The 57,152-nt window shown below is 69.4% G+C and carries 49 protein-coding genes and 1 riboswitch (1 of these 50 cut by a window edge); of the genes, 26 read left to right on the top strand and 23 right to left on the bottom strand.

Annotation, left to right across the window (positions count from 1 at the left end; genetic code table 11):
- Window positions 1–30: 30 nt before the first annotated feature.
- The gene (locus FVO59_RS10145; protein WP_182252529.1) at window positions 31–1,407 is read right to left on the bottom strand and encodes an MFS transporter; all 1,377 of its coding nucleotides are present in this window, start codon (window positions 1,405–1,407) and stop codon (window positions 31–33) included.
- A gap of 152 nt (window positions 1,408–1,559) precedes the next feature.
- Between FVO59_RS10145 and FVO59_RS10140 the strand changes: the two genes are divergently transcribed.
- Genes FVO59_RS10140 through FVO59_RS10115 form a run of 6 tightly spaced genes read left to right on the top strand, consistent with a single transcriptional unit; the run spans window position 1,560 to window position 8,054 of the window.
- Window positions 1,560–3,083, top strand: coding sequence for a fumarylacetoacetate hydrolase family protein (locus FVO59_RS10140; RefSeq protein ID WP_182252528.1), 1,524 nt, complete (start codon window positions 1,560–1,562; stop codon window positions 3,081–3,083).
- Complete coding sequence (locus FVO59_RS10135; RefSeq protein WP_182252527.1) at window positions 3,047–3,760, top strand: GntR family transcriptional regulator; 714 nt, start codon at window positions 3,047–3,049, stop codon at window positions 3,758–3,760. Before FVO59_RS10140 ends, FVO59_RS10135 begins: the two co-directional genes overlap by 37 nt.
- Window positions 3,760–5,280, top strand: a complete 1,521-nt coding sequence (gene hpaE / locus FVO59_RS10130; RefSeq protein ID WP_182256693.1) for a 5-carboxymethyl-2-hydroxymuconate semialdehyde dehydrogenase — start codon at window positions 3,760–3,762, stop codon at window positions 5,278–5,280. Before FVO59_RS10135 ends, hpaE begins: the two co-directional genes overlap by 1 nt.
- Window positions 5,281–5,314: 34 nt before the next feature.
- On the top strand, window positions 5,315–6,481 hold the full coding sequence (gene hpaD / locus FVO59_RS10125; RefSeq protein WP_182252526.1) for a 3,4-dihydroxyphenylacetate 2,3-dioxygenase: 1,167 nt from the start codon (window positions 5,315–5,317) through the stop codon (window positions 6,479–6,481).
- A gap of 2 nt (window positions 6,482–6,483) precedes the next feature.
- Entirely contained in the window at window positions 6,484–7,266 is a 783-nt protein-coding gene (locus FVO59_RS10120) for a fumarylacetoacetate hydrolase family protein (protein ID WP_259363540.1), read from the top strand.
- Window positions 7,251–8,054: an aldolase/citrate lyase family protein gene (locus tag FVO59_RS10115; protein ID WP_182252525.1), complete on the top strand. Its 804-nt coding sequence runs from the start codon at window positions 7,251–7,253 to the stop codon at window positions 8,052–8,054. Before FVO59_RS10120 ends, FVO59_RS10115 begins: the two co-directional genes overlap by 16 nt.
- Before the next feature lie 39 nt (window positions 8,055–8,093).
- Here FVO59_RS10115 and FVO59_RS10110 read toward each other — a convergent pair whose 3' ends face one another.
- The 8 genes from FVO59_RS10110 to FVO59_RS10075 are packed head-to-tail and all read right to left on the bottom strand — an operon-like array spanning window position 8,094 to window position 16,308.
- Window positions 8,094–8,753 carry an AroM family protein gene (locus tag FVO59_RS10110; RefSeq protein ID WP_220465662.1) on the bottom strand — a complete coding sequence of 220 codons (660 nt, stop codon included), beginning with the start codon at window positions 8,751–8,753 and terminating at the stop codon, window positions 8,094–8,096.
- A gap of 11 nt (window positions 8,754–8,764) precedes the next feature.
- Window positions 8,765–9,622: an ABC transporter ATP-binding protein gene (locus tag FVO59_RS16545; protein ID WP_182252523.1), complete on the bottom strand. Its 858-nt coding sequence runs from the start codon at window positions 9,620–9,622 to the stop codon at window positions 8,765–8,767.
- Window positions 9,619–10,458 (bottom strand): ABC transporter ATP-binding protein, encoded by an 840-nt coding sequence (locus tag FVO59_RS16540; RefSeq protein ID WP_182252522.1) that lies wholly within the window; start codon window positions 10,456–10,458, stop codon window positions 9,619–9,621. The genes FVO59_RS16545 and FVO59_RS16540 overlap by 4 nt, the downstream gene beginning before the upstream one ends.
- Before the next feature lie 5 nt (window positions 10,459–10,463).
- A complete protein-coding gene (locus FVO59_RS10095) occupies window positions 10,464–11,408 on the bottom strand; it encodes a DUF1177 domain-containing protein (RefSeq protein WP_182252521.1) in 945 nt (314 codons plus the stop codon).
- 44 nt (window positions 11,409–11,452) lie between these two features.
- A complete protein-coding gene (locus FVO59_RS10090; RefSeq protein ID WP_182252520.1) occupies window positions 11,453–12,730 on the bottom strand; it encodes a M20 family metallopeptidase in 1,278 nt (425 codons plus the stop codon).
- Window positions 12,731–12,770: 40 nt separating this feature from the next.
- On the bottom strand, window positions 12,771–14,351 hold the full coding sequence (locus tag FVO59_RS10085; RefSeq protein ID WP_182252519.1) for an ABC transporter substrate-binding protein: 1,581 nt from the start codon (window positions 14,349–14,351) through the stop codon (window positions 12,771–12,773).
- 54 nt (window positions 14,352–14,405) lie between these two features.
- A complete protein-coding gene (locus FVO59_RS10080) occupies window positions 14,406–15,308 on the bottom strand; it encodes an ABC transporter permease (protein WP_182252518.1) in 903 nt (300 codons plus the stop codon).
- On the bottom strand, window positions 15,301–16,308 hold the full coding sequence (locus FVO59_RS10075) for an ABC transporter permease (protein WP_220465661.1): 1,008 nt from the start codon (window positions 16,306–16,308) through the stop codon (window positions 15,301–15,303). Before FVO59_RS10075 ends, FVO59_RS10080 begins: the two co-directional genes overlap by 8 nt.
- A 142-nt stretch (window positions 16,309–16,450) precedes the next feature.
- Here FVO59_RS10075 and FVO59_RS10070 point away from each other — a divergent pair, with 142 nt between their 5' ends.
- From FVO59_RS10070 to FVO59_RS10060, 3 genes are all read left to right on the top strand, one after another.
- Window positions 16,451–17,245 carry an IclR family transcriptional regulator gene (locus FVO59_RS10070; RefSeq protein WP_182252517.1) on the top strand — a complete coding sequence of 265 codons (795 nt, stop codon included), beginning with the start codon at window positions 16,451–16,453 and terminating at the stop codon, window positions 17,243–17,245.
- Window positions 17,246–17,379: 134 nt separating this feature from the next.
- Complete coding sequence (locus FVO59_RS10065; RefSeq protein WP_182252516.1) at window positions 17,380–18,609, top strand: MFS transporter; 1,230 nt, start codon at window positions 17,380–17,382, stop codon at window positions 18,607–18,609.
- Between the two features lie 104 nt (window positions 18,610–18,713).
- Complete coding sequence (locus tag FVO59_RS10060) at window positions 18,714–19,436, top strand: DUF6882 domain-containing protein (RefSeq protein ID WP_182252515.1); 723 nt, start codon at window positions 18,714–18,716, stop codon at window positions 19,434–19,436.
- Between the two features lie 28 nt (window positions 19,437–19,464).
- Here FVO59_RS10060 and FVO59_RS10055 read toward each other — a convergent pair whose 3' ends face one another.
- A complete protein-coding gene (locus FVO59_RS10055; protein WP_182252514.1) occupies window positions 19,465–20,352 on the bottom strand; it encodes a bifunctional methylenetetrahydrofolate dehydrogenase/methenyltetrahydrofolate cyclohydrolase in 888 nt (295 codons plus the stop codon).
- A gap of 115 nt (window positions 20,353–20,467) precedes the next feature.
- Window positions 20,468–21,742: a serine hydroxymethyltransferase gene (gene glyA / locus FVO59_RS10050; RefSeq protein WP_182252513.1), complete on the bottom strand. Its 1,275-nt coding sequence runs from the start codon at window positions 21,740–21,742 to the stop codon at window positions 20,468–20,470.
- 36 nt (window positions 21,743–21,778) lie between these two features.
- Window positions 21,779–21,861, bottom strand: a riboswitch (ZMP/ZTP riboswitch).
- A gap of 72 nt (window positions 21,862–21,933) precedes the next feature.
- Here glyA and FVO59_RS10045 point away from each other — a divergent pair.
- The 7 genes from FVO59_RS10045 (at window position 21,934) to FVO59_RS10015 (ending at window position 31,257) form a co-directional block, all read left to right on the top strand.
- A complete protein-coding gene (locus FVO59_RS10045; RefSeq protein ID WP_182252512.1) occupies window positions 21,934–23,451 on the top strand; it encodes a beta-N-acetylhexosaminidase in 1,518 nt (505 codons plus the stop codon).
- Window positions 23,448–24,635 (top strand): N-acetylglucosamine-6-phosphate deacetylase, encoded by a 1,188-nt coding sequence (locus FVO59_RS10040; RefSeq protein WP_182252511.1) that lies wholly within the window; start codon window positions 23,448–23,450, stop codon window positions 24,633–24,635. The genes FVO59_RS10045 and FVO59_RS10040 overlap by 4 nt, the downstream gene beginning before the upstream one ends.
- 233 nt (window positions 24,636–24,868) lie before the next feature.
- Window positions 24,869–26,842 (top strand): sigma-70 family RNA polymerase sigma factor, encoded by a 1,974-nt coding sequence (locus FVO59_RS16635; protein WP_182252510.1) that lies wholly within the window; start codon window positions 24,869–24,871, stop codon window positions 26,840–26,842.
- 488 nt (window positions 26,843–27,330) lie between these two features.
- Window positions 27,331–29,070, top strand: coding sequence for a sigma-70 family RNA polymerase sigma factor (locus tag FVO59_RS10030; RefSeq protein WP_182252509.1), 1,740 nt, complete (start codon window positions 27,331–27,333; stop codon window positions 29,068–29,070).
- 41 nt (window positions 29,071–29,111) lie between these two features.
- Window positions 29,112–29,483: a YrdB family protein gene (locus FVO59_RS10025; protein ID WP_182252508.1), complete on the top strand. Its 372-nt coding sequence runs from the start codon at window positions 29,112–29,114 to the stop codon at window positions 29,481–29,483.
- A 24-nt stretch (window positions 29,484–29,507) separates the two neighbouring features.
- Window positions 29,508–30,869 (top strand): FAD-binding oxidoreductase, encoded by a 1,362-nt coding sequence (locus FVO59_RS10020; RefSeq protein ID WP_182252507.1) that lies wholly within the window; start codon window positions 29,508–29,510, stop codon window positions 30,867–30,869.
- Window positions 30,862–31,257 (top strand): NUDIX hydrolase, encoded by a 396-nt coding sequence (locus FVO59_RS10015; protein ID WP_182252506.1) that lies wholly within the window; start codon window positions 30,862–30,864, stop codon window positions 31,255–31,257. The genes FVO59_RS10020 and FVO59_RS10015 overlap by 8 nt, the downstream gene beginning before the upstream one ends.
- A 78-nt stretch (window positions 31,258–31,335) precedes the next feature.
- Here the strand turns inward: FVO59_RS10015 and FVO59_RS10010 are convergent, their stop codons facing one another.
- Genes FVO59_RS10010 through FVO59_RS10000 form a run of 3 tightly spaced genes read right to left on the bottom strand, consistent with a single transcriptional unit; the run spans window position 31,336 to window position 34,251 of the window.
- On the bottom strand, window positions 31,336–32,115 hold the full coding sequence (locus FVO59_RS10010; protein WP_182252505.1) for a glucosamine-6-phosphate deaminase: 780 nt from the start codon (window positions 32,113–32,115) through the stop codon (window positions 31,336–31,338).
- Window positions 32,108–33,073, bottom strand: a complete 966-nt coding sequence (locus tag FVO59_RS10005; protein ID WP_182252504.1) for an ROK family protein — start codon at window positions 33,071–33,073, stop codon at window positions 32,108–32,110. Before FVO59_RS10005 ends, FVO59_RS10010 begins: the two co-directional genes overlap by 8 nt.
- On the bottom strand, window positions 33,070–34,251 hold the full coding sequence (locus FVO59_RS10000; protein WP_182252503.1) for an ROK family transcriptional regulator: 1,182 nt from the start codon (window positions 34,249–34,251) through the stop codon (window positions 33,070–33,072). The genes FVO59_RS10005 and FVO59_RS10000 overlap by 4 nt, the downstream gene beginning before the upstream one ends.
- Before the next feature lie 176 nt (window positions 34,252–34,427).
- On the opposite strand from FVO59_RS10000, the gene FVO59_RS09995 reads away from it, so the two are divergent.
- The gene (locus tag FVO59_RS09995) at window positions 34,428–35,897 is read left to right on the top strand and encodes a L,D-transpeptidase family protein (RefSeq protein ID WP_259363152.1); all 1,470 of its coding nucleotides are present in this window, start codon (window positions 34,428–34,430) and stop codon (window positions 35,895–35,897) included.
- A gap of 77 nt (window positions 35,898–35,974) precedes the next feature.
- Here FVO59_RS09995 and FVO59_RS09990 read toward each other — a convergent pair whose 3' ends face one another.
- On the bottom strand, window positions 35,975–38,191 hold the full coding sequence (locus tag FVO59_RS09990) for an NADP-dependent isocitrate dehydrogenase (RefSeq protein WP_182252502.1): 2,217 nt from the start codon (window positions 38,189–38,191) through the stop codon (window positions 35,975–35,977).
- Between the two features lie 126 nt (window positions 38,192–38,317).
- Here FVO59_RS09990 and FVO59_RS09985 point away from each other — a divergent pair, with 126 nt between their 5' ends.
- From FVO59_RS09985 to FVO59_RS09955, 7 genes are all read left to right on the top strand, one after another.
- The gene (locus FVO59_RS09985; RefSeq protein ID WP_182252501.1) at window positions 38,318–38,776 is read left to right on the top strand and encodes a GNAT family N-acetyltransferase; all 459 of its coding nucleotides are present in this window, start codon (window positions 38,318–38,320) and stop codon (window positions 38,774–38,776) included.
- Between the two features lie 215 nt (window positions 38,777–38,991).
- Window positions 38,992–40,011, top strand: a complete 1,020-nt coding sequence (locus FVO59_RS09980) for a LacI family DNA-binding transcriptional regulator (protein ID WP_182252500.1) — start codon at window positions 38,992–38,994, stop codon at window positions 40,009–40,011.
- A 124-nt stretch (window positions 40,012–40,135) separates the two neighbouring features.
- Complete coding sequence (locus FVO59_RS09975; RefSeq protein WP_182252499.1) at window positions 40,136–41,437, top strand: ABC transporter substrate-binding protein; 1,302 nt, start codon at window positions 40,136–40,138, stop codon at window positions 41,435–41,437.
- Window positions 41,438–41,495: 58 nt separating this feature from the next.
- The gene (locus FVO59_RS09970) at window positions 41,496–42,461 is read left to right on the top strand and encodes a carbohydrate ABC transporter permease (protein WP_182252498.1); all 966 of its coding nucleotides are present in this window, start codon (window positions 41,496–41,498) and stop codon (window positions 42,459–42,461) included.
- Window positions 42,461–43,348 carry a carbohydrate ABC transporter permease gene (locus FVO59_RS09965; protein ID WP_220465660.1) on the top strand — a complete coding sequence of 296 codons (888 nt, stop codon included), beginning with the start codon at window positions 42,461–42,463 and terminating at the stop codon, window positions 43,346–43,348. The genes FVO59_RS09970 and FVO59_RS09965 overlap by 1 nt, the downstream gene beginning before the upstream one ends.
- Window positions 43,348–45,579: an alpha-xylosidase gene (gene yicI, locus FVO59_RS09960; RefSeq protein WP_182252497.1), complete on the top strand. Its 2,232-nt coding sequence runs from the start codon at window positions 43,348–43,350 to the stop codon at window positions 45,577–45,579. The genes FVO59_RS09965 and yicI overlap by 1 nt, the downstream gene beginning before the upstream one ends.
- Window positions 45,576–47,012, top strand: a complete 1,437-nt coding sequence (locus FVO59_RS09955) for a GH1 family beta-glucosidase (protein WP_182252496.1) — start codon at window positions 45,576–45,578, stop codon at window positions 47,010–47,012. Before yicI ends, FVO59_RS09955 begins: the two co-directional genes overlap by 4 nt.
- Before the next feature lie 27 nt (window positions 47,013–47,039).
- On the opposite strand, the gene FVO59_RS09950 is transcribed toward FVO59_RS09955, so the two are convergent.
- The 3 genes from FVO59_RS09950 to FVO59_RS09940 are packed head-to-tail and all read right to left on the bottom strand — an operon-like array spanning window position 47,040 to window position 51,535.
- A complete protein-coding gene (locus FVO59_RS09950) occupies window positions 47,040–47,804 on the bottom strand; it encodes a hypothetical protein (RefSeq protein ID WP_182252495.1) in 765 nt (254 codons plus the stop codon).
- Window positions 47,805–47,855: 51 nt separating this feature from the next.
- A complete protein-coding gene (locus tag FVO59_RS09945) occupies window positions 47,856–49,664 on the bottom strand; it encodes an ABC transporter ATP-binding protein (protein ID WP_182252494.1) in 1,809 nt (602 codons plus the stop codon).
- Window positions 49,661–51,535: an ABC transporter ATP-binding protein gene (locus FVO59_RS09940; RefSeq protein ID WP_182252493.1), complete on the bottom strand. Its 1,875-nt coding sequence runs from the start codon at window positions 51,533–51,535 to the stop codon at window positions 49,661–49,663. The genes FVO59_RS09945 and FVO59_RS09940 overlap by 4 nt, the downstream gene beginning before the upstream one ends.
- Window positions 51,536–51,558: 23 nt before the next feature.
- Here FVO59_RS09940 and FVO59_RS16525 point away from each other — a divergent pair, with 23 nt between their 5' ends.
- Window positions 51,559–51,681 carry a hypothetical protein gene (locus tag FVO59_RS16525; RefSeq protein WP_259363151.1) on the top strand — a complete coding sequence of 41 codons (123 nt, stop codon included), beginning with the start codon at window positions 51,559–51,561 and terminating at the stop codon, window positions 51,679–51,681.
- A 144-nt stretch (window positions 51,682–51,825) separates the two neighbouring features.
- Here the strand turns inward: FVO59_RS16525 and FVO59_RS09935 are convergent, their stop codons facing one another.
- From FVO59_RS09935 to ocd, 4 genes are all read right to left on the bottom strand, one after another.
- A complete protein-coding gene (locus FVO59_RS09935; RefSeq protein WP_182252492.1) occupies window positions 51,826–52,323 on the bottom strand; it encodes a methylated-DNA--[protein]-cysteine S-methyltransferase in 498 nt (165 codons plus the stop codon).
- Window positions 52,320–53,840, bottom strand: coding sequence for a DNA-3-methyladenine glycosylase 2 family protein (locus FVO59_RS09930; protein ID WP_182252491.1), 1,521 nt, complete (start codon window positions 53,838–53,840; stop codon window positions 52,320–52,322). Before FVO59_RS09930 ends, FVO59_RS09935 begins: the two co-directional genes overlap by 4 nt.
- A 105-nt stretch (window positions 53,841–53,945) precedes the next feature.
- The gene (gene ctlX, locus FVO59_RS09925) at window positions 53,946–54,863 is read right to left on the bottom strand and encodes a citrulline utilization hydrolase CtlX (RefSeq protein ID WP_182252490.1); all 918 of its coding nucleotides are present in this window, start codon (window positions 54,861–54,863) and stop codon (window positions 53,946–53,948) included.
- Window positions 54,860–55,897: an ornithine cyclodeaminase gene (gene ocd, locus FVO59_RS09920; RefSeq protein WP_182252489.1), complete on the bottom strand. Its 1,038-nt coding sequence runs from the start codon at window positions 55,895–55,897 to the stop codon at window positions 54,860–54,862. Before ocd ends, ctlX begins: the two co-directional genes overlap by 4 nt.
- Before the next feature lie 123 nt (window positions 55,898–56,020).
- Here ocd and FVO59_RS09915 point away from each other — a divergent pair, with 123 nt between their 5' ends.
- Window positions 56,021–56,452: an Lrp/AsnC family transcriptional regulator gene (locus FVO59_RS09915; RefSeq protein ID WP_182252488.1), complete on the top strand. Its 432-nt coding sequence runs from the start codon at window positions 56,021–56,023 to the stop codon at window positions 56,450–56,452.
- A 120-nt stretch (window positions 56,453–56,572) separates the two neighbouring features.
- Here the strand turns inward: FVO59_RS09915 and purH are convergent, their stop codons facing one another.
- Window positions 56,573–57,152: the 3' portion of a bifunctional phosphoribosylaminoimidazolecarboxamide formyltransferase/IMP cyclohydrolase gene (purH, locus tag FVO59_RS09910; protein ID WP_182252487.1), read on the bottom strand. Its footprint extends 1,028 nt past the window's final position; 580 of the gene's 1,608 nt are visible here — the last part of the coding sequence; the start codon falls outside the window, past its right edge; it ends in the stop codon at window positions 56,573–56,575.

Genomic DNA, 57,152 nt, shown 5'->3' with positions numbered 1-57,152 from the left:
CCTGCAGAGCTGCTTCAGAGGCGACTGCGCTCAGTCGGTCGCGCCGACTCCCTGCAGAGGACTGCGCGCCTGCTCGTCCTCGTGATCGATGCCCAGAGGCAGACCCGAGCGGTCGCGGAAGGCGAGCGTGGCAAGCAGCCCGATCACCGTCATGATCGCGAGGTAGATCGTCACCGAGCCGGTGCCGCCGGTCGTCTGCACCAGCCACTCGGCGACGGTGGGCGCGAAGGCGCCACCCAGGATGGCACCGATCGCGTACGAGATCGAGACGCCCGAGAAGCGGACGGATGCCGGGAAGATCTCGGCATAGAAGGCCGCCTGCGGGCCGTAGGTGAAGCCGAGCCCGATCGAGAGGATCATCAGCCCCAGCGCGAACGGCACCAGCTCTCCGGTGTTGACGAGCGGGAACAGCGCGAACACGCCGACCAGCTGCAGCGCCCAGCCCAGGAGGTACGTGCTCCGACGTCCGATGCGGTCGGAGAGACCGCCCGCGAACCAGGTCGAGACCAGCCAGACGATGGCGCCCAGCGCGACGGCCCAGAGCACCTCGGGCCGCGTGAGGCCGAGGCCGTTGGTCGCGTAGCCCTGGATCCAGCCGCCGGTGGTCATGTATCCGACGGCGTTGTTGCCGGCGAAGACGAGCGCCGCGATCACGACGACCAGGCCGTAGTTGCGGAACAGCGCGACGATCGGAGTCTTGGTCTGCGCGGCGCGCTCGGCGATCTCGGTGAAGACGGGACTCTCCTCGACGCTGCGGCGGATCCACCAGCCGACGAGGATCAGGACGACCGACAGGAGGAACGGCACGCGCCAGCCCCACTCGAGGAAGGCGTCGCCGGGAGCGATCATCGACATGATCGCGATCACGGCACTCGAGAGAAGAAGGCCGAGCGGCACTCCCACCTGCGGCGATGCACCGTAGGCGCCTCGCCGCGAACGGGGTGCGTGCTCGACGGCCATCAGCACCGCGCCGCCCCACTCGCCGCCGGCCGAGACGCCCTGAAGCACACGCAGCAGCACGAGCAGGGCGGGGGCGACGACGCCGATCACCTGGTAGGTCGGCAGAAGACCGATCAGCGCGGTCGCGACGCCCATGCCGAACAGAGTGATGACGAGCACCTTCCGTCGGCCGATGCGGTCGCCGAAGTGACCGGCGAGGAACGCTCCGAGCGGGCGGAAGAGGAAACTCAGCCCGACCGTCAGGAAGGCCAGGATGCGCCCGAACTCAGGACCCGCCGGTTCGAAGAACAGCACCCCGAACGCGAGCCCCGACATGGCGGCGTAGGTGAAGAAGTCGTACCACTCGATGGTGGTGCCGACCACTGTCGCGAAGATCACGCGACGCCGGTCGGCGCCGCTCGCAATGGTTCCGGTGGGGGTGAGCCCTCCGTCTGGCTGTGCGCTCATGTCAGCTCCTCTGCTGTGACACCTGTTGTGACACCGTCGTCCAGGGTGGGTCAGGGACGCTTGCCACCCGAGGCAGGATCATATACGATTTCGAATACGACGCACAAGGACTTCACGAGTCACCCCCGTGCACCCACGCAAGGAGGCGCCCCATGACCGAGCTCGCCGGAGCAGGCAAGATCATCGCGATCCACCTCAATTACGTCTCGCGCTCCGATCAGCGCGGCCGCCGTCCCGCGGCCCCCTCCTATTTCTTCAAGCCCGCCAGCTCGCTCGCCGGCACCGACGGCACCGTCGAGCGCCCCGCCGGCACCGAGCTGCTGGCCTTCGAGGGCGAGATCGCCCTGATCATCGGCACCGCCGCCCGGCGCGTGCCGATCTCCGAGGCGTGGGCGCACGTGGCATCCGTCACCGCGTCGAACGACCTCGGCCTGTACGACCTGCGCGCCAACGACAAGGGATCGAACGTCCGCTCCAAGGGCGGCGACGGATACACCCCCGTCGGCCCCGCGCTCATCGACGCGGCGTCGGTCGATCCCGGCGACCTGCGTGTGCGCACCTGGGTGAACGGCGAGCTCGCCCAGGACGACACCACCGCCGGCCTGCTCTTCCCCCTCCCCCAGCTGGTGGCCGATCTCTCGCAGCACTTCACGCTCGAGCCGGGTGACATCATCCTCACCGGCACTCCGGCGGGGTCGAGCGTGATCGCGCCGGGCGACGTCGTCGAGGTGGAGGTCGACGCCCCGCATGCCCCAGGCAGCCCCACATCCGGTCGCCTGCGCACCACGGTCACCCAGGGCGAGGTGGAGTTCGACCCTGCACTCGGCTCGATGCCCGCCGTCGACGACCTGCAGCGCGCCGAGGCGTGGGGCTCGCGTGAGCTCGCAGGGCTCCCTCCCGTCGAGCAGCAGTCCACTGGCCTCTCCCCCGAGCTGCGCGCCAAGCTGCTCGATGCTCCCACCGCGGGCCTGTCGAGCCAGCTGCGCAGGCGCGGGCTGCACTCGTGCTTCATCGACGGGCTCAGCGCCAACCTTCCCGGCTCGAAGATCGTCGGCACGGCCAAGACCCTCCGCTTCGTTCCCGCCCGTGAGGATCTCTTCACGACCCATGGCGGCGGCTACAACGCGCAGAAGCGCGCCTTCGACGCCGTCCGCGAGGGCGAGATCATCGTCATCGAGGCCCGCGGCGACGAGACCACCGGCACGCTCGGCGACATCCTGGCGCTGCGCGCGAAGACCAGGGGCGCAGCCGGCGTCGTCACCGACGGCGGCGTTCGCGACTTCGACGCGGTCGCCGATATCGGCCTCCCCGTCTTCTCGAAGGGCGCGCACCCCTCGGTGCTCGGTCGCAAGCACGTGCCCTGGGAGTTCGACGTCACGATCGGATGCGGCGGCGCGACCGTGCAGCCGGGCGACGTCATCGTCGGCGACGGCGACGGCGTGATCGTCATCCCCGCCGATCTCGCCGAGGAGGTCGCCGACGCGGCTCTCGCGCAGGAGGACGAGGATGCCTGGATCGCCGAGCAGGTGGCTGCGGGCAATCCCGTCGACGGGCTCTTCCCGATGAACGCCGAGTGGCGCGCGAGATACGACGCGCGCGAGCGGCCGGACACGGCGGCGGGCGAGCGGGGCGAGGCGAGATGCGGTGCACTGAGCGAGCGGAGCGAGGCGAAGTGAGCACCCTCGTCCGCGAGGGCAGCAAGTCCGAGCAGGCGTACGCGTGGCTGCGCGCGCGCATCGCCTCGCACGCCTACGGTCCGGGCTACCGGCTCGTGCTCGGCGCGATCGCCCGTGAGCTGAAGATGAGCGTCGTGCCGGTGCGCGAGGCGATCCGGCGTCTCGAGGCGGAGGGCCTCGTGACCTTCGAGCGCAACGTGGGCGCTCACGTGTCGCTGATCGACGAGAACGAGTACGCCCACACCATGCAGACGCTCGGCCTCGTCGAGGGCTCGGCCACGGCGCTGTCCGCTCCGCTGCTCGACGCCGAGGCGCTGGACCGCGCCGCGGAGGTCAACGAGCGGATGCGACAGCTGCTCGACCACTTCGACGCGCACCGGTTCACCCAGCTGAACCAGCAGTTCCACTCCGTGCTCTTCGAGCCGTGCCCCAACCCGCACATCCTCGACCTCGTGCACCGCGGGTGGGGCCGCCTCTCGGGCATCCGCGACTCGACCTTCGCCTTCGTACCGGGCCGGGCCCGGCATTCGGTGCACGAGCACGAGCAGATCCTGCAGCTGATCCGCGACGGCGCCGAGCCGCTCGAGATCGAGCTGGCCGCACGAAACCACCGCTGGCGCACCCTCGACGCGTTCCTGGCTGCCCGGCACTCCCACACCAGCGAAGAAGGACGATGATGACCGACGTCTACACCCCCGCAGACCTGCCCTCGAAGATCCAGCACTACATCGACGGCGAGTTCACCGACTCGATCGACGGCGACACGTTCGAGGTGCTCAACCCCGTCACCAACGAGACGTACGTGCACGCCGCCGCGGGCAAGAAGGCCGACATCGATCGCGCCGTCGCCGCCGCCCGCCGCGCCTTCACCGATGGCCCGTGGCCGCGCATGCTGCCGCGCGAGCGCTCGCGCGTGCTGCACCGCATCGCCGACATCGTCGAGTCGCGCGACGCCCGCCTCGCCGAGCTGGAGTCGTTCGACTCGGGTCTGCCGATCACCCAGGCGCTCGGCCAGGCGCGCCGCGCCGCCGAGAACTTCCGCTTCTTCGCTGACCTGATCGTGGCGCAGGCGGATGACGCCTTCAAGGTGCCGGGCAAGCAGATGAACTACGTCAACCGCAAGCCGATCGGCGTCGCGGGCCTCATCACCCCGTGGAACACCCCGTTCATGCTGGAGTCGTGGAAGCTCGGCCCGGCGCTCGCAACCGGCAACACCGTCGTGCTCAAGCCCGCAGAGTTCACGCCGCTGTCGGCATCGCTCTGGGCCGGGATCTTCGAGGAGGCGGGCCTGCCGCAGGGCGTCTTCAACCTGGTCAACGGCCTCGGCGAGGACGCGGGCGACGCGCTCGTGAAGCACCCGGATGTGCCGCTGATCTCGTTCACGGGCGAGAGCCGCACCGGCCAGATCATCTTCGGCAACTCCGCGCCCTTCCTCAAGGGCCTCTCGATGGAGCTGGGCGGCAAGAGCCCTGCCGTCGTCTTCGACGACGCCGACCTCGAGACCGCGGTCGACGCCTGCATCTTCGGCGTCTACTCGCTCAACGGCGAGCGCTGCACCGCAGGCAGCCGCATCATCGTGCAGCGCGGCATCTACGACGAGTTCGTCGAGCGCTTCGGCGCCCTGGCGAAGCGCGTCAAGGTGGGCCTCCCCCACGACCCGACCACCGAGGTCGGCGCGCTGGTGCACCCCGAGCACTACGACAAGGTGATGAGCTACGTCGAGATCGGCAAGACCGAGGGTCGCCTGATCGCCGGAGGCGGCCGACCGGAGGGCTTCCCCACCGGCAACTACGTCGCCCCGACCGCATTCGCCGATGTTGCCCCCGACGCCCGCATCTTCCAGGAGGAGATCTTCGGCCCGGTCGTCGCGATCACGCCCTTCGACACGGAGGAGGAGGCGCTGGCCCTCGCGAACAACACGAAGTACGGTCTCGCCGCCTACATCTGGACCAACGACCTCAAGCGCGCGCACAATTTCGCAGGCGCCGTCGAGGCCGGCATGGTGTGGCTCAACTCGAACAACGTGCGAGACCTGCGCACACCGTTCGGCGGCGTCAAGGCATCCGGGCTCGGGCACGAGGGCGGATACCGCTCGATCGACTTCTACACCGACCAGCAGAGTGTGCACATCACTCTCGGCGCGCCCCACAACCCCGCCTTCGGCAAGCAGGACCTCGACGACCCGGACCCGCGCTGACCGGCCGCCGGAACAGACAAGCAAGGACGCTGACATGACCGACCACGATGGCAAGACCCTCACCTCCTCCGGCTTCTACGTGAGCCAGGAGGCGCCGATCCACACCGATGACCCCATCGCGACGCCCGTCGCGACGCCGCCGGACATCCTGCGCTGCGCGTACATGGAGCTCGTCGTCACCGACCTCGCCGCGTCGCGGCAGTTCTACGTCGACATCCTCGGCCTGTACGTCACCGAAGAGGACGACACCTCGATCTACCTCCGCTCGACCGAGGAGTTCATCCACCACAACCTGGTGCTGCGCAAGGGAGACCTCGCTGCCGTCGCGGCGTTCTCGTACCGGGTCCGCACGCCAGAGGACCTCGACCGTGCCGTCGAGTTCTACACCGAGCTCGGCTGCGACGTCCGTCGCAACCCGGACGGTTTCGTCAAGGGCATCGGCGACTCGGTGCGCGTGGTCGACCCGCTGGGCTTCCCGTACGAGTTCTTCCACCAGAGCGAGCATGTCGAGAGGATGTCGTGGCGCTACGACCTGCACATCCCCGGCGAGCTGGTGCGTCTCGACCACTTCAACCAGGTCACCCCCGATGTGCCGCGAGCCGTGCGCTTCATGCAGGACCTCGGCTTCCGCGTCACCGAGGACATCCAGGACGGCGAAGGCACCGTGTACGCGGCGTGGATGCGCCGCAAGCCCACCGTGCACGACACCGCCATGACAGGCGGCGACGGCCCGCGCATGCACCACGTGTGCTTCGCGACGCACGAGAAGCACAACATCCTCGCGATCTGCGACAAGCTCGGGGCACTCCGTCGCTCCGACGCCATCGAGCGCGGCCCCGGCCGCCACGGAGTCAGCAATGCGTTCTACCTCTACCTGCGCGACCCCGACGGCCACCGGGTCGAGATCTACACACAGGACTACTACACCGGCGACCCCGACAACCCCGTGGTCACCTGGGACGTGCACGACAACCAGCGCCGCGACTGGTGGGGCAACCCCGTCGTGCCCAGCTGGTACACCGACGCCTCGCTCGTGCTCGACCTCGACGGCAACCCGCAGTCCGTTCTCGCCCGCACCGATTCGAGCGAGATGGCGGTGACCATCGGCGCCGACGGGTTCTCGTACACCCGCCCCGATGAGGGCGCGGAGTCGATGCCCGAGTGGAAGCAGGGCGAGTACAAGCTGGGACACCAGCTGTGACGCTGCCCGCCGAGACGATCGCGGCCCTCGCCGCCGAGCTCGCCGAGGCCGAGCGGACGCGCGGCGTGATGCCGCGCATCACCGCCAGGCATCCGGATGCCACGATCGAGGACTCGTACGCCATCCAGGGCGTCTGGCGCGACTCGCAGGTCGCCGCCGGACGCCGCCTGGTGGGGCGCAAGATCGGCCTGACCTCGCGCGCGATGCAGCAGGCGACCGGGATCACCGAGCCCGACTACGGCGTCATGTTCGACGACACCGTGTACCGCTCGGGTGACGAGATCCCGTTCGACGACTTCTCGAACGTGCGCATCGAGGTCGAGCTGGCCTTCGTCCTCAAGTCGCCGCTCGAAGGACCGGACTGCACGCTCGACGACGCCCTCGCCGCGATCGACTACGCCGTGCCCGCGCTCGAGGTGCTGAACTCGCACATCGAACTCGAGGGCCGCACCATCGTCGACACCATCAGCGACAACGCGGCGTATGGCGCGATGGTGCTGGGCGACGTGCACCTGCGCCCCGACGAGATCGACCTGCGCTGGGTGCCCGGCGTGCTGTCGAAGAACGGCCAGATCGAGGAGACCGGCGTCGCGGCCGGGGTTCTCGGTCATCCCGCCACGGGCGTGGCGTGGCTGGCGAACAAGTTCCACCAGCACGGTGCGCGCCTCGAGGCGGGCGAGATCATCCTGGCAGGATCGTTCACACGGCCCATGTGGGTCGAGCGCGGCGACGAGGTGCTGTGCGACTACCGCGAGATGGGGACCATCGCATGCCGCTTCGTCTAGAGCCCACCTTTCGCGACGCTCTGGCTGACGCCGCTCGCCCGCTGATCGGGATGTGGCTGAGCACCGGAACCACCCTGAACGCCGAGATCTGCGCCGGATCGGGCATCGACTGGCTGCTGATCGACATGGAGCATGGTCCGAACACCATCGTCTCCGTGCAGCAGCAGCTGCAGGTGATCGCCGCGTACCGGGTGCCCGTGGTCGTGCGGGTGCCGGTGAACGACGCGGTGATCATCAAGCAGGTGCTCGACACCGGCGCGCAGAACCTCCTGGTGCCGATGGTCGCGTCTGCTGCCGAGGCGCAGGCGGCGGTCGCCGCCGTGCGATATCCGCCCGAGGGTGTGCGCGGGGTCGGCTCAGCACTCGCCCGCAGCGGCCGCTGGGGCCGCGTGGCCGGGTATGTTCCGACCGCGTCGGAGACGATCTCGCTGTTCGTGCAGATCGAGTCGGCGGATGCCGTGAAGGCGGCCGCCGAGATCGCGGAGGTCGATGGAGTCGACGGCGTGCTGGTCGGGCCGGCCGACCTTGCGGCGTCGATGGGCTACCCCGGTCAGCAGTCGCACCCGGACGTCCTCGGAGCCGTCCAGCGCGTGTTCGAGGCGGTCACCGCAGCCGGGAAGAAGGTCGGCGTGAACGCCTTCGACCCGGCAGGAGCCGACGCGTTCCTCGCCGCGGGGGCGCACTTCCTCTCCGCAGGCGCCGACGTCACGGTCCTCGCCCGTGGCGCGGAGGCGCTCGCGGCGCGGTTCATCCCGACATCGGGATCGGGCAGCGCCGACGCGTACTGACGCTGTTCGCCACGGCGTCGGAGCCCCCTCCGGCGCCGATCAGGCGGTCGCGACCGCCGCGGCGGCCATGCGCGCGGCCAGTCCCCGCGCTGTCAGAGCACGGGCCCCTGAGGCGTCCTGCACGATCGACGCCATGCGCTCGGAGTAGCCGATGCAGTCGAGGAAGATCCAGTCGACGCCCTCCGCCGCCAGCCCCCTCGCCGCCGAGGCTAACTCCGCGTCGTCCGCCGTGTACGGATCGACGGCGCCGATGCTGACCCGACGGCCGAGGTCGTGCCGCCAGCGTGCGGCGATGTCGTCGACCTGCCGCAGGGTGGGGACGAGCACCCCCAGCCGGTCCTCGCCGACGAGCGTCGCGGCAGCACCGCGGGCGAGGCGCTCGGCCGTGTAGACCGGCACCGGCGAACGCAGCTCGGGCAGGTGACCCGTGCACAGCACCAGCACGGCTCCCGCACCGTCGGCGACCACCGCGTCGACCGCGCGCTGCACGAGCGGCAGCATACGCTCCTCGTCGAGCACCGCCGAGGAGCCGTCGCGCAGCCGCGACACGAGCGCCGCACGGCCCTCAGCGGGTGTCAGCTCGGCGATCTCCGCGGGAGTCAGCTCATCCAGCGCGCCGCGTTCGACGATCCGGATGCCGGGCAGCAGCGGCTCGATGTCCGGCACGACGTCGACGCGCGGGGCCTGTCCGATCGTCACGCATCCGAGGATCATGCGACCGCCTCCGCGGCCCGCAGTCCTGCCTCCACGACGGCACGTCGCGACGCACGGTCTCGCGCCGCCGCAGGATCCGGCTCCGGCACCGCGGCCAGCAGCGCACGCGTGTAGGGCTCCTGCGGATCGGCCAGCACGTCGGCGCAGCGTCCGGCCTCCACGACCCTGCCGTGGTTCATGACGATGACGTCGTCGGCCATGAACTCGACAACCGCGATGTCGTGCGAGATGAACAGGTAGCTCAGGCCGAACTCGTCCTGCAGGTCTTTCATCAGGTTGAGCACCTGGGCCTGCACCGACACGTCGAGCGCCGACACCGGCTCGTCGCACACGACCAGGCGGGGCTTGAGCATGAGGGCCCTGGCGATGCCGATGCGCTGGCGCTGGCCGCCTGAGAACTCGTGCGGATAGCGGTCGGCGTGCGCCGCCTCGAGCCCGACCGTCTCGAGCATCTCGGCCACTCGACCGCGCACCTCACGGCGGCTGAGTCGCTCGTGCAGCTCCAGCGGCTCGGCGAGCAGCCGGCCCACCGTCCAGCGAGGGTCGAGCGATGCGTAGGTGTCCTGGAACACGATCTGCATCTGGGATCGCCGGCGGCGCATCTCCTCGGCGCTGAGACCCACCAGGTCGACGCCGTCGTAGACCACGCTGCCCGCGGTCGGCTCGATCAGCCGCAGGGCACATCGGCCGGTCGTCGACTTGCCCGAACCCGATTCGCCCACGATCGCGAGGGTCGTACCCTCTTCGAGATCGAAGTCGACCTCGTCGACGGCGCGGAACAGCGGGTCGCCCCGCTTGGCGCCCCTCTGCTGGTACTCCTTGACGAGTCCTCGGACGCTCAGCAGCGTGCTCATGACAGTCCTGCCCTCTCGGCGACGGTAGGGAGCCGGTCCTTGCCGGCGTTGCGCGACGGCATCGACTCCAGCAGTCCACGGGTGTACGGATGCTCTGGCGCGCGGAACAGCGCATCGACGTCGGACTTCTCGACGATCTCGCCCCGGCGCATCACGACCACGCGGCGGCAGGTCTCTGCCACGACGCCGAGGTCGTGCGTCACGAGCAGGACCGCCGTGCCGTGGCTCTCCTGCAGGTCGAGCACGAGATCGAGGATCTGCGACTGCGTGGTCACATCCAGCGCCGTCGTCGGCTCGTCGGCGATCAGCAGGTCGGGCTCGCACGACATCGCCATCGCGATCATCGCGCGCTGCCGCATGCCGCCCGAGAGCTGATGGGGGTACGACGCGGCGGTCTGCGCAGAGCGGTGGATGCCCACCATGTCGAGCAGCTCGATCACCCGCGCCTTCGCCTGGGTCCGGCTGAGCTTCAGGTGCCTGCGCAGCGGCTCGGCGATCTGGAACCCGATGGTGAAGGCGGGGTTGAGTGCCGTCATCGGCTCCTGGAAGATCGTGCCGATCCGGCGCCCGCGGATGTCGCGCATCCGCGACGCGCCGAAGCCGGCCATGTCGTCGCCGTCGAACAGGATCCGCCCGCCGACCATCCGCACGGCCCTGGTGGGCAGCAGCTGGATGATCGACATGGCGGTGAGGCTCTTCCCCGAGCCGGACTCGCCGACGATGCCGACAGTCTCGCCACGCTCGATGTCGAAGCTGATCCCGTTCACCGGGGTGCTGGTGCCGTGCGCTGACCGCACCTCGACGGTGAGATCCTCGACGCGGAGAAGAGCCGTCATCGTGATCAGTCCGCCTTGCGTCCGAGCGTCTGCAGGTGGTGCGCCGTGCCGTAGAGCTCGACGAGGTGCGCGAACTGCTCCTCGTCGTGGAAGGCCACCTGACCGGCGCCGTAGTACTTCGCGGTCTCGACGGCGAACCGGGCGGCGAGCTCGATGTCGACCTCGTGGCTGGCGCCGGTCGCACATCCGGCCACAGGCACTGCCGTGGTGATGGCGACCCCGACCACGGGTGCCGAGGTGGCGACCGCGGGCTGCAGGATCGAGTTCAGGTGGTGCAGGTCGTTGCCGTAGGGCGTGATGTCCTGCGTGGCGAGGGGGAACACGACTGCCGAGACGCCGGTGACGCTCTCGGCGATGCCGACGAGGTCCTCGCTCGGTCGCAGGATGTAGCCCTCCTTGACCGTCGGCGAGATGGCGATCCCGCGGTGGTTGATGGTGCGGTTGCCCTTCGTGGTGTCGATCGAGACGATGGCGTCCATCTCGTCGGTGACCTCATGCTCGTTCATCGTGCCCATGTCGACCGGCGAGCCCATGAACGGCACCGGGTCGTGCGGCTCGGTCGGAGCCCACCCGGTGACGTGGGTCGTCACGATGACGTCGCCGGGCAGCTCGTCGCCGCGGGCCTTCATCTGCAGCAGCTTGGCGGCTGCCGACAGCGCCGCCGCTGCGCCGTCGCCGTCGGAGACGAAGCCGATCCGCTCGGGGCGCGCGCCTGCGCCGCCGAGGCGGCCGATCACGCCGAGGGTGGGCGCAGAGCCGCCAGAGCGCTTCCCTGCAGAACCGGGGATGACGACCCGGACGAAGTCGGTCGAGCCGTCGTCGCCGGTGATCGTCTCGACATGGATCTCCGCTCCTTCGGCGCCCTGGGCGCGGAGGTAGGCGGCGAGCGACTCCCCCGACGTCTGCGGGGAGTCGAGCAGGTCGACGACGTCGAGTACCTGGGTGAGCATGCGTTTCTCTCTCTTCTTGAGTGTTCTGTGGTGGCGGTCGGCGGTCAGTCGGTCAGCCCGAGGAAGCGGATGGCGCTCAGCGCGTAGACCTTCGCGGCCAGCACGACGTCGGCGGCGAGCGCCCGCTCGTCGAAGCTGTGGATGGTCTGCAGGTCTGCCGGGCCGTACTGCAGCACGGGAATGCCGTGGCGGCGGAACGTGCGGGCGTCGGAGGACGCCCACTGCAGCACGCCCTGCGCCTCGGGGTCGGAGAGCTCGCGCAGCGCGCTGACGAGGGTCTCGACGACCGGATCGGTGGGCACCGTCCAGTTCGGCTCGCTCGTGAACCCGAGCGGCTCGATCTCGCCCTCGATGCCCTCTTCGGCCAGGATCTCCTCGACGCGCGCCAGCACCTCGGCACGGGAGAGGCCGATGGGCACTCGCGTGTCGAACTCGATCACGCAGGTGTCGGCGACGACGTTGGTGGATGTCCCGCCGTGCACGGTGCCGACGTTGATCGTGACGTGCTCGAAGACCTCGGCCACCTCTGGGGCATAGCCCTCGCGCTGCACGGCGAAGTGCTTGGAGTCGGCGATCAGCTGCCGCACCTCCTCCGGCGCATCGGGGGTCATGTCCCAGAGTCGCTGCAGTGCGATGATCGCCTTGGCGCCGAGCAGGTTGGCGCTGGTGCCGTGCACGGGCTGGAGGCTGCCGTGACCCGGCCTGCCCTGGATCGTCAGCCGGAACCAGTTGCTGCCCTTCTGGCCGATGGTCGGATGGTCGCGCTCGGCCGGCTCGGCGATGATGCCTCCGTCGGCTCCGTCGAGCACGCCCTGGTCGAGCAGCCAGTCGGCGCCCAGGCGTCCGCCGGTCTCCTCGTCGGGGACGGATGCCAGCGACAGCCGCCCCGCGAGAGGCACTCCGAGCCGCTCCAGCAGGATGAAGACGTGGATGAGACCGGCGAGACCGGCCTTCATGTCGCTGGCTCCGCGACCGCGCAGCCACCCGTCGACGACGTCTCCGGCGAACGGCGGGAAGGACCAGCGGCTGACGTCGCCGACCGGGACGACGTCGTGGTGGCCGGCGAAGACGAGGTGGCGCTGCCCCTCGGCCTTCTCGCCACGGTGGGCGACGACGCTCACGCGCCCCTGACCCGCGTCGAAGAGCTCGGCGTCGATGTCGGCACCGCGGAGGTGCCCGGCGATGACGTCGGCGATCTCGGTGCAGTCTCCGAGCGGGTTCTCGCTCGGAGTGCGGATCAGGAGCCCGGCGAGCTCGAGGAGCTCGTCGCTGGTCTCGTCCACTGCCGTGAGGATCCGGTTCTCCCAGTCGGCCTGCGTCATGATTCTCTTCTCTCTTCTCGGGTCAGGGGCGCGCGGCGCGTCACTCGGACTTGCTCAGCTGGAAGAAGCGGATGAGTCCGTCGGGGTACGAGGTGTAGCCCTCGAGGCCCTCGCCGTGCGCTACGGCGATGTTGTACTCGTACAGGTAGGCCCAGGGCGTCTCCTCGTTGATGATCTGCTGCATCTCGCCGTACATCTCGTTGCGCACGTCGGCGTCGGACTCGGTGGCGGCCTGCTTCCACAGCTCGTCGACCCGGCTGTTCGAGTAGTTCATGTAGTTGCTGGTGCCCTCGGAGGTGAGCAGCAGTCCGAGGTGGTAGCCCGGGTCGTTCACGAACGAGGTCCAGCGGCTGATGTACGACTGCACCTGCTTGCCGGCGAGCGCCTCGAGGAACTGCGCGCGCGCCATGTTCGTGATGTTCATCGTCACGCCGATCTTCGCCAGCTCCGCCTGGATGAGCACGGCGTCGTCGTTCCAGTCGGAGAACCCGGAGCCGAGCGTGAACTCGAAGGTGAAGCCGTCGGGGTAGCCCGCCTCTGTCAGGAGCTTCTTCGCCTTGTCGAGGTCGTGCTCGGCGCTGTTGCCCTCGTCCGTGTAACCGGGGGTGGAGCTCGCGACCGACGAGCGCATGGGGCTCGCCTGTCCCTTCATCACGTCGTCGATGAGCTTGTCGTAGGGGATCGCGTAGCTGATGGCCTCGCGCACCTTCGGGTCGTCGAAGGGAGCGATCTCGTTGTTCATCGCGAAGAACAGCACCTTGTTGCTCGGACGCGAGTCGACGACGATGCCGTCGCCGTCCAGTCCCTGCAGGTCCTTGGGCGCGATCTCGAGGGCGGCGTCCACCGATCCCTTCTTGAGCAGCTGCAGGCGGTTGGAGGCGTCGGTGATGAACTTCAGGTTGACGGTGCCCAGTGCCGGCTCGTCTCCCCAGTACTCCTCGTTGCGCGTGAGCTTGGCGGCGCTCGCCGGGTCCCAGCTCTCGATGACGTACGGACCGGTGCCGGCCGTGTGGGTGGCGAGCCACTCGGCACCGCCGTTCTTCTCGACCAGGTCCATGTCGAGGATCGAGAAGGAGTACATCGGCAGGATCTGCAGGAACAGGTGGTTCGGTCCCGTCAGGGTGAACACGACGCTGTCGTCGCCGGCTGCTTCCACGGTGGAGATGCCCGCCATCTCGTACAGGAAGCTGGCGGATGCGGACGACTTGATGTGCTCGAAGGAGCGCACCACGTCGTCCGCCGTGAGCTTCTTGCCCGACTGGAACGTGACGTCGTCGCGCAGCGTGAAGGTGTAGACGGTGTCGGTCGCGTCGACCTCCCACTCCGTGGCGAGCATGGGCGCGATCGTCGCGGTGTCGGAGACGCGCTTGCCGTCGACCTCCTTGGTGCCGTAGGTGACGAGCTGGTCGTATGAGGCGACGACCAGGGTGTCGCTCGTGCCGTCATTGGCCTCCGCCGGATCGAGGGTGTTGCCGCCCTCGGAGTAGGCGATGGTGAGCGTCTGATCGGCCTCTCCTCCGCCGCTGTTCGCGTTGGAGTTCGCATTCGCGACGCAGCCGGCGCTCGAGAGCACGACGGCGATGGCGAGTGCGGCTGCGGAGATCATTCTCTGCTTGCGCATGGATGGTGCCTTTCATGGTGAGGGGATCGGGTACGCGGATGCGGGGCACGCATCTCAGCGGGCTGAGGTTCTCAGGCGGGGATCGAGCACGTCGCGCAGACCGTCGCCGAGGAGGTTGAATCCGAGGATCGAGGTGGCGATCGCGATGCCGGGGAACAGGGTCATCCACCACTCCCCCGAGATGATGTAGCCGCGCGCGTCGGAGATCATGACGCCCCACTCGGCGAGGGGCGGCTGCGCGCCGAGGCCGATGAAGCTCAGCGCGGCGGCGGTGAGGATCGCGTAGCCCATGCCGAGGGCGCAGCGCACGATGATCGGCACGAGCCCGTTCGGGAGGATGTGGCGGAAGAGGATGACGGCATCCTTCAATCCGATCGCCCTCGACGACTCCACGAACTCGCGCTCGCGCAGCGAGACGGTCTGGCCGTACATGATGCGCGCGAACTCGGGGATGCCGACGATGCCGACGGCGATCATCGCGCTGGCCAGCCCTGGTCCGAGCGCCACGGCGAGAGCCATCGCGAGCAGCAGCGAGGGGAAGGCGAGCAGCATGTCCATGAGGCGCATGATGACCATGCCGATTCCGCCTCGGAAGTATCCGGCGATCGCGCCGAGCGGCACACCGATCACGAGCGACACGGCGATGGCGATGACCCCGGTCCAGAGCGACACGCGCGCCCCGGCGAGCACTCTGGAGAAGAGGTCGCGGCCGTAGTTGTCCGTGCCGAAGAGGTGCTCGGCCGACGGCGGCGACAGCAGCGGCCCGGCGTCGGTCAGGTTGGGCGGATAGGGCGACCACACCGCCGTGATGAGTCCGCCCAGGGTCCAGAACAGGATGATGCCCGCCCCGACCATGGCGGAGGGATTGCGCAGCAGCAGCGTGAGCGCGGTCGTGCGACCGCGGCGCGGCGGACGTGCCTGCTGCTGGGCGATGGAGAGCGTCGTGGTCTCAGACATTGCGCACCTTGGGGTCGAAGATTCCCTGTGACAGATCGACGAGCAGGTTGACGATCAGGTAGATGACGGCGGCGAGCAGGGTCATCGCCTGCACGGGCGCGTAGTCGGTGGCGTTGATGGATTCGACCACGTAGCCGCCGATCCCCGGCCAGCTGAAGATCGTCTCGGTGATCACCGCGCCACCCAGGAGCTGCCCGAGTTCGAGACCGATGATCGTGACGATCGAGGGCGCGGCGTTCTTGAGCGCATGGCCGCCGATGATGCGAGCCGGCCCCATGCCCTTCGCGGCCGCGGTGCGGATGTAGTCCTGCCCCAGCACCTCGAGCATCGACGACCGGGTCATGCGCGAGATGATGGCGACCGCGCCTACCGAGAGCACCATGGCCGGCCAGATGAGGTGGGCGAGAGAGCTCTGCAGCGCGACGGTGTCGCCGGTGATGATGCTGTCGATCACGTACAGGCCGGTGACCCGTGTCGGCGGGTTCAGGGCGTCGTCGATGCGGCCGACCGGGGCAGGGGCCCAGCCGAGGCTGCCGTAGAAGACGGAGATCACGATGAGGCCGAGCCAGAAGAGCGGCATCGACGCTCCCAGCAGCGAGATCACCCGGGTGGCGTGGTCGGCGAACCGGCCGCGCTGAGTGGCGCCGAGGATGCCGAGGGGCACCCCCACGAGGATCCCGATCAGGAGGGCCGCGAGCCCGAGCTCGACCGTGGCCGGGAAGCGCGTGGCGAAGTCTTCGGCCACGGGTCGCCCCGTGTGCCACGCGTACCCGAGGTCACCGCGGAGCAGTCCGGTCAGGTAGTCCCAGAACTGCGCCCAGATGGGCTGGTCGAGCCCCATCTGCTCGCGCAGCTTGGCGACGACGGAGTCGGCGGCGTTCTCACCGGCGAGGGTGCGGGCGGGGTCGCCCGGCAGCACGCGGGTGATGACGAAGATGCAGACGACGACGCCCAGCAGGGTGGGGATCATCGCCAGAACTCGGCGGAAGATGATGCGCACTGCTCTCCTTGCTCAGGGCGACGGGATCCCCTCACTATCAGGGCACCCTCATCGCGCGCGCAACACTTTCTCATTATTTGAGACACTGGTGCGCATGGCGACGTCCGAGCCATAGGCTGATGTCACCGAGGGGGAGGAAGACATGGCCGATTCGAGCGGGCGAGCGCCGCTGCAGACCGTCGACCGAGCGCTCAGCATCCTGCTGTCGTTCACCGAGCGACGCACCGACTGGGGCGTCACCGATCTGGCGAAGGAGTTCGACCTCGACAAGTCCGCCGCTCAGCGTCTGCTCAGCACGCTGGCCGCCAGGGGATTCCTCCACGCCGACTCGACGACGCGGCGCTATCGGCTCGGTCCCGCCCTGTGGCGCATCGCCTCGACCTGGGAGCGTCGCGGCGGGATGGCGTCGCTCGTCGAGCCCCTGCTCGCCGAGCTCGCCGACGCCTCGTCGCGCACCGCGGTGTTCGCCCTGGCCGACGGCTCGTACGTGCGGTGCGTCGCCGCCGTCGACGGGGGCACCAGTCCCATGCGCGATCACCCCCTCGTCGGCGAGCTCTACCCCGCACACGCGGGCGCCACCTCGCGCGCGTACTTCGCGTTCCTCTCGGCCGGGCAGCGGCAGCAGCTCATGTATCACCGGCCGCTGGCGAAGTTCAGCGACCTGACCGCCCTCGACGCCGCAGAGATCGAAGCCGACATGCAGAAGGTCGCCGACACGGGCTGGGCGTACTCCGAGGGCGAATACGACCTGAACACCCGCGCCCTCGCCGCCCCGGTGTTCGTCGCGGGACGTCCGATCGGGTCCATCAGCATCGGCGAGCACAAGCGCGAGCAGCTCGGCGACATCCGCGATCATCTCGACGATCTGCTGCGCACCGCGCAGCAGATCGGCGGCCTCCTCTCCGCACACGCGCCTCAGCGGAGGACCCACGCCTGAAACCGCTCCTGCCGTCGATCCCCACCGACGGCTGACCCCCGGTCGGCCTCGGATCTCGCGTGTCGCGCACGGGTGACGGAGCCGGGCTCCGCGCCGTGCCAGGATGAACGGATGCAGCCTCCGAGGATGACGTCGTGAACCGCGGCCTCGCGGCGATGACCGACCGCAACTTCCGCTGGTTCTTCCTCGCACGCGCGATCACCATGGTGACAGGATCGATGTCGTCGATCGCTCTTGCCTTCGCAGTGCTCGAGATCGACAACGACCCGTTCAGCCTCTCGCTCGTCCTGACGGCGTTCACGCTGGCCAACATCGTGTTCGTGCTGTTCGGCGGGGTCGTCGCCGACCGGCTCCCCCGCGCGCTGGTCATCCAGGTCTGCTACGTGATCGACATCCTCTCCATCGGCACGATCGCCCTGCTGCTCTTCACGGGCACCGCGAGCATTCCGGCGGTCGCCGCGCTCGCCGCGCTGAACGGCGCCTCGACCGCGTTCGTGATGCCCGCGATGCAGGGCATCATCCCGCAGCTGACGAGTCCTGAGAACCTGCAGCAGGCCAACGCCATGCTCTCGTTCGTGCGCTCGGCGGTGACCATCGGCGGACCGGTGATCGCCGGCATCCTGGTGACCACGGCCGGCCCCGCCTGGGCGATGGTCGTGCAGATGACCGGCTGGCTGATCGCCATCCCGATCCTGGCGATGGTCAGGCTGCCTCCGCCCGCCGGCGACGGGGGCTTCTCGCTGTTCTCCGATCTGCGCACCGGATGGACCGAGTTCTGGAGCCGGTCCTGGCTGGTCGCCGTGGTGCTCGCGTTCATGATCATGAATGCGATCCACGTCGGCGCGTGGGGGGTCGTCGGCCCGTACATCGCGAAGAACGACGAGCGGCTGGGCATCGCGGGCTGGGGCTGGGTGGTCAGCGCCGAGGGCGTCGGCGTGCTGCTGATGACGCTGGTGCTGATGTGGTTCCCCCTGAAGCGCCCGCTGCGGTACGGGATGCTCGGCATGAGCCTCTTCGCGATCCCGCTGACCATGCTCGGCGTGCACCCGGCCGTGGTCCTCGTCGCGATCGCAGCCTTCCTCGCCGGCGCCGGCGCCGAGGTGTTCAGCACCGGCTGGAACGTCGCGATGATGGAGAACATCCCGCTCGACAAGCTGAGCCGGGTGTCGAGCTACGACATGCTCGGCAGCTTCGTCGTCATGCCGATCGGAACGCTCGTCTACGGCTGGCTGATCACCCATGCAGAGCCGGCGACGGTGCTGATCACCTCTGGCATCCTGTACGCGGTGATCGCCGCGAGCACGACCTTCGTGCCGAGTGTGTGGAAGATGGGCCGGACCGAGGCGGCGACCGTCAGGAGCTGATCACTGCTCCGAGCGGTCAGCGGATCACGAGGCTCGCCGCGCGGCATAGCGATCTCGCAGGCAGCGCGTCGGCGCGTCACAGCAACCTCCGCCAGACTGGCGGGATGAGCTTCGAGACCCTTCGCGCGCTCGCCGACCGCGCCGCCATCTTCACAGCCCTCCGCCAGGATCAGCTGGCGACCGCGACCGGGTCGCTGGGAGAGCACCGATGGGATGTCGACCTCGCCGCCGGGACGTTCACCTTCGCCTCGAATGACGATCCTGCGACCACGATCGACGCGATCCCGCACCTGCTGACATCGATCGCACCGGGTCCGCGCTCGCTGGTCTGGTCGTGGGCGCTGCCGCAGGGCGATCGCACGGGAGTGACCGACGAGCTGCGTGCGTACGGCGAGCAGCACGGCATCCCCGAACTGACTCAGGGCGAGGTCCCGTTCCCCGATGACGCGGCCGACGGCATCGACGACTGGATCGCCGAGATCGCCCACGTGATCGGCGGCGCCGCCGTCGAGATCACCGGTCGCTCGCCGTACTACTCAGCGCCGTTCGGCGGAGGCTCGCGAGCCGTGCTGCTGCTCGATGCGCCCCTGCCTCCGCTCACCGTCGCCGCTGCCCTCGCAGCGCTCCCCCGTGTTCTCACCGAGCTGGCGCCGACCGATCCGCGTTCGTCCGTGTGGGACCTCGCTCGCCTCGCCGGCTGGCGGCTGGCGTGGCTCGACGACGAGTTCTCCGCGGCGGAGGTGTCGGACACCACGGGCGCGGCGACCTTCCGCTTCGACCAGTACGCGCGCATCAGCGGGATCAGCGGCGCGCTCGGCGGGGCCTGAGCCCCGACGCCGGGTCGCCGACGCGGAGTCAGCCCGCCGCGACCTGCCGCTCGGCGGCCTCGACCACGTTCGTCATGAGCAGGGCGACGGTCATCGGCCCCACCCCGCCCGGGTTGGGAGAGATCCAGCCGGCGACCTCGGCGACATCCGGGTGCACGTCGCCGTAGACCTTCGCCTTGCCGGTTTCGGCATCCGTCTCGCGCGTGACGCCCACGTCGAGCACAGCGGCACCCGGCTTGACGTCCTCGGCCCTGATGAGGTGCTTGACCCCCGCACCGGCGACGATCACGTCGGCCTGACGCAGGAAGGGCGACATGTCGGGGGTGCCCGTGTGCACCTGCGTGACCGTCGCATTGATCGCGCGGCGCGTGAGCAGCAGGCCCATCGGGCGTCCGATCGTCACTCCGCGGCCCACGACCACGACGTGCTTGCCCTCGAGGTCCTGACCGTTGCGCAGCAGCAGCTCGATCACGCCTCGCGGCGTGCAGGGCAGCGGAGTGTGGATCGGACCGTTGACGTTGAGCACGAGGCGGCCCAGGTTCGTCGGGTGCAGGCCGTCGGCGTCCTTCGCGGGGTCGATCCGCTCGAGGATCGCGTCGGTGTCGAGGTGCTTGGGAAGCGGCAGCTGCACGATGTAGCCGTGGCAGTCCGGATCGGCGTTGAGCTCGTCGATCAGCGCCTCGACCTCGGCCTGGGTGGCGTCGGCGGGCAGCTCGCGCTGAATCGAGTTCATCCCGATCGCCTCGGACTGGCGGTGCTTCATGCCGACGTACAGCTGCGACGCCGGGTCGGCGCCGACCAGCACGGTCGCGATGCCGGGCACGACGCCCCGTGCGCGCAGCGCCGCGACCCGCTCCGCCAGTTCGGTCTTGATCGCGGCGGCCGCTGCCTTGCCGTCGAGGATCTTCGCAGTCATGTCTGCCTCTTCTCTCCGCTGTCATACCGGCGAGACCTCACCTCCGGCACGAGACGGCGCGCCGTGCGCCCCGTCTCGTGCCGGAGGTGACGTCTCGCGGGTGGGTTCCGGATGCTTACTGCTGGAGGCCCGGGTAGAGCGGGAAGGCTCCGGCGAGCGCGTCGATGCGGGCGCGCAGCGCCTCCACGTCGGCGCCGGGCTGCAGCGCGAGCGCGATCACGTCGGCGACCTCGGTGAACTCCGCGTCGCCGAAGCCTCGGGTGGCCAGGGCCGGCGTGCCGATGCGCAGCCCCGAGGTGACCATCGGCGGACGCGGGTCGTTCGGCACGGCGTTGCGGTTGACGGTGATGTGGATCTCGTGAAGCAGGTCCTCTGCCTGCTTGCCGTCGATCTCGGCGTCGCGCAGGTCGACGAGCACGAGGTGCACGTCGGTGCCGCCCGAGCGCACGGCGATCCCGGCGTCCTTGACGTCCTGCTGTGACAGGCGGTCGGCGATGATCGCCGCGCCGCGCAGCACGCGCTCCTGGCGCTCCTTGAACTCCGGGGTGCCGGCGATCTTGAACGCGGTCGCCTTGGCGGCGATCACGTGCATGAGCGGCCCGCCCTGCTGGCCGGGGAACACGGCCGAGTTGATCTTCTTGGCGATGTCGGCGTCGTTGGTGAGGATGAAGCCCGAGCGCGGGCCGCCGATGGTCTTGTGCACGGTCGACGAGACGACATGGGCGTGCGGCACCGGGTTGGGGTGCAGGCCCGCGGCGACAAGACCGGCGAAGTGCGCCATGTCGACCCAGAGCAGCGCGCCCACCTCGTCGGCGATCTCGCGGAACGCGGCGAAGTCGAGGGTGCGCGGGTAGGCCGACCAGCCGGCGATGATGACCTTCGGCTTGTGCTCGACGGCCAGGCGGCGCACCTCGTCCATGTCGATGGTCGAGGTCTCGGGGTTCACTCCGTAGGCGACGATGTCGTACAGACGACCCGAGAAGTTGATCTTCATGCCGTGCGTGAGGTGACCGCCCTGGTCGAGCGAGAGTCCGAGCAGGGTGTCGCCGGGGCGAGCGATGGCATGCAGCACGGCGGCGTTGGCGGTCGCGCCGGAGTGCGGCTGGACGTTGGCGAACTCGGCGCCGAAGAGCTCCTTGGCGCGGGCGATCGCCAGCTCCTCCGCGACGTCGACCTCTTCGCAGCCGCCGTAGTAACGACGGCCGGGGTAGCCTTCGGCGTACTTGTTGGTGAGCACCGACCCCTGCGACTGCAGCACCGACACCGGCACGAAGTTCTCGGATGCGATCATCTCGAGGAAGGTCTGCTGACGCGCGAGCTCCCGGTCGAGGACCTCGGCGATCTCGGGGTCGACCTCGGCGAGCGGGGCGTTGAAGTAGCGGTCGGTCATGACAGTCTCCTGTTCACAAGGGAATTAGGGGTGTTCCTCATCGGCCCAGGCGCGCGGTCGATTCCTATGAGGCCGCTCCCCGGTGGTGACCCACCCAGACGCCAGTCGCGACGCAAGAAGCTTAGCGGATCGGCCCCGTGCAGCCGACTCCGCGGCGTCACATTCGATCCGGGTCGGGATAGATTTTGTTCATGGTCTTTCCTGTTGCGTCGGGGCTGGTTCCCGCGCCCACGTCCGTCGACTTCGGCGACGACGTCCTCATGATCGGCACCGGCACGACCGTGTCCGGTCCGCCCGCCGCCGTCGAGCGCCTTCAGGACGCCGTGGCCCGGCGCACGGGCATCCGCCCCGGCTGGGCCGACGACGCCTCCGACGCGACCGTCGTGCTGCGCGTCGACGACACCATCCCGGATGCCGAGGGCTACCGCCTCATCGTGGGAGAGAGCGTCGACATCGCGGGCGCCGACTCTGCGGGGCTCCAGCACGGCGTGGAGACGCTGATCCAGCTGGTCTCCGCCACCGGCGAGGGCTGGGGGTGGCCGGCCGTGCGGATCGAAGACGCACCGCGGTTCGCACACCGCGGGCTGATGCTCGACGTCGCCAGGCACTTCTTCCCCGTCGACGAGGTGAAGACCGTCATCGACCGCGCCGCCGCGCTCAAGCTCAACCGCCTGCACTTGCACCTCAGCGACGATCAGGGCTGGCGGATCCAGATCGACGCCTGGCCGCTGCTCACCGAGCGGGCGTCCGGGTTCGCCGCCGATCCAGGAGACCAGGGCGGCTTCTACACCAAGGAGGACTTCCGCGAGATCGTCGCACATGCGGCATCCCGCCACATCATCGTCATCCCCGAGATCGACCTGCCGGGCCACACGCACGCTGTCGGCGTGGCCTATCCCGACCTCGTCGACGAACCCCATCTGCACCCTGCGCTGCTCGCCGATGCGGAGCGCCTCGGGCATGCGCTGCCAGTGAAGGGCGAGCCGTACACCGGCTGGGGAGTCGGACACTCGAGCCTCCGCATCCGCGACGAGCGCACCTGGGACTTCGTCCGCGACGTGCTCGCCGAGATCGCCGAGATGTCTCCTGGGCCATGGATCCACATCGGCGGCGACGAGTCGCTCGGCACCTCGGCCGACGACTTCGCGTACGCCATCGAACGCGCCACGTCGATCGTGCGCGAGCTCGGCCGCATCCCGGTCGCCTGGCACGAAGCCGGCGCCGCACCGGCGCTGGCCGAGGGAACCGTCGGGCAGTACTGGGGTTCGCTCGCCCCTGAGCAGACGCACGCCGCCCATGCGACGCACTTCGTCGCCCGCGGCGGGAAGATCGTGCTCTCGCCATCGGATGCCGCGTACCTCGACATGAAGTACGACGCCGACTTCCCGCTCGGACTCGCCTGGGCGGGCACGGTGAGCGTCGAGCGGGCCTACGGCTGGGATCCGGCAGCGCTTCTCGATCTGCCCGATGAGGCGATCGCCGGAATCGAGGCCCCGCTGTGGAGCGAGACCGTGCGCAGCCTGCCGGATGCCGAACTGCTCATGTACCCGCGCATCGCGGCCGTTGCGGAGCTCGCCTGGTCGCAGCCGGGCGAGACCGCACGCGACTGGGGCGACTTCCGCGAGCGCGTGGGCAGGCTGTCGCCGCTGTGGCAGTCTGAGCGAATCCGATTCCATCCCGTCGACGAGATCCCTTGGAGCGCACGATGACCCTGGAGCGAACGATCATCACCGACACCCGCGGCTCGCGGGTGATCCACTCCGCGCGGATCGTCGACGGCGACGGCTCCGTCACAGAGGACGGCTGGGTGCGCTTCGAAGCCGGACGCGTCGTCGCCCGCGGCACCGGCCGCGACTGGACGCCAGCCGACGACGTCGTCGACGCCCATGCCGTGGCGGGTCCGGATGCCGTGCTCACCCCTGGCTTCATCGACATCCACGGCCATGGCGGTGCGGGGGCCGCGTACGACGACGGCGTCGAGGCGATCCGTCGCGGCCGCCGGATGCATCGCTCGCACGGCACGACCCGCGCCGTCATCTCGCTGGTCACCGCGACCGTCGACGAGCTCGCCTCGTCGGTCGCGACGATCGCCGACCTCACCGAGACCGACCCCGACATCCTCGGCAGCCACCTCGAGGGGCCGTTCCTCGACCCGGGGCACCAGGGAGCGCATGAGCCGTCGCTGCTGCGGCACCCCGAGCCCTCCGACGTGGCGCGGCTCCTCGATGCGGGCCGCGGCACGGTCAGACAGGTCACCATCGCCCCCGAGCTTCCCGGCGGAATCGACGCGGTGCGGGCGGTGGTCGCGGCCGGGGCGGCTGCGGCCGTCGGGCACACCGACGCAGACGAGACGATCGCCCGCCAGGCATTCGAGGCCGGCGCCTCGATCCTCACCCATGCGTTCAACGCGATGAACGGCATCCACCACCGCGCGCCGGGTCCCGTGCTCGCCGCGGCGGCCGACCATCGAGTCGTGCTCGAGGGCATCGCCGACAACTTCCATCTGTCACCGCCCGTCATCAAGCTGCTCTTCGATGTCGCCCCCGGTCGCGTCGCGCTGATCACGGATGCCATGGCCGCGGCCGGCAGCGCCGACGGGCACTACGACCTCGGCGCCGTGAAGGTGACGGTGAAGGACGGCATGGCGAGGACAGACGACACCGGCTCGATCGCCGGGTCGACGCTCACACAGGACGTCGCGCTGCGACGTGCGGTCGAGGCGGGCGTCGCGCTCGGCGATGCGGTGCGCGCGCTCACGGCGACCCCCGCCGCCGCCGTGGGGTACGGCGCGTCCCTCGGTCTGCTGCAGCCGGGCTATCTCGCCGATGCAGTGCTGCTCGGTGCCGACCACGAGGTGGCTGCCGTGTGGGTGGGCGGCTCCATCCCTCGCTGAAGGTCGTCTTCGCCGCGTCAGACACCGCTTTCGCCGGATCATTACGCCACTTCCCCGGATCCGTGGGCTCCGTCGCCCTGGCGACCCATCGCGGGTTACAGCCCTCCGGGCTGAGCCTGCGCCGCCAGTACCCTCGTCCGACAGGCGTGACGCTCGACCGTCGCTGCAGCTTCCGGCCGCGAGCCATCGGCGAGCCGTCGCGCTGACGTTGTTCCTGGGGAGGGCGAGCGTTGATGACGAAGGCAGACGTGCACGCGGCGGTATCCGACATCGAACTGGTGGGGCGCACGCGGGACGGCGACACGAATGCGTTCGCCGAGCTGTGGCGACGGCATCACTCGGCAGGCATGACGGTCGCGCGGTCGATCACGGGCGCATTCGATCCCGACGATCTCGTGCAGGAGTCGTACGCGCGCATCTACCAGACGATCGTGAAGGGCGGCGGTCCGGTCGGCGCCTTCCGCGCGTACCTGTTCACCTGCATCCGCAATACGGCAGCGGCCTGGGGACGATCGCGGCGCGAGACGCCGATCGACGAGCTCGACTCTCTGCCCGACCCGTCTTCGACCGATGCTGCGGTCAGCGAGGCGATCGACTGCAGTCTGACCATCCAGGCATTCCGATCGCTGCCCTCTCGATGGCAGGAGGTGCTCTGGTACACCGAGATAGAGCAGATGAAGCCCTCCCACATCGCGCCGCTGCTCGGGATGACTGCACCCGCCGTCTCGCAGCTCAGCTTCCGCGCACGCGAGGGCCTGCGCGAGGCGTGGATCGAAGCGCATGTGCGCCAGGCCGGCGAGGGATCGGACTGCCAGTGGCTCATCGGCCACCTCGGCGCCTACGCGCGAGGGTCGCTCGGCGGGCGCGCGCAGCTGCGGGCAGAGCGGCATCTCGCCGTGTGCACCCGCTGCATGGTCGCCGCCGGAGAGGCGACCGACGTCTCCAGTCGCCTGACGCTCGTGCTGCTGCCGCTGACCGTCGGCGTCGCCGGGGCATCGACGTATCTCGCGGCCGCCCAGGGCGGCGGCGCGCCCATCGTGGCACTCGCCGGCATGCCAAGCAGCGTCGTAGAGGGCGCAGTCGTCGCATCCGGATCGACCGCAGCTGGAGCGGGCGCATCCGGATCCGCCCTCATCGCAGCGGAGACGGGCGCGTCCGTGGCGGCGGCATCAGGATCGGGCCTCGTCGTCGGCGGAGTACACGTGGGCATCGGCGCTCTCATCGGCGTCGGCTCGGCGGCACTCGTCGTCGCCGGAGTGGTGGCAGCGGCGTCGATCCTGCCGCCGGCACCGCACGACACCACAACAGCGGCACCGATGTCCGCGGTCGCACCGCCGACCGAGGTCATCGTCGTGCCTGGTCCGACGCCCACTCCGCAGCAGGAGCTGCCCGCGCAGACGCCGGCTGCTCCGGAGCCCGCCGTTCCGGATCCGGAGGCTGCCGCTCCCGCTCCGACTGCTCCTGCCGACCCGGCGTCGCCCGTGCAGCCGGTCGTCAGGGAGGGATCCGTGGCAGCGGATGCGCCACCGGCGCCGGTCGTCGCGCCGCCGCCAGTCCCTCCGACGACAGCGATGTCGTGGGGCGAGACCACGCTGCGCGTCGAGGGCCGGCGGGTGTTCTACGTCATCCCGATCAGAGGCACCGCAGGAACGACCGTGCAGGTGTGGCTGGGCAGCAATCAGGCGCGCGGCGCGGAGATCGTGCTCGACGACGACGGCCGAGGCGTCGCCGAGATCCAGCCCAACCCCGTGGAGCTGATGTCGAACGTGCCCGTCGGCTTCCGTGAGATCGTCGATGGGCGACCCGGCCCGTGGACGACGGTCGCACTGTGGACCCTGCACGCACCGGAGCTCGGCGAGGGCGAGGAGACGCCCGTCGACCCCGAGACGCCCGTCGACCCGGAGACACCCGTCGACCCCGAGACACCCGTCGACCCCGAGACACCCGTCGACCCGGAGACACCCGTCGACCCCGAGACACCCGTCGACCCCGAGACACCCGTCGACCCCGAGACACCCGTCGACCCCGAGACACCCGTCGACCAGGAGACCGTGGGTGGTGTCGCTGCGCCGACCGAGCCGGGGCGACCCGCCGATCAGGACCAGGCCGGCGCCCCGGTGGTCGTGGCCAGATACGAGCTCGTTCCCCAGGAGACGCTCATGGCGCTGGCGAGCACCGTGTCGGCTCCGACACCGACAGCGCTGTGACGGTGGGTCGTCGCGTCTGGGTGCCGGAGCACTGATCGGTCGACGAGGTGATCGCCGGTGCGGGCCGCGAACGCGACGGCGAGCACCCGCGCAGACAGAACGGGCACCTGCGCAGACGGAATGAGGGCCGCCGCACTCCCCAGTGCAGCGGCCCTCCTGTTCCCCTGAGCCGACTGTGGCCGAGAACTCCTCCCCCGAGGCTTCCGGCCGAGCCCACCGCGGCGCATCCCCAGCACCGGAGGCCCTCCGCAGCCGCCCCCCGGTGGTGCGTCAGACCTGCTCTGCATGAAGAGACGTCGCCTCCGCGGATTCATTACGCGGTTTCGACAAAAAACTTCCGGAGATGCGTGGGAGCGCTCTTCCTACTTCTCCACAGGGGTGGCCAGGTTGCCGATTTCGGGTGAGAATGGAAGAGACGCGTGATGAAACGAGCATTCACGCGTCTCTTCTTGTGAGAGCGTTCCCGCGAGACGAGGTGAGGACAGGGCGTGACGATCGAGAACACGAGCAGCGAGGCGCTGGCTGACGCCGACCTCGTGCTGCGCACGCGATCCGGCGACACCGACGCGTTCGGCGAGCTCTGGCGTCGTCACTACCCGTCCGGAATGACGGTCGCCCGCTCGGTGACCTCTTCGATCGACCCCGACGACCTCGTGCAGGAGTCGTACGCCCGCATCTACCAGGCGATCCTCAAGGGCGGCGGGCCCAACGGGTCGTTCCGCGCATACCTGTTCACGAGCATCCGCAACACCGCGGCCGCCTGGGGTCGCGCACGCCGCGAGACCCCGATCGACGAGCTGGACACCGTGCCAGACCCGTCGTCCACCGACTCCGCCGCCGATGAGGCGCTCGACCGAGGACTGACCGCACAGGCCTTCCGCTCTCTGCCCTCCCGCTGGCAGGAGGTGCTCTGGTACTCCGAGATCGAGCGGATGAAGCCTGCTGAGATCGCCCCGCTGCTCGGCATGAGCGCCGGTGCGGTGTCGCAGCTGAGCTTCCGCGCCCGCGAGGGGCTGCGCGAGGCGTGGGTGCAGGCGCACCTGCGCAGCGCAGGCGAGGGGTCGGAGTGCCACTGGACCATCGAGAACCTCGGCGCGCACTCACGCGGCAACCTCGGATCCCGCGCGCAGCAGCGGGTCGACCGGCATCTCGAATCCTGCGCGCGGTGCATGATCGTCGCGGCCGAGGCGCAGGACGTCTCGAGTCGCCTCGCCCTCGTGCTGCTGCCGCTGGTGCTCGGCGTCGGGGGTGCCGGCGCCTACCTCGCGTCGCTGCAGAGCGGATCGACCCCGGTCGTCGCACTCGCCGCGATGCCGAGCAGCGTCGTCGAAGGCGCGGTCGTCGTGACGGGCGCCGGCGGCGCGACATTCGCCGGAGCCTCAGCCGGTGCCTCCGGAGCAGGTGCCGGCGCGACGACCTCCGGCTCGGTCTCCGGGATCGGCGCACTTGTCGGTGCCGGATCGGCCGCGCTCATCGTGGCCGGAGTGGTGGCCGCCGCCGCCGTGGTGCCCGCGATGATGAGCGCCAGCCCCGCGACCTCGCGTCCGAGCGCCGCCGAACCCGATTCGTCGTCCATCGCCTCCGAGGTCGCGCCCGACGACTCGATGACCGCAGACGCACCTCTGATCATCGAGGTCGACGACGATGAGCGCGAGGTCGAACCCGCGCCGCAGGTTCCGCCGGCCCCGGTGATCGAAGAGGCTCCGCTCGCCTCGCGGCCGATCCTTCCCTCTCCGATCCCCGCCCCCGAGCCCACTCCGACGCCGACACCCACTCCGACACCGGAGCCCACGCCGACGCCCGAGCCCACTCCGACGCCGACGCCGACGCCCGAGCCCACTCCTACACCGACGCCTGAGCCGACTCCTACGCCCGATCCCGGCGGAGAGACCAGCGACATCGAGGTCGGCGTGCCGACCGTGCTCCAGACGCCCAAGGGCTACGCCTTCTCGATCCCCCTGATCGGCGAGCCCGACGAGATCGTCGAGGTCTGGATGCGAGTGGAGGGCTTCCCGATGGAGACCGTCTCCCTCGACGGCTCCGGCTTCGGCGTCGCCGAGATCTTCCCGCACCGCAGCGATGTCGACAACGACGTGGCCGTGCGCTTCTGCTATCAGGGCGAGTCGGCGGACTGCACGGTGTCCGGTCTGCAGCAGCTCCTGCAGCTCGCCCAGTCCGCGCTGGCCGCCCCCGTCGTCCCGGAGGACGAGGGCACGCCGGACGAATGACGTCGGGGATGCCCGTCGGCCGCGCCGAATAGACTGGGGGCATGTCCTCGCACTCCGCCGCCGAACCGGGCGTGCAGCGCCCCGCCGTCACACCGCTCGACATCATCCGTGTGCTGGTGCTGCTCGCCGCCCTCGCGTCGCTCGCCCTGTGGGGCTTCGGCGAGTGGGACATGCCGTGGAACATCGTCGTCGGGGTCGGCGCGCCCCTCGTCACGCTGCTGATCTGGGCGCTCTTCCTGTCGCCGCGCCCCGTGCTCCGTCTGCACCCGTTCCTTCGCGCTCTCGTCGAAGTGCTCATCTACGTGGGCGTCACGCTCGCCTGGTGGTCGATCGGCCAGACGTGGGCCGGAATCGCGTTCGCCGTCGTCGCCGTCACGTCGGGCGTCATCGCCGGACGACGCGCGCTGGGCTGAGCCTCGCGAAGAGAACCTGCCGCCATGTCCGTCGTCGCACGCCTGATCAGCGAACTCGGCGACAGAGTCGACACCTCGGCGCCCGCCCTCGAGGACGCGCGTGCCGACCGCAGCGGGCACCGCTCCGCCGGCGCGCCGCTGGCCGTCGTCAGCGCCCGTTCGGTGGACGACGTGCAGCAGGTCATGCGCATCGCCTCGGAGACCAGGACCCCGGTGGTCGTGCGCGGAGCCGGAACCGGGCTCGCCGGTGCTGCGAACGCCGGGCCGGGAGAGATCGTGCTGTCGACGGCGCGGATGGACCGGCTGCTCGAGGTGCGACCGGACGACCTGCTCGCCGTCGTCGAGCCCGGGATCCTGAACGCCGACGTGAACGCCCACCTGGCCGAGCACGGTCTGTGGTGGCCACCGGATCCGGCGAGCCGAGAGATCTCGACCGTCGGGGGAAACATCGCAACCGGCGCCGGCGGGCTGCTCTGCGCCAAGTACGGCGTAGTCCGCGACGCCGTACTCGGCGTCGACATCGTTCTCGCCGACGGCCGGATGCTGCGACTCGGCCACCGCACAGTGAAAGGTGTGACGGGTCTGGACCTCACGTCCCTCGTGATCGGCTCCGAGGGTCGGCTGGGAGTCATCGTGGGCGCGACCCTCAAGCTGCGCCGCCTCACTCAGGGCCTCGTCTGCACCATGGTGGCCTCGTTCCCGACGGTTCGCGATGCCGCCGCCGGTTCATCCGCGGTGACCGCCGCGGGTGTGCAGCCGGCGATCATGGAGCTGATGGATGCCGCGTCCCTCGTCGCCGTGCACGCGCTCCTGGGCCTTCCGGCACCCGCGGCGGGTGCCGCGCAGCTGACGATCCAGACCGATGGCCCCGCCGCCAGGGAGGAGGCCGACCGCATCGCCGAGGTGCTCGAGTCCGCCGGCGCTGCAGTCACCATGTCAGACGACCCGGCCGAGGGCGAGCGGCTGCTGGCCGTGCGCCGCTCCATGCATCCGGCGATGGCATCTCTGGGAACCACCCTGATCGAGGACGTCGCGGTGCCACGAAGCGCGATGGCCGCGATGTTCGACGAGATCGCACGCATCGAGCGGGAGTTCGGCGTCAGCATACCGACCGTCGCGCACGCGGGCGATGGCAACCTGCACCCGAACTTCGTGTTCGAGGGCGAGACGGTGCCTCCGGTCATCTGGGCGGCCGCCGACGAGCTGTTCCGTGCCGCCATCCGCCTCGGCGGCACGCTCACCGGAGAGCACGGGGTCGGCATCCTGAAGCGTCGCTGGCTCGCCGAGGAGCTCGGTGACGACCAGTGGGAGATCCAGCAGCAGATCCTGCGGGTGTTCGATCCGCAGGGCATCCTCAACCCGGGAAAGGTGTTCCCCGATGCCTGACATCCACGTCAGCGCCGCCGTCATCGTCGATGACCGCGGGCGCGCGCTTGTCGTGCGCAAGCGCGGCACGACGAGGTTCATGCAGCCGGGCGGCAAGCCGGAGGCAGGCGAGAGCGCCGCGCGGACGCTGATCCGCGAACTGCACGAGGAGCTCGCCCTGCGCGTCGACGAAGCCGATCTCACTCCGCTCGGCACCTTCGTGTCGGCGGCGGCGAACGAGCCTGATCATCGGGTCGTCGCCGATGCCTTCGCGCTGCGCGCCCAGGCGGAAGACGTCGTGGTGCAGGCGGAGCTGGCCGAGCTGCGATGGCTCGAGCGCGGGGACTGGACGAGCGTGCCGCTCGCGCCGCTCAGCAGCGAGCACCTGCTGCCGATCGCCTGGGCCTGAACCAGCTCACCGTCGCCAGGGCCGTCCGCCTGCATCCTCCCGCCGGGGGCAGAGCCCGGCGGCAGGATCCGGGCTGCGTCAGATGCCCTGCCAGGACGGCTTGTTGTCGTAGGTGTAGCGGTAGTAGTCGGCGAGCTCGAGCTTCGACGCCGCGGCCTCGTCGAGCACCACCGTGACGTGCGGATGCAGCTGCACGGCCGAGGCAGGCATCACCGCGCTGATCGGCCCCTCGAGGGCGGCGGCGACCGCGTCGGCCTTCGCCTCGCCGAACGCCAGCAGCACGAGGTGGCGAGCGCGAAGGATCGTGCCGAGTCCCTGAGTGATGCAATGGCGGGGCACCTCGTCGATCGAGTCGAAGAAGCGCGCGTTGTCCTCTCGGGTCTGCTCGGTCAGGGTCTTCAGCCGCGTGGTCGACGCGAACGACGAACCAGGCTCATTGAAGCCGATGTGGCCATCGGTGCCGATCCCCAGCAGCTGCAGGTCGACACCGCCCGCCTCGATGATCTCCCGTTCGTAGTCGTCTCCGGCGTGGCGGATGGTCTCGAGCGCACCGTTGGGGACGCGGACCAGCTCGGGATCGAGCCCCAGCGGCTCGATCACCTCGCGGGTGATGACGGAGCGGTAGCTCTCGGGGTGCGAGACGTCGAGTCCCACGTACTCGTCGAGCGCGAAGCCGCGCACGTGCGTGACGTCGTGGCCCGCCAGCCTCTCGCGGAGCGCCTCGTACACCGGCAGAGGGGTCGAGCCCGTGGCGAGGCCGAGCACAGGGCTCTCCACGTCGTCGATGAGTCGGACGATCTCATCTGCGACGAGGGCGCCGGCGGCGGCCCTGCTGTCGAGGATCACGACTTCAGCCATGGGAGGGCATCTCCTTATCGAGGGGTGAGGGCACTGCGATCGCGGCGCCCAGCAGTGCAGCGCCTATGGCCGCGACCGGTGAGTCGCCGGTCAGCAGCTCGATTCTCTCATCGAGGTGAAGCGACTGCATGAACGGCGATTCGGCGGCATCGCTGCGGAGTCGAGCGCGGATGCCCGGCTCGATGCGCGGACCGAGTGCGGTGAGTCCGCCGCCGATGACGACCGTCTCGACATCCGTGGAGAGCACGAGCGCGCGCACGGCGGCCGCTGCTCCGCGGAACAGGTCAGCGCGCAGGCCGGCTGCTCTCTCGTCGCCGGAGTCGGCCGCGTCGAGGATGTCCTTCACGGGCAGGTCGCCGCCGCGACCCCACGCGCGGGCCAGCGCACCGCCGCCGCAGAGGGTCTCGATGCAGCCGCGCTGCCCGCACCCGCATACGCGACCCTGAGGGTCGACGACGAGGTGGCCGACCTCTCCCGCGGTGCCGCGCGCACCGCGCCAGATGCGGCCGCCGATGATCAGGCCGGCCGCGACTCCCGTGCCGAGGTTGAGGTATGCCATCGGCTCGGCGCCCGGCCGCAGCGACGCTGCGCCGAGTGCGGCGGCCTTCACGTCGTTCTCGACGAAGCACGGGATGCCGAGGGCCTCGCGCACCCTCGAGGCGAGGCCGAGAGAGGCGACGCCGAGGTTGACCGCGTGCAGCACGAGACCTTCGGACGCGTCCACCAGACCCGGGATGCCGATGCCGATCGATCGGATGCTCCGGGACGACTCCCCCAGCTGCTCGATCAGCGCCGTGACCGCGGCGACTGCGCCGTCGACGACCGCGGCGTCGCCCCAGCCTGTGGGGCGACGCACGGCGGCCAGGTGCGTCCCGTCGTCGGCGACGGCCAGCCCGGCGATCTTCGTGCCGCCGACGTCGAGGCCGATGCGGATGCCGCTGCCGGCGATTCCGGTCATGACACCCCCAGCTGCGCCGAGAGCACCATCACCGCTGCTCCCCTCAGCACGATGTCGCGCTGCTCGGTGAGGCGGATCTCGACATCGGCGAAGACGCCGTCGAGGGTCCTGGCGTGCAGCGTGCGCGTCGCGGCGGTGACGAACTCCTCGCCGAGCAGCGCGGGCGAGCCCGCGAGCACGACCTGCGAGAGGTCGAGGGCTGCGACGATCGGGGCGATCGTGATGCCCAGCCTCGTTCCCGCCTGGGCGAGGATCTCCGCGCGACGCGATGGCTCGGCCTCGATCAGACCGGTGAGGTGCGGCGCGTTGACCCAGGCTTCGAGGCATCCGCGGTTGCCGCAGGCGCAGAGCGGACCATCGTCCGTGCCTGCGACGACATGCCCGATCTCCCCTGCCGCGAAGCGTCCGCCGACGACGGCTTGCCCGCCGGCTATGAGGCCTGCGCCGACGCCGCGGCCGATGCGGATCAGCATCAGATCGGATCGCGCGGCACCGAATGTGTACTCCGCGAGCACTGCGGCGTTCGCGTCGTTGCGAACGAGCACGGGCAGCTCGAACTCGTCGTGCAGCCGCTGCTCGAGCGGCAGGTCGCTCCAGCTGAGGTTGGGAGCGCTGAGCACCGTGCCGTCCGGCCGGACGATCCCCGGGCTCCCGACCCCGACGCCCAGCACGGGCCGGTCGGCCGCGGAGATGAGCTCGCGCACCAGCTCGACCACGGCCGCGTACGCCTGCTCGGGTTCGGCGTGAGCAGGCAGCGAGACGGTGCGGCGGTGCAGCATGCGCCCGTCGAGGTTGAGCACCGCCCCCTGGAACGCGTCGGTGCCTGACAGGTCGACGCCGATGATCTGGTGGCCCTCGCGGTCGATGTCGATGACGATCGGCGGCTTGCCGGGGCCCGCGACCTCGCGCACGCCGATCTCGCGGACGATGCCGTCGGCGATGCACTCCGCGACGAGATCTGAGATGGTCACCCGGGTGAGGCCGGTCTCACGCGACAGGTCGGCACGACTCATCTCACCGCCGTGGAACAGGGTCTGCAGCACGAGCGATCGATTGTGCGAGCGGGCCTGCTCCGGCAGGACCTTGCCCGTCGTGCGCAGGCCACGCCCCCCGCCGAAAGAGGCGCTGATGACCGCCTGCACGGGGGTGGATCCTCGACGATCGATCGGAATACTCATATTTGTTAGTACACCTTACGAACCCTGGTCCACGCAAGCGCGAACGAGGGATGCAGGCGCCGCTTTACCGAAACGTTACCCGTGTCACCTCGGTCGGCGGTGGACGTTGCCTCCTCGTTACCCCCTGTCCCGTACCATGAAAAGACACGTCACGAAGCATCGAGGGGGGTGAGTCCGTGACCGATCTGATCTCCGGCCCCGGGACCGGCCAGTCGAACGCCGTCTCACCGGACGACACGGCCATGGCGCAGCCGCCGATCGACGGCACTCAGCCCATGGAGTGGGCGCCGATGGAGCCCGCCCCGAAGAAGCGCCGCATAGGTCTGTGGGTCGGCCTCGGCGCCGGTGCGCTCGTGATCGCCGCCGGCGCGGCGTCGCTCCTGCTCATCGCCCCTGGCACCACCGTGGCCGGGGTTCCGGTCGGCTTCATGACCCCCGGCATGGCGGCAGAGGCGGTCAGCTCGCGGCTGGCCTCGACCGAGGCGGAACTGACCGGTGCCGGCGAGGGCACCACCGTGGCCGGCGCTGACCTGGGCGCGAGTGTCGACGCGACGGCCCTCGTCGACCAGGCCTTCGCGGATCGCCCGATGTGGAACCTGGGCGCCTGGATGGGCGAGCCGATCACGGCGGAGGTGACCCTCGATGCCGAGGTCGCCGACAGCGCGCTGCGCGCCGCCGTGCCCGCCAGCTACACCCCCGCGACCGACGCGACGGTCGCCTTCGACGCCACCGCCCAGACCTACGTCGCCACGCCCGCCGAGCCGGGTACCGGCATCTCGGTCGACGACCTCGCCGCCGAGTTCACCGCAGCCCTCGCCGCGGGCGAGACCTCGTTCGAGTACTCCGGCGATCCTGCGGAGGTCGACCCCCTGATCACCGACGCGAAGGCCGCCACCACCGTCGAGAAGCTGAACGGGATGCTCGCGAACGCCGGCTTCTACGTCGGCGAGGAGCGCACCGTCCCCGTCGCTCCGGAGGTCGTCGCGTCGTGGCTCACCGTCGAGGCGGTCGACGGCGAGCTGGAGATCACCGCCGACCCGGCGAAGATCCAGACCGTGGTCGAAACCCTCCCCGCCCAGGTGAATCGCGAGGTGGTCAACGCCAGCAACATCGTCGACTCCGGCGGCAAGGTGCTCAAGGCGCTGACCGAGGGCAAGGACGGCCGTGTGCTCGGCGACACCTCCACGACCGCGGCCGACTTCGCCGAGAAGCTGGGCAGCGGTGACGCCGCCTTCGCGCTGACCGTGACGTCGACGCCGTTCGAGGCCACCAACCTGTTCCGTCGGGTCGAGGTCGATCTCAGCGAGCAGCGCACCTACCTGTACGAGAACGAGAAGCTCGTGAAGTCGTGGTCGGTGTCCACCGGCAAGGGCGCGAACGCGACCGACAAGGGTCGCTTCCGCGTCTACGCGCAGCTGAGGACGCAGAACATGGGCCGCGAGGACACCTCGGTCGCCCCGTACTACTACACGCCGAACGTGCCGTACATCTCGTACTACAACGGAGATGAGGCTCTGCACGGCACGTACTGGCACTCCAACTTCGGCACGCCGATGAGCCACGGCTGCGTGAACATGCCGGTCGACGCCGCTCGGTACGTGTGGGAGTTCGCGACCAAGGGCACCGAGGTCTGGGTCCACGACTGATCCACGCGGCGCGCGAAGACGCCCGCCGACGCAGAAGAGGCCGGATGCTGAGCATCCGGCCTCTTCTGCGTCATGGGTCAGAGCGCGTCGATCACGCCGTTCAGCGTCGCCGACGGACGCATCGCAGCATCGACCTTCGCGGCGTCGGGGCGGTAGTACCCGCCGATGTCGACAGGCCGGCCCTGCACCGCATTGAGTTCGTCGACGATCCTCTGCTCGTTCTCGGCGAGCTTCTCGGCGATCGGGGCGAAGGCCTCGGCGAGCTCGGCATCCTTCGTCTGCTTCGCCAGCTCCTGCGCCCAGTACAGGCCGAGGTAGAAGTGGCTGCCGCGATTGTCGATCGTGCCGAGCGCACGGCCCGGTGAGCGGTCCTCTTCCAGGAAGGTGCCTGTCGCGGCATCCAGCGTCTCGGCGAGGATGCGCGCCTTCTCGTTGCCCGTGCGGTCTGCGAAGTGCTCGAGCGAGGCGGCCAGCGCGAAGAACTCGCCGAGCGAGTCCCAGCGCAGGTAGTTCTCCTCGACGAGCTGCTGCACGTGCTTGGGGGCGGAGCCGCCGGCGCCGGTCTCGAAGAGCCCTCCGCCTGCGAGCAGGGGCACGATGCTGAGCATCTTGGCGCTGGTGCCGACCTCGAGGATCGGGAACAGATCGGTCAGGTAGTCACGCAGCACGTTGCCCGTGACCGAGATGGTGTCGAGCCCGTGACGCATGCGCGCGAGCGTGTAGCGGGTGGCCTCCTCCGGAGCGAGGATCGTGATGGTCAGCCCCTTGGTGTCGAGCGTCGCGAGGCCCTGGTGCACCTTGGCGATGATCTGCGCGTCGTGCGAGCGGTTCGCATCGAGCCAGAACACGGCAGGAGCGCCGGTGGCGCGGGCGCGGCCGACCGCGAGCTTGACCCAGTCCATGACCGGGATGTGCTTGGTCTGCGTCGCGCGCCAGATGTCGCCGGCGCCGACCGTGTGCTCGATGAGCACCGTGCCCTCGCTGTCGAGCACCTGCACGATGCCGTCGGATGCGATCTCGAACGTCTTGTCGTGGCTGCCGTACTCCTCGGCGGCCTGGGCCATCAGCCCGACGTTCGGCACGGTGCCGATGGTGGCCGGGTCGAGCGGGCCGTTGGCGATGACGTCATCGATCACGGCCTGGTAGACGCTCGCGTACGACGAGTCGGGGATCACCGCGATGGTGTCGGCCTCGCCGCCGTCCTTGCCCCACAGCTTGCCGCCGTTGCGCACCAGGGCGGGCATCGACGCGTCGACGATCACGTCGCTGGGCACGTGCAGGTTGGTGATGCCCTTGTCGGAGTTGACGTACGACAGGCGGGGACCGCCGTCGATCGCGCGCTCGAAGGCAGCGGCGATCTCGTCGCCGTCCGCGACCTCGGCAAGGCCGGCGAGGATCGACCCGAGGCCGTCGTTGGCGCTGAGCCCGGCCGCGGCGAGCGCGTCGCCGTGCTGCGCGAACACGTCGGCGAAGAACGCCTTCACGACGTGACCGAAGATGATCGGGTCGCTGACCTTCATCATCGTCGCCTTGAGGTGCACCGAGTAGAGCACGTCGTCGGCCTTGGCCTGCTCGAGCGTCTCGGCGAGGAAGGCGTCGAGCTCCTTGGCCGAGAGGAACGTGGCGTCGATGATCTCGCGCGGGAGGACCTTCAGGCCCTCCTTCAGCACCGTGACGGTGCCGTCGGCGGCGACATGCTGGAAGCTCAGCACCTCGTCGTGCGCGGCGACCCACGAGCGCTCGTTGCTCTTGAAGTCGTCGTGGCCCATGGTCGCGACCCGCGTCTTCGAGCCCTCGGCGAACGGCTTGTTGCGGTGCGGGTGCTTCTTCGCGTAGTTCTTCACCGCGAGCGGTGCGCGACGGTCGCTGTTGCCCTCGCGAAGCACGGGGTTCACCGCCGAGCCCTTGATCCGGTCGTAGCGGGCGCGGACGTCCTTCTCCTCGAGCGACTGCGGCTCGTCGGGGTACTCGGGGACGTCGAAGCCCTTGTCCTGCAGCTCGGCGATCGCAGCCTTGAGCTGGGGAATGGATGCCGAGATGTTCGGCAGCTTGATGATGTTCGCCTCGGGCAGGGTGGCGAGCCCGCCGAGTTCGGCGAGCGCGTCGCCGACCTGCTGCTCGGGCGTGAGCTTCTGGGGGAAGGCGGCGAGGATGCGACCCGCCAGCGAGATGTCGCGGGTCTCCACCTCGATGCCCGCCTGACCCGTGTAGGCCTTGATGATCGGCAGGAAGGAAGCGGTGGCCAGAGCCGGCGCCTCGTCTGTGTAGGTGTAGATGATGGCGTCGTCGGTCACCGGGATCTCCGTTCGCGAGGGCAGATTTATCTCGATACCAAGATACCCGAGTCCGTCGTGCGGACCCCGCAGGAGTTCACTGGCCTCGGACGACACGGAACGCCGCCGAGGCGCTAGCCTGGGATCATGACGGAACTGCGCGTGGAAGAGCTCTCGGCTGCGACGATCGTCGCCGTGAACAATCTGTCCCTGCGTCCGGGACAGGAGCAGTTCCTCGCTCCCGTGTCGTACGGGATCGCCGCGACCGTCGTGAACCCGCAGACGTCGTGGCAGCGCGTGGTGCTCGATGGCGACGAGGTGGTCGGTTTCGTGAGCGCGAGCTTCGACGCCGACACGGCCGACGAGCACTTCCGCAGTGTGCTGTGGCGAATCAACGTCGACGCCGATGAGCAGCGGCGCGGCGTCGGACGATTCGCCGTGGAAGCCCTGATCGACGAGGCCCGCTCCCGCGGCGTCGATCACGTGAACGTGATCTATGAAGCCGGCGAGGCCGGGCCCGAGGCGTTCTTCCGCCGCGTGGGCTTCGAGCCGGTGGGCGAGACCGAGTACTCCGAGGTCATCGCGCAGATACGCGTCACGAGCTGAACCGGCGGCGGGGTCTCGAATCCCCTCCCCCATCGAGACCTCGTCGCCGCTCTCTCTGAGAGCGCTCCCCCGTCGGCGTCGGGCCGGCCGGGAGCGTGCGTGGCATCGATTTGTTGTCTTCAACCACAAAAACCTTGCCTTCTCTGACACGGTATGCGTATCATCGACCCGGAAGCGCTAGCGAAGCGTTTCGATGATCCGCAGACGAGGTCCCGATGACGACGATCCACGAGGTGGCACAGGCTGCCGGGGTGTCGATCAGCACCGTGTCGTATGCGCTGAGCGGCAAACGCCCGGTGTCCGAGAAGACACGGCGACGCATCGAGGACGCGGCGGAATCGCTCGGGTACCAGCCGGACGCCGGGGCACGGATGCTCGCCGGTCGCCGCACTCATATCTTCGCCCTCACCGAGCCGCTGAGAGCCGACACCCACGCACCCACCCACATGGCGTTCGTCCTCGCCACGGCGGTCGCAGCCAGGCGCCGCGGCTACGACATCCTGCTGCTCACCGACGAGCAGGCCTCGGACGGGATGAACAGGGTCGCCGCGAGCCGGCTCGTCGACGCGATCCTGGTCCTCGACGTCGCTCCCGATGACGAACGAGCCGAGATCGCGCGCAGCGTGCGCACTCCCACGATCTTCATCGGCGTCCCCCGCGACGCGAGCGGCCTGACCTGCGTCGACCTCGATTTCGAAGGCGCCGGCCATCTCGCCGTGGACCGCCTTGCCGATGCCGGGCATCGCCGCGTCACCCTCCTCGGGCAGACGGAGGTCGCGTACCGGAAGTCGAACTTCCCCCGGCGACTGCTGCGCGGCGTGCAGACGCGGGCATCGGAGCGCTCGCTCAAGCTCGACTGGGTCACGACCGGGGCATCCGAGACCGACCGGGCCGCGGTCCGGGCAGCGGCCGAGTCCGCCCTCGACGCCGGTCACCGGGCGTTCATCGTCCATGCCGTGGGCGATGCGCACGAGGCCCTGCTGCAGACCATCGACTCCCGCGGCCTGCGAGTGGGACGCGATGTCTCTGTCGTGTCGGCGGCGGCATCGTTCGACACGGGCACGCTGACGACGCCGGTGGACACCATTCCGCTGAGCCCCCAGGCATCCTGTGAGCTCGCGGTGGACCTCGCCCTCGAGCACCTGGACGACCGCACGGCCGCCCCCCGCATCCACCTCATCCCGCCCGAGTACCTCGACGCAGGCTCGGTCGCCCCACCACCGCCTTCGCGCTGAACGCGACAGCCCGACAGATCGTCATGACGCGAGTCGAAACGCTTCGACGATCCTCCCACAACTGAACATCCCGACCCACCGCAGTGTCCGGCCCGAGAGGGCCGCCCAGAAAGGAGTGCCGACGATGGCACGCAGGATTCGCAGCACGACAGTGGCCGCCCTGGCCGCGCTGACCGCGACGGGAGTGGCCCTGAGCGGCTGCACCGCCGGAACAGACGAGGGCGGCGACGGCCAGACCCTCAAGCTCTGGCACTACGAAGGCGCCGACAGCGCGATGGGCAAGGCATGGGCCGAGGCCATCGACATCTTCGAGAAGGAGACCGGCGCCACCGTCGAGTTCGAGGAGAAGTCCTTCGAGCAGATCCAGAAGACCGCGAGCCAGGTGCTCGACACCGACGCGGCCCCCGACCTCATGGAGTTCAACAAGGGCAACGCGACGGCCGGCTTCCTCGCGTCGACCGGGCTGATCGCCGACATCTCGGATGCCGTGGAGGAGTACGGCTGGGACGACAAGCTCGCCCCGTCGCTGCAGACGACGGCCAAGTACTCCGAAGACGGCGTGATGGGCGGCGACACCTGGTTCGGAGTGCCGAACTACGGCGAGTTCGTCGGCGTCTACTACAACGAGGACGCGTTCGCTGAAGCCGGCCTGCAGATCCCCACCACGTACGACGAGTTCGTCGACGTGCTCGACGCCTTCGTGGCCAAGGGCGTCACGCCGCTCGCCGAAGCGGGAGCCGAGTACCCGCTCGGTCAGCTCTGGTACCAGCTCGCGCTCAATGCGGGAGACCGCGGATTCGTCGATCAGTACCAGCTGTACGACGGAGAGGTCGACTGGCAGGGTCCTGAGGTCACCGCGGCGACCGAGACCATCGCCGAGTACGTCGACAAGGGCTACATCGCCTCCGACGTCTCCTCGGTGAAGGCGGAGGATGCCGGAGTCTCGTTCATCAACGGCACCTCGCCGATCTTCGTCTCGGGTTCATGGTGGTTCGGCCGCTTCGTCGCCGAGGCCACCGGCTTCGACTGGACGATGACCGCGTTCCCCGGCGCGGACCTCTCGCTCGGCTCATCCGGCAACCTCTGGGTCGTGCCGGAGAACGCCGCGAACAAGGAGCTCGCCTACGAGTTCATCGACATCACGATGCGCCCCGAGATCCAGGCCATCATCGGCAACAACGGCGGTCTTCCGGTGGCTGCCGAGATCGACGACATCACCGACGAGAAGAGCGCAGAGCTCATCGAGACGTTCAACGGCGTCCTGGAGGCCGACGGCCTCTCGTTCTACCCGGACTGGCCTGCACCCGGCTTCTACGACGTGCTGGTGCAGGAGCTGCAGGGTCTGGTGACGGGCGTTCAGGACGCCGAGACCACGAATGCGAACCTCGGCGAGCAGTACGACGAAGGCACCGCGGAATTCCGTTGATCCGTCTGCGGGGGCGGACGCTGCGCGGCGCCGCCCCCGCATCCCACAGGAGATGAACATGTCACTCGTCACCCGCCGCGAGGGCCGCACGAAGCTGCCGCCCGAACAGCCCTCCATCCCCCAGCGTCGCGGGGGCACCGGGGCCTACTGGATGTACCTGCTGCCCGGCTTCGTGCTGCTGCTGATCGTCGTGATCGTGCCCCTCGTCTGGAACGTGTACCTGACCTTCACCCGATGGCGAGGCGTGCGCAGCCCGGAGTTCATAGGCCTCGAGAACTGGCAGAAGATCCTCGGCGACGGCGACTTCTGGACGTCGTTCACCAACTCGGTGTGGATGATCATCGCCATGGTCGTGGTGCCCACGATCCTCGGCCTGATCGTCGCCGCGCTGCTGTTCGATGTGGTCGGGCGCAAGTTCGGCGGCAAGGTCGGCAGCTTCCTCCGCGCCACGTACTACCTCCCGCAGATCCTTCCCATCGCCGTGGCGGGCATCGTCATCGGCTGGATCGTGCGCCCTGGCAGCGACGGCGCTCTCAACCAGATGCTCGGCTGGTTCGGCATCCCCGCGTACGACTGGCTCGGTCAGATGCCCTCGGCGCTCATCGTGCTGATGGTCGTCATGGTCTGGGTGCAGCTCGGCTACCCGGTCGTCGTGTTCATGGCAGCGCTGCAGCGGGTCGACCCCGAGCTCTACGAGGCCGCTGAGCTCGACGGAGCGAACTGGTTCCAGCGCTTCTCGGCGATCACGATGAGCATCATCCGACCCGAGATCTTCGTCGTGACGCTGACCTGCACGATCGCGGCGCTCAAGGTCTTCGGCCCGGTCTACATCATCACGCGCGGCGGCCCGGCCGGCTCCACGCTCGTGCCGGCCTACTACGCCTACCAGGAGTTCTTCACGAAGAGGAACGTCGGGTACGGCGCCACGATAGCCACGGTCCTCACGATCGTCGTGGTCATCGTGTCGATCATCTTCATCCGGGTGCAGAACTCGCTCGAACGCAAGGAAAGGGCGGGTCTGTGATGCACGCCACCACCGCCATCATCACCGGCAAGCCGGGCAGGACCCGCGCCAGGGGCGGCATGACCAAGAAGCGCCCCGTCGACTGGCTGATGCTCGCACTCGTCGTCATCGGCGCACTGCTGGTCGTCGCGCCGTTCTATCTCGTGCTGGTGAACTCGTTCAAGTCGCCCGTCGACTACGCGACCTCGGGTCCGCTCGCCCTTCCCGAGACGCTCGACTTCGGGGGCATCATCACGTTCTGGGAGCGCGTGAACTTCCCGGAGAAGGTGTGGAACTCGATCTTCATCTCCGGCATCGTCGCCGTGCTGGCGGTCGTGATCTCCATGCTCAACGCGTTCGCGATCGGCATCGGGCGAGTGCGCGGGCGCTCGTGGATCGTGCTCCTCTTCCTGATGGCGAACCTCCTCCCCCAGGAGGCGCTGCTCTACCCCCTGTACTACATGTTCAAGTCGGTCGGCCTGTACGACAACGTCTGGTCGGTCATCATCGTCTTCACGGTCGTCCAGGCGGCGTTCGGCACGTACCTGCTGTCATCCGTCTACGGCACCTTCCCGAAGGAGGTGCTCGAGGCCGCGTCCCTCGACGGCGCGAGCAGATGGCAGATCCTCTGGCGCGTGGTGTTCCCGATCAGCCGCCCCACCCTGTCGGTGCTGCTCATCTTCTTCTTCATCTGGACGTGGAACGAGTTCCTCATCCCGCTGACGTTCCTGGCATCGAATGCGAATCAGACCGTTCCGGTCGCGATCAGCGTGCTGCAGGGCGACCGGCTCATGGATGTCACCACGACGAGCGCCTCGGCTCTGCTCGGCGTCATCCCCACGCTCATCTTCTTCCTCATCTTCCAGCGCACCCTCACGCGCGGCATCACGGCAGGAGCAGTCAAGTAATGAAGTTCACCGACGGGTTCTGGCAACTGCGACCGGGCGTCACGGCGCTCTACGCGCAGGAAGCGCACGACATCGCCGAGACGTCCACCCCCGATGGCGCAGGCATCGTCATCACCGCCCCCACCATGGTGATCAGCAAGCGCGGCGACACGCTCAACCGCCCCGTGATCACCACGACGCTGTCCTCCCCTGCCGAGGGCGTGATCCGCGTGCGGGTCGCTCACCACGAGGGCGGGCGCTGGCATGGGGGCTTCTCCCTTCCCGGCGCCGGTTCCGGATCGGCCCGCACCACGGTGAGCGATGCCGGCGGCGAGCTGGACTCCGGTGCCCTCGTCGCCCGCATCACCCCGGGAGCGCCCTGGAACCTCTCCTTCGAGGTCGACGGTCGTCGCGTGACCGGCAGCGGTCACCGTGCCCAGGGGTACGTGCGCCTGGCGGCGGACGCCCAGGTCGACGCCGGAATCATCGACAATGCTCGCCAGGGCGGTTCATCGCTCTCGTCGAAGACGTTCGTGCACGAGCAGCTCGACCTGGGTGTCGGCGAACTCGTGTACGGCCTGGGCGAGCGCTTCGGTCCCCTGGTCAAGAACGGGCAGTCGGTCGACATCTGGAACGCCGACGGCGGCACCTCCAGCGAGCAGGCGTACAAGAGCATCCCGTTCCATCTGTCGAACCGCGGCTACGGCGTGCTCGTGAACGATTCGGGTCACGTCTCGTACGAGATCGGCTCCGAGGCCGTCGAGCGCGTCCAGTTCTCGGTGTCGGGCGAAGTCCTCGAGTACTTCGTGATCGCCGGTCCCACTCCGAAGGACGTGCTTCGTCGCTACACGGCGCTGACAGGACGCCCTCCGGTCGTCCCTGCCTGGTCGTACGGTCTGTGGCTCTCGACGAGCTTCACGACCGACTACGACGAGCAGACCGTCTCCTCGTTCATCGACGAGATGGCCGCGCGCGAGCTGCCGGTCTCGGTGTTCCACTTCGACTGCTTCTGGATGCGCGAGTTCAACTGGTGCGATTTCGAATGGGACCCGCGGGTGTTCCCCGACCCGGAGGGCATGCTCACCCGACTCCACGAGAAGGACCTGCGGGTCTGCGTGTGGATCAATCCGTACATCGCCCAGCGCTCGCCCCTGTTCCGCGAGGCGGCCGACCAGGGCTTCCTCGTGAAGCGCGTCGACGGCTCGGTGTGGCAGTGGGATCTGTGGCAGGCCGGCATGGCCCTGGTCGACTTCACGAACCCCGACGCCACCGCGTGGTACCAGGGGCATCTCCGCCGGCTCATCGATCAGGGCGTCGACTGCTTCAAGACCGACTTCGGCGAGCGCATCCCGACCGAGGTGGCCTGGTCCGACGGGTCCGATCCGGCGCGCATGCACAACCTGTACACCGACCTGTACAACCGTGCCGTGCACGACGTGCTGACCGAGGCGCGCGGCGCCGATGACGCGGTGCTGTTCGCGCGCTCGGCGACCGCCGGCGGTCAGAGCATGCCGGTGCACTGGGGCGGCGACTCGACCTCGTCCTACGCCTCCATGGCCGAGACCCTCCGTGGCGGGCTGTCGCTCGCCTTCAGTGGCTTCGCCTTCTGGAGTCACGACATCGGCGGCTTCGAAGGCATGCCCGATGCCGGCGTCTTCAAGCGCTGGACGGCTTTCGGCCTGCTCGGGTCGCACTCCCGCTTCCACGGCTCGAGCTCCTACCGTGTGCCGTGGATGTTCGACGAGGAGGCAGTCGATGTCACCCGCCGGTTCACGCACCTCAAGATGCGCCTGATGCCCTACCTCTACCAGCAGGGGCTGGCTGCGGCGGCCACCGGCGTGCCGCTCATGCGCCCCATGCAGCTGGAGTTCCCCGACGATCCGGCGGTCGGCCATCTCGACAGGCAGTACATGCTGGGCGAGAGCCTGCTCGTGGCCCCGGTGTTCTCGGCCGACGGGTCGGTGGACTTCTATCTGCCGGCAGGCGAATGGACGTCTCTGCTGACTGGCGAGACGGTGACCGGGGGCGGATGGCGTCGCGAGTCGCACGATTTCTCTTCGCTTCCGCTGTACGTGCGCCCTGGCACCGCGCTGCCCTGGGGTGCGCGCACGGATCGACCCGATTACGACTACCACGACGGACTGCAGCTTCGGGTCTTCCCCGGCGGCGCGGGCCGCAGCACGGTGACCGTGACGAGCCCGGATGGCCTCGAGAGATCGTATGACGTCGACCTGTCGGCGGTGACCCTGTGAGCCCGTCGACGCCCGCCGACGACTACCGCGGCAGCGGGCTGCTGTTCCCCCCTGACTTCGTCTTCGGGTCGGCGACGGCGTCGTACCAGATCGAGGGTGCGGCAGGCGAGGACGGCCGCACGCCGTCGATCTGGGACACGTTCAGCCGCACGCCGGGCCGGGTCTGGAACGGCGACACCGGAGACATCGCCTGCGATCACTACCACCGGGTGGAGCAGGACCTCGATCTCATGACCGAGCTCGGTCTGGAGGCCTACCGGTTCTCGATCGCGTGGCCGCGCATCGTTCCGACTGCTTCCGGTGAGATCAATCAGAAGGGCATCGACTTCTACTCCCGCCTGGTCGACGGACTGCGGGAGCGCGGCATCCGACCCGTCGCGACGCTGTACCACTGGGATCTGCCGCAGTACCTGGAGGATGCGGGCGGATGGGCGGCTCGCGAGACCACGGATGCCTTCGAGCGGTACGCCGAGGTGATGGGCCGGGCGCTCGGCGACCGCGTCGACACCTGGACCACGCTGAACGAGCCCTGGTGCTCGGCGTACCTCGGGTACGGCCAGGGCGGTCACGCGCCCGGCCGGCACGAACCGGCGTCCGCCCTCGCCGCCGTCCATCACCTCAACCTCGCGCACGGCCGGGCGCTGCAGGCGCTGAGGGCGACCTCGACCGGCGACCCCGACTACTCGGTGACGCTCAACTTCCACGTTCTGCGCGGACAGGGCGATGGTGCGTCCGAGGCGATGCGGCGCATCGACGCCCTCGCGAACCGATCGTTCACGGGGCCGATGCTCAGGGGCGAGTATCCCGCGGATCTGCTGGCGGACACATCGAGCGTCACCGACTGGTCCTTCGTCCGCGAAGGAGATCTGGCGACCGTGCACCAGCCGATCGACGTGCTCGGCGTGAACTACTACTCGACCGCCACGGTGCGACTGTGGGACGGGATCTCGCCCAAGCAGCAGAACGACGGTCACAAGGGCGCAGTCGGCGGCACGGCGTGGCCTGGCAGCGATCAGCTCGTCGAGTTCGTCGAGCAGCCGGGTCCGTACACCGCGATGGGCTGGAACATCGCGCCGGAAGGGCTCGAGGAGCTGCTCGTCTCACTGTCGGAGCAGTTCCCTGATCAGGCGCTCATGGTGACGGAGAACGGAGCAGCCTTCGACGACCACGTCGCAGACGACGGCACGGTCCCCGATCCCGAGCGCACCGACTACCTGCGCAGGCACTTCACCGCGGCGCATCGGGCGCTGCAGCGGGGCGTCGATCTGCGCGGCTACTTCGTGTGGTCGCTGCTGGACAACTTCGAGTGGGGCTACGGCTACGCCAAGCGGTTCGGCATCGTGCGGGTCGACTTCGATACGCTCCAGCGGACCGTCAAGGATTCAGGTCACTGGTACCGGGACCTGATCCGCACCCGAGCCCTCCCCGTGTGACCCGACGCGAGCGTCCCGCAGGGTCGGCTACTGACGCCGCCTTCTGGTCGTCCAGGCGATCACCGAGTCCGACGTGCGCATGGCGATCGTGCGCGCGGCGTCCCACAAGGCATCCGGCAGCTCGGACGGCACCTGCTCTCCGCGAGCGGCGCGCTCGGCGACGTCGAACGCGCGCTCAAGGTCGTCGATCGATGCACGGTACGCCGCGAAGTCCTCGGCGGTGACCCGCGAGTCGGGCCGCGGCCTGGCATCCCGAGCCCGCTCGAGCGCGGCGAGGAACGCGGCCGTCGCCGGCTGACGTCCGTCGCTCATCGCGGGGAACGCGATGGCGCGGGCGGCATCGGTCTCGTACTCCATCCACCGCGCGAGCAGGACGTCGTGCCGTCCGCGCAGTCGCTCCAGCGGCAGCATCCCGCCGGCCGCCATCGCCGATCGCTCCGTCGAGACGCGCACCCGGCTGACCTTCACCCGCGCGACCGCGGCTCGCGATGCAAGCTGCGCCTCGCGCAGCGCCCGACGCGCGGATGCCACGGCCGAGGCGTCCGCCCGTGCCGCGGCCTTCTCGGCGGCGACTCTTGCGGCGTCGGCCCTGGCGACCCTGGCCGCGTCGGCGGCGGCACGCGCGTCGAGCTGCGCCCGGCGCAGCTCGAGCCGCGCAGCGTCGTAGCCGAGCCTTCTGCCGTTCACCGTTCCCCGCCTTCGCACGATCGCGTATCCGGTCGCTCCTGCGCCGGCCGCCGCTGCAGGGGCGACCCACCACAGTTCGGCGGCCAGCAGCAGGATCGGTTCCACTCTTCCAACCTAATCTCCGACCAGCGCCCGCGGCCAGGCCGCCGACCGATGTCAGACGAGCGTCTCCTGCCAGGCCGCATGCAGCTGGGCGAACTTCCCGGTGCCCCCGATCAGCGCGGCAGGGGTGTCGTCCTCGATGATGCGACCGTGCTCCATCACCAGCACGCGATCCGCGATCGCGACCGTCGACAGGCGGTGCGCGATGATGATCGCGGTCCGGTCGGCGAGCAGCGTCTGCAGCGCCTGCTGGATGAGCCGCTCCGACGGGATGTCGAGCGAGGCCGTCGCCTCGTCGAGGATCAGCACGGCGGGGTCGGCGAGGAACGCGCGCGCGAACGAGATCAGCTGACGCTGTCCGGCCGAGACCCTCCCGCCGCGCTTGTTCACGTCGGTGCTGTAGCCGTCGGGCAGCGATGAGATGAACTCGTCGGCGCCCACGGCGCGAGCGGCGGCGCGGATCTCTTCGAGCGTCGCATCGGGCTTGCCGAGCGCGATGTTGTCTGCGACGGTGCCGCTGAACAGGTAGGCCTCCTGCGTCACCATGACGATGGCCCGGCGCAGGTCCTTCGGGTGCAGCATGCGCAGGTCGACGCCGTCGAGAGTCACACGACCAGCGGTCGGGTCGTAGAACCGCGACACGAGCTTGGCCAGCGTCGACTTGCCCGCCCCCGTCGTGCCGACCAGCGCGATCGTCTGCCCGGCAGGTATGTCGAGCGTGAAGTCCGGCAGGATCGTCCTGTCGTCGTTGTACGCGAAGGTGACCCCGTCGAATCGCAGCGCGCCGCGCGACTCCCACAGATCGACCGGCTTCTCGGGATCGGGCACGGTGGGCTGCTCCTCGAGCACTCCGGACACCTTCTCGAGTGCGGCCGTGGCCGACTGGTACGAGTTCAGGAACATCGCGATCTCCTGCATGGGCGCGAAGAAGTTGCGCACGTACAGCACGGTCGCCAGCAGCACGCCGACGCCCAGTGCGCCGTCTGCGACGCGAAGGCCGCCCCACAGGACGACACCGGCGAGAGTCAGCGCGGCGATGCCCATCAGGCCAGGCTCGAAGGTGCCGTAGAGCACCATCGAGCGCCGGTTCACGTCGCGGTAGTCTCCGGCGACCTTGCGGAACGTCTCGTCGTTGCGCGGCTCCTTCCGGAACGACTTCACGGCCCGGATGCCGGTCATCGTCTCGACGAACTGCACGATCACCTTGGCGCTGATCACCCTCGACTCGCGGTAGACCACCTGGGAGCGGGAGTAGAACCAGCGCATCAGAAGCAGCAGCGGGATGCCTGCGACCAGCAGGATCACGCCGGACTGCCAGTCGGCGATCACGAGCGCGATGAAGGTGAACAGACCGAACAGCACGCCGGAGACGAGGTTGTTCAGGCCGCCGTCGAGCAGCTCGCGGATCGAGTCGAGGTCGCTGGTCTGGCGCGAGATGATGCGGCCCGAGGTGTACGACTCGTGGAACTCGAGGCTGAGCCTCTGGGTGTGCAGGAAGATCCGCTTGCGCAGGTCGAGCAGCACCGCCTGGGTGATCCTCGCGGCGAGCACGACGTACAGCCCGATCAGCGCGGAGCCGATGATCCCGGCGAGCAGGTACACGACCGTGACGGTGATCGCGGGCATCCAGTCGGCGGTCTCGAGAAGGTGGGGCAGGGCGCGGTCGAGGGCGATGCCGATCAGGATCGGGCCCGCCACCTGCAGCGCGGTCGACACGACGAGCACGAGCGCGGCGATGACGATACGCAGACGCAGCGGCTCGACGAGCGAGCCGAGCAGGCGCAGCGAGCGCTGCCTGATGGCCCTGCTCTCGTCCTTGGTGTAGTTGGAGCGGTCCTCGCCCCTGGTGCCTGCGATGCTCATGCCTGCACCTCCTTCTCGGTCTCGGGTTCGTCACTCGTGTCGGGGATGATGTCGATCGCGCCGGTGCGCGCCGCCTCCTCGGCCTCGAGGCTCGAGATGACGTGGCGGTAGTGCGAGCTCGAGCGCAGCAGCTCGGAATGGGTACCAACGGCGGTGATGCGGCCGCGCTCCAGCAGCGCGACACGATCGGCGAGCGCGACGGTCGACGGCCGGTGCGCGACGATCAGCGCGGTCGTGTCGGCGAGCACGTGACGCAGCGCCTCTTCGACAAGTGCCTCGGTGTCGACGTCGAGCGCCGACAGCGGGTCATCGAGCACGAGCACCCGGGGGTCGGCGGCGACGGCCCTGGCGAGCGCGAGACGCTGGCGCTGGCCGCCCGAGAGACTCAGCCCCTCCTCGCCGATGATCGTCTCGACGCCTTCGGGCAGGGTGTCGACGAAGCCGGCCTGCGCGACGTCGAGAGCCTCACGCAGCACCCGCTCGCCCTCCTCGCTGTGGATGTCGAGGTCGGCGCGACCCAGCAGCACGTTCTCCCGGACCGATGCCGAGAACAGGGTCGCGTCCTCGAAGGCCATCGCCACATGCCGGCGCAGCTCGGACAGCTCGAGATCGCGCACATCGACGCCGTCGAGCGTGACGCGACCGGCGGTCACGTCGTACAGGCGCGCCGGCAGCGTGGTCAGCGTGGTCTTGCCCGAGCCGGTCAGACCCACCAGCGCCATCGTCTCGCCGGGCCGCAGCACCAGGTCGATGCCGTCGAGCAGGTCGCGCTCGTGCGCCCCCGCGTCCTGATAGCGGAAGTGCGCTCCCTCGAACGCGAGCTCACCGCGTGGCTGTCCCAGTCGCACCGGAGCAGCGGGGTCGGTGATCGTGTTCGTCTCCTGGTAGATGTCGAACACGCGGTCGGTGGCCGTGCGGGCATCGAGCATGAACGAGAACAGGAAGCCGATCGACTCGATGGGCCAGCGCAGCACCGCGGCCATCGCGAAGAACGCGAACAGCTGAGGCACGTCGATCTGCCCCTGTGCGATCAGCCAGATGCCCGAGATGAGGCTGAGCCCGAATGCGATCTGCGGCATGAGGTCGAGCCAGAACCAGATCTCGGCGATCGCGCGCGCCTTGCTCAGCTCCGTCTCGCGCAGCGTCTCGGCCTGGCGGCTGAAGCGCGTCAGCGCGTGCTTGCCGCGCCCGAACGCCTTCAGCACGCGGATGCCGTGCACGCTCTCCTCGACGCTGGTGGCGAGATCGCCCGCCTGGTCCTGGCTGCGGCGGGCAAGGGTGCCGTAGCGCTTCTCGAACAGGTACCCCTGGATCCACATCGGCACGCCAGTGACCAGGAAGATCACACCAAGCAGCCAGTGCCAGCGGAACAGCAGCACGGCGCCGATGGCGATGGTGAGCACATTGACCACGAGCAGGATCAGGCCGAACGCGATCCAGCGTCGGATGAGGCCGATGTCCTGCATCATCCGGCTGAGCAGCTGGCCCGACTGCCAGCGGTCGTGGAACGCGACTGGAAGGCTCTGAAGCCGCGAGTAGAGCTCGGCACGCATCTGGAACTCGACCTCGGTGGCCGGAGTCAGGACGAACCAGCGGCGCAGCCACACCATGACCGCCTCGCCGAGAGCGAGCGCCAGGACGCCGAATGCCCCGGCGAAGACGAACCCGAGGGCCGCGTCCGCGCCTCCGCCGAGGTCGAAGTTCTTGACGACCTGCTCGAGCACGATCGGAATCATCAGGGCGATGACGGCGGCGGCGAGTGCGCTGAGCGCACCGCCGATCAGGCGGCCGATGATCGGCCGCACGAAGGGCTTCAGGCGCCAGAGCGCGGCGAACGTTGACAGGGACGACGAAGAGGAGGTGGCAGACATGACTCTCGTTGCGTGGCGAGTGGGTGACGAAGACGGGTGCGGATGCCATGGCATCCGGTGCGGGCGTGGCGCGAGGCGACCCCGAGGTCGCCGGCCGCACGCTCAGTCGCGCAGGCGGAGTGCGCGCGAGCCGAGGAGTGGGGTGACAGTCGTCTTGGTCATGGCGTCCTCCTGGGCATCGGCTTCGTCGCCCGGTCGGCGCGACAGCCTTCGAGCCTATTGGGGAAGACGCTTTCTGCGCAAGAGTCCGGGTGGGGCGATCCGGCGCCGACGAGGCGGCGCCGGATGTGTCAGAGCTCCCCGCGCTCGCGGGCGAGAAGGCTCTGCTTCACCGGCAGTCCCCAGGCGAAACCGCCGAGGGAGCCGTCGGAGCGCAGCACACGGTGACAGGGCACGAACAGCGCCGGCGCATTGCGAGCGCAGATCGACGCGGCTGCGCGCACCGCCTGCGGGCTGCCGAGCTCGAGGGCGAACTCGCTGTAGCTGAGCGGGCGGCCGGGCTCGATGCGGCGCAGCGCCTCCCACCCCGCAGCCTGCATCGCGGTGCCGCGCTGCAGGACTCGCACCGAATCGATCGCGCGCAGGTCGCCTGCGTAGTACGCGAGGGCCGCGCCGGCGGCATCCGTCTCCCCCTCGCCGACGTGCGCCGGCCGCAGCGCGGGGTGCACCCGTGCGACGATCGCGCTCTGATCGTCGCTCCACCCCGACGCCAGCACCCGCTGGGAGTCGTCGGCGAGGATGGTCAGGGGCCCGTCGGGGGTCTGGATGGTCTGGATGAGTGCGGTCACGATGACTCCTTCGATGCGGGATGGACGGGACGACGGCGCTGCGGGCGCACCGGCGCCGCCGCCCACAGGTGGGCGGTGAGGTAGCTGCGCCAGGGCGCCGTGCGTGCGGCCCAGGCGGTCAGGGCGGCCGGATCGCCGGGCAGTCCGGATGCGACGGCCCCGGAGCGCACGGCGACATCCCCCGGCAGGAAGACGTCGGGATCGCCGATGACCCGCATGCGCACGTAGTCGGCGGTCCACGGCCCGATGCCTGGCATGGCCAGCAGGGCGGCGCGCTGCTCGGCGGCGTCGTCGCCGACGCTGAGCGGGAGGGAGCCGTCGGCGAGCGCCTCCGCGGCGCCGGTGATCGCCCGGATGCGCGCGGTGGGTCCGCGCAGCACCTCGGCGCCGTGCTCGGCGATCGCGGCCATGGTCGGGAAGAGCAGTCCGCCGTCGGCCGTCCTCTCCCCCAACTGCTCGGCGAGTGCCGTCAGCGCGGTGCGGGCGGCGGCGACGGTGATCTGCTGGCCGACCATGGCCCGGATCAGCATCTCGTGCGGGTCGGCTGCACCGGGCATCCGGATGCCAGGGACGGCCGCCACGAGCGGCGCCAGCTGCGGATGCGACGAGAGCGCCTCGTCGACGGCCTGCGGATCGGCGTCCAGATCGAACAGCCGGCGCGCCGTCGACACGAGCGGAGCGAGGTCGCCGAGGCGGGTGACCTTCGCGCGCAGTCGCAGCTGCCCCTCCGGCGTCTGCCTCACCTCGAAGTGCGCCGGTCCGCCCGGCATGCGGAGGTGTCGTGCGAACGACGTCGCGGTGGCGGTCTCGACGCCGGGCAGGGCACGTGCCGCCATCCACGCGAACACCCCTGCCGAATCCATCGGCGTGCGGTGCGGCAGCAGCAGGTCGATCGCACCCTGAGTCCCGTCATCGGCTCGGGCCGAGCGATCCGTGGCACCTGATGCGTGCCTGCGCTTCGCGCGCAGCTCTCCCGGCGTCATCTCGAAGACCTCGCGGATCGTGTCGTTGCACTGCCGGATGCTCGCGAATCCGGCTGAGAAGGCGACTTCGGAGACAGGCAGGTCGGTTCCGACCAGCAGCATGCGGGCCGTGTGCGCGCGGTGTGCCCTGGCGAGGGCGAGCGGACCCGCGCCGAGCTCGGTGGTGAGCAGCCGGGTGAGGTGTCGCGGCGAGTAGCCCAGGCGGCGAGCGAGTCCGGGCACGCCCTCCTGCTCGACGACGCCTGCGGCGATCAGGCGCATCGCCCTGGCGGCGGCGTCTCCGCGCAGGTTCCACGCGGGAGACCCGGGTGCGGCCTCGGGCAGGCATCGCTTGCAGGCCCGGTAGCCGGCCTCGTGCGCCGCGGCACTGGTCGGGTAGAACGTGACGTTCTCGCGCTTCGGTGTGCGAGCGGGGCAGCTCGGCCGGCAGTAGATGCCGGTCGAGCGCACCGCAGTGACGAACTGGCCGTCGAAGCGGGTGTCCCTCGCGCTGATCGCGCGGTAGCGCTCGTCGTGCTCGATGGTGCTGCTCATGCATCCATGCTGTCACGCCCACGAGGGCAGGGCTGGCGGAAATCGGACATGGCAGTCCGGTGTCCCCAGGAGCCGGTCGCCGACTCGCGTCGACCCGGCTGGCGCTCAGCGGGGGTCGAGGTGGATGCCCGCGATCATGCAGCGCACCGAGCCCCCTGCCAGCTCGATCGGCGCCACGTCGATCGGCAGAAGCCGGCACGAGGCCGACAGCATCGCCAGCTGCTCGTCGGTGAGGCTGCGATGAGCGGTCTCGGACAGCACGAGGATGCGCTCGCCGTCGGCATCCCTCAGCTCGATCGCGTTGCCCGCGAACGAGGCCACCTGCTCCGCGCTCAGATCCACGAGCACGCGGCCCGTGTCGCGGATGCGCTGCGCGATCTCGGCGCGCCTGGCCTCGCCGACGATCATGTCGAGTCCGATGAGCGCGATGTCGGTGCCGATGCACATCATCACGTTGGTGTGGTAGATCGGCACACCGTCGGAGTCTGCGGCGTCGAACACCACCGGCTCGTAGCCGAACACCGTGCAGAACCGCTCGACCAGTACCGGGTCGCAGCGGTGCGAGCGCACCGCGTATGCGATCCGCGACACGTGGTCGAGCACCATCGCGCCGGTTCCCTCGAGGAAGAGCCCGTCGGGTTCGAGACCCGAGTAGTCGATGACCTCCTGCACGCGGTACTCGCTCTTGAGCATCTCGACGATGTCTGCACGGCGCTCGCCGCGCCGGTTCGGCGCGTACATCGGGTAGATGGCGACGCGCCCGCCGGCGTGCGTCGAGAACCAGTTGTTCGGGAACACGCTGTCGGGATGCGATTCACCGGCGTCCTCGAACAGGTGCACGCGCACGCCTTCTCCGCGCAGCACCTCGGCGACCCGGGTGCACGCCTCGAACGCGTCGCGCGACACGTCATGGTCGGTCTCGCGCTGGAAGGTGTTGTCGGCGGCCGTCTGCGGATTCGGCCGGAAGTGGTGCGGACGGATCAGCACCACGGCGTTCGGCGCCTGCGCCGATGCGGCTCTCACGCCAGGCTGGGCACGACGGCGCCCTCGGCGACCAGGGCGAACAGGTTCTTCGGGTCAGCGGGCTCGGCGATGATGTCGACGTCGGTGAAGTAGTCGGTGCCGTCGATGGCGGCATCCAGGTAGCGCAGCGCCGAGAAGTCCTCGATCGCGAAGCCCACCGAGTCGAAGACGGTGATCTGGTCGGCGGAGGTCCGCCCCGATGCCTCGCCGCGCAGCACGCGCCACAGCTCGATGACCGGGTGGTCGGCGTCGAGCTGCTGGATCTCGCCCTCGATCCTGGTCTGCGGCGGGTACTCGACGAAGATGTCGGAGCGGCGCAGGATGCCCGCGTCGAGCTCGGTCTTGCCTGGGCAGTCGCCGCCGATCGCGTTGATGTGCACGCCGGGGGCGACCATGTCGTCGGTGAGCACGGTGGCGTTGGCCTTGTCGGCGGTGCACGTGGTGATGATCTGCGCGTCGCGGACCGCATCTGCCGCGCTGGATGCGCGCACGATGTCGAATCCGAGCGGGCGCATGTTCGCCTCGAAGACGTCCATCGCGTGCGGATCGGTGTCCCAGATGCGCAGCGAGTGGATGCCGAGCATCGCCCGGAACGCGAGGGCCTGGAACTCGGACTGGCTGCCGGTGCCGATCATGCCCATGGTCGTCGCGCCCGCGGGCGCGAGCAGCCGGGCGACCATGGCAGACGTCGCCGCCGTGCGGAGCGCGGTGAGGATGGTCATCTCGGTCCACAGCGTCGGGTATCCGCTGTCGACGTCGGCGAGCACGCCGAAGGCCGTGACGGTCTGCATCCCGCGCGAGGGGTTGGAGGGGTGCCCGTTGACGTACTTGAAGCCGTACTGGCGGCCGTCGCTGGCGGGCATGAGCTCGATCACTCCGATCTCGGAGTGGCTGGCCACGCGCGCGGTCTTGTCGAACTGCTCCCAGCGGCGGAAATCCTCCACGAGGGTCTCGGCGATGCCCTCGATGGCACGTTCGATGCCCGTATCGATCAGCCAGCGGCGCATGTTCGGAACATCGACAAAACGGACCATCGTCCATCCCTTCACTCAGTGGATCTCAATCTACGGAGCCAGTGCTTTCACTTTCAATCAGCAGGAATGGTCATTTACGCGAACGCTATGGCAGATTGCTCATACTGGATGTACGTTCTGTATATGAATCCCCTCGACGACCTCGATCGACGCCTGCTGTCGCTGCTGCGCGCGAACAGCCGCGAGTCGGTCGTCAACCTCGCCCGTCGGCTCGGCGTGACCCGTGCCACCGTCGACGCCCGCCTGCGCCGGCTGGTAGAGAGCGGGGTCATCGTCGGGTTCTCCGTGCGCGTGCGCGACCCCGCGACCACCTCCGTGGTGCGGGCGATCATGCTGATCGCCGTCGAGGGGCGCAACACCCGTGACGTGATCCGGAGCCTGCGCGGTGTGCCTCAGATCGCCGCACTGCACACCACGAACGGGCGCTGGGACCTCGTCGCCGACATCAGCTGCGACGGCCTCGCGTCGTTCGACGAGACACTGAGCACCATCCGCGGCATCGAGGGCATCCGAGACAGCGAGACCAGCATCCTGCTGTCATCGGCGACGGTCTGACCCTCATCGCCGACACCCCTACGTGCTGCCGACACCCCTGGCTGCGGTCGTCCGCAGCCAGGGGTGTCGGCACGAAGTGGGGGTGTCGGCGAGCGGTTCGCCGCGTCGCTGCGCTCCGCGTCAGTGGAAGAAGTGGCGCTCGCCGGTGAAGAACATGGTCACGCCGGCCTTGCGGGCAGCGTCCATCACCTCGTCGTCGCGCACCGACCCGCCCGGCTGCACGATCGCCTTGATACCGGCGTCGATGAGCACCTGCGGGCCGTCGGCGAACGGGAAGAACGCGTCGGACGCGGCCACGGAGCCGGCTGCCCGGTCACCCGCGCGCTCGACCGCGAGGCGACACGAGTCGACCCGGTTGACCTGCCCCATGCCGACGCCGACGGTGGCGTTGTCCTTCGCCAGCACGATCGCGTTCGACTTCACGGCGCGGCATGCCTTCCACGCGAAGATGAGGTTCTCCATCTCCCTGTCGTCGGGACGCTCACCAGAGACGAGCTCCCAGTTCTTGGCGACCGAGACGATGTCGTCGGGGAAGCGGTCGGCGTCCTGCAGCAGCAGACCGCCCGAGACGAGACGCACGTCCATGCGCTCCTGGCGCCAGTCGGCCGGCAGCTGCAGCAGACGCAGGTTCTTCTTCGCCTTGAACACCTCGAGCGCGGCCGGCTCGAACGACGGGGCGACGATCACCTCGGTGAAGATG

The sequence above is a fragment of the Microbacterium esteraromaticum genome (assembly GCF_014084045.1).
GTDB classification, from domain to species: domain Bacteria; phylum Actinomycetota; class Actinomycetes; order Actinomycetales; family Microbacteriaceae; genus Microbacterium; species Microbacterium esteraromaticum_D.
The sequence above is the reverse complement of the archived record's forward strand: the minus strand, read 5'-3'. Positions and strand labels throughout refer to the sequence as shown.

Bases quoted from the DNA above. Each gene is read 5' to 3' on its own strand.
- FVO59_RS09945 (WP_182252494.1), bottom strand. From the start codon at position 49,664: ATGAGCATCGCAGGCACCAGGGGCGAGGACCGCTCCAACTACACCAAG.
- FVO59_RS10010 (WP_182252505.1), bottom strand. From the start codon at position 32,115: ATGGCTGAAGTCGTGATCCTCGACAGCAGGGCCGCCGCCGGCGCCCTC.
- FVO59_RS09940 (WP_182252493.1), bottom strand. From the start codon at position 51,535: ATGTCTGCCACCTCCTCTTCGTCGTCCCTGTCAACGTTCGCCGCGCTC.
- ocd (WP_182252489.1), bottom strand. From the start codon at position 55,897: ATGGTCCGTTTTGTCGATGTTCCGAACATGCGCCGCTGGCTGATCGAT.
- FVO59_RS10080 (WP_182252518.1), bottom strand. From the start codon at position 15,308: ATGTCTGAGACCACGACGCTCTCCATCGCCCAGCAGCAGGCACGTCCG.
- FVO59_RS10095 (WP_182252521.1), bottom strand. From the start codon at position 11,408: ATGCTCACCCAGGTACTCGACGTCGTCGACCTGCTCGACTCCCCGCAG.
- FVO59_RS10045 (WP_182252512.1), top strand. From the start codon at position 21,934: ATGGTCTTTCCTGTTGCGTCGGGGCTGGTTCCCGCGCCCACGTCCGTC.
- FVO59_RS10090 (WP_182252520.1), bottom strand. From the start codon at position 12,730: ATGACGCAGGCCGACTGGGAGAACCGGATCCTCACGGCAGTGGACGAG.
- FVO59_RS10000 (WP_182252503.1), bottom strand. From the start codon at position 34,251: ATGAGTATTCCGATCGATCGTCGAGGATCCACCCCCGTGCAGGCGGTC.
- FVO59_RS10140 (WP_182252528.1), top strand. From the start codon at position 1,560: ATGACCGAGCTCGCCGGAGCAGGCAAGATCATCGCGATCCACCTCAAT.
- FVO59_RS10135 (WP_182252527.1), top strand. From the start codon at position 3,047: ATGCGGTGCACTGAGCGAGCGGAGCGAGGCGAAGTGAGCACCCTCGTC.
- FVO59_RS10115 (WP_182252525.1), top strand. From the start codon at position 7,251: ATGCCGCTTCGTCTAGAGCCCACCTTTCGCGACGCTCTGGCTGACGCC.
- FVO59_RS10085 (WP_182252519.1), bottom strand. From the start codon at position 14,351: ATGCGCAAGCAGAGAATGATCTCCGCAGCCGCACTCGCCATCGCCGTC.
- FVO59_RS10025 (WP_182252508.1), top strand. From the start codon at position 29,112: ATGTCCTCGCACTCCGCCGCCGAACCGGGCGTGCAGCGCCCCGCCGTC.
- glyA (WP_182252513.1), bottom strand. From the start codon at position 21,742: ATGACCGACCGCTACTTCAACGCCCCGCTCGCCGAGGTCGACCCCGAG.
- FVO59_RS16540 (WP_182252522.1), bottom strand. From the start codon at position 10,458: ATGACGGCTCTTCTCCGCGTCGAGGATCTCACCGTCGAGGTGCGGTCA.
- FVO59_RS09930 (WP_182252491.1), bottom strand. From the start codon at position 53,840: ATGAGCAGCACCATCGAGCACGACGAGCGCTACCGCGCGATCAGCGCG.
- FVO59_RS10040 (WP_182252511.1), top strand. From the start codon at position 23,448: ATGACCCTGGAGCGAACGATCATCACCGACACCCGCGGCTCGCGGGTG.
- yicI (WP_182252497.1), top strand. From the start codon at position 43,348: ATGAAGTTCACCGACGGGTTCTGGCAACTGCGACCGGGCGTCACGGCG.
- FVO59_RS16545 (WP_182252523.1), bottom strand. From the start codon at position 9,622: ATGAGCACGCTGCTGAGCGTCCGAGGACTCGTCAAGGAGTACCAGCAG.
- FVO59_RS10060 (WP_182252515.1), top strand. From the start codon at position 18,714: ATGAGCTTCGAGACCCTTCGCGCGCTCGCCGACCGCGCCGCCATCTTC.
- FVO59_RS09985 (WP_182252501.1), top strand. From the start codon at position 38,318: ATGACGGAACTGCGCGTGGAAGAGCTCTCGGCTGCGACGATCGTCGCC.
- hpaD (WP_182252526.1), top strand. From the start codon at position 5,315: ATGACCGACCACGATGGCAAGACCCTCACCTCCTCCGGCTTCTACGTG.
- FVO59_RS10020 (WP_182252507.1), top strand. From the start codon at position 29,508: ATGTCCGTCGTCGCACGCCTGATCAGCGAACTCGGCGACAGAGTCGAC.
- FVO59_RS10145 (WP_182252529.1), bottom strand. From the start codon at position 1,407: ATGAGCGCACAGCCAGACGGAGGGCTCACCCCCACCGGAACCATTGCG.
- FVO59_RS10055 (WP_182252514.1), bottom strand. From the start codon at position 20,352: ATGACTGCGAAGATCCTCGACGGCAAGGCAGCGGCCGCCGCGATCAAG.
- hpaE (WP_182256693.1), top strand. From the start codon at position 3,760: ATGACCGACGTCTACACCCCCGCAGACCTGCCCTCGAAGATCCAGCAC.
- FVO59_RS09915 (WP_182252488.1), top strand. From the start codon at position 56,021: ATGAATCCCCTCGACGACCTCGATCGACGCCTGCTGTCGCTGCTGCGC.
- FVO59_RS09975 (WP_182252499.1), top strand. From the start codon at position 40,136: ATGGCACGCAGGATTCGCAGCACGACAGTGGCCGCCCTGGCCGCGCTG.
- FVO59_RS16635 (WP_182252510.1), top strand. From the start codon at position 24,869: ATGACGAAGGCAGACGTGCACGCGGCGGTATCCGACATCGAACTGGTG.
- FVO59_RS10015 (WP_182252506.1), top strand. From the start codon at position 30,862: ATGCCTGACATCCACGTCAGCGCCGCCGTCATCGTCGATGACCGCGGG.
- FVO59_RS09970 (WP_182252498.1), top strand. From the start codon at position 41,496: ATGTCACTCGTCACCCGCCGCGAGGGCCGCACGAAGCTGCCGCCCGAA.
- FVO59_RS10005 (WP_182252504.1), bottom strand. From the start codon at position 33,073: ATGACCGGAATCGCCGGCAGCGGCATCCGCATCGGCCTCGACGTCGGC.
- FVO59_RS10070 (WP_182252517.1), top strand. From the start codon at position 16,451: ATGGCCGATTCGAGCGGGCGAGCGCCGCTGCAGACCGTCGACCGAGCG.
- FVO59_RS09965 (WP_220465660.1), top strand. From the start codon at position 42,461: ATGCACGCCACCACCGCCATCATCACCGGCAAGCCGGGCAGGACCCGC.
- FVO59_RS09980 (WP_182252500.1), top strand. From the start codon at position 38,992: ATGACGACGATCCACGAGGTGGCACAGGCTGCCGGGGTGTCGATCAGC.